This is a genomic window from Afipia sp. Root123D2 (assembly GCF_001425835.1).
GTDB lineage: Bacteria > Pseudomonadota > Alphaproteobacteria > Rhizobiales > Xanthobacteraceae > Afipia.
Genome location: NZ_LMDP01000001.1, coordinates 1 through 57,671, shown reverse-complemented (window position 1 = coordinate 57,671; position 57,671 = coordinate 1). Strand labels below are relative to the sequence as shown.

Genomic DNA, 57,671 nt, shown 5'->3' with positions numbered 1-57,671 from the left:
ACATGTGAGACATGAATCCGGCAGCCTATTGAAGCCGCCGTTTTCGCATCGTCCCTCATAAGTCTGGTTGCAAACACGCCGCCCGCCCCTGCATGATCGCGCCTGAACGACGCGGGGATCAAGATCATGGCGACGACATCCGGCACGGAGAGCGGCGGCGGCGCTGGGGCGCGAACTGATAGCGCCGTATTTTCTCCGGTGCCGCACACCGAGCGCGTTGCCGTGCTGAGCGAACTTCACGCCCGCCCGTTCGAGGCCGTGACCTCGCCGTGCCGCGCCATCCGCTTCGCTTTCCTCACTGACGCCGCGCAGATGAGCGCCAACGCCGAGGCGTTGACCCGGTTCTGCGCCAGCCATCAACTCACCGGCCTGTCAGCCACGGCGAAGCATCGTCGCATTGCCTTTCCCGACGCTATCCTGCGCTGGGAGCAGCACAGCGAATTCACCACCTACACCTGGCTGCTGGAAAACGGCGCTGCCGGCAACGGCACCGCCCTGCCCACCATTGTCGCCTCGACCATGACCGAGATCGGCCAGCCCGGCGCACATCTGGTGTCGATCGATCTGCAGGTCAGCAGCGGCAGCGCGCCCGATCTGGCGCAATTGTTCGACCCGTCATCGCTTGCGGCATCGGAGGTGCTCGACGGCCACGCTACCGTCGCCACTGACTTTCAGGTCAATGCCGGCGGCTTCGTCCGGTTCCTGGTGCACAATCACGGGCTGACGCCGGTCGAGACCGGCGGCCTCGTGCTGCGGATTCTGGAAATCGAAACCTATCGCTGTTTCGCGTTGCTCGGTCTGCCGCAGGCGCATCGCATCACGCCGGTGATCCGCAATGCGGAAGATCGCCTCACCCACATCATGACCGTGATGACGAACGGCGGCAGCGGGCTGGAAACCAATCGCGAACTGCTCGACGAAATCACTTCGCTCGCCGCGCGGATCGAGGCGGACGCTGCGATCGCCGGCTATCGTTTCGCCGCCAGCGCCGCCTATGATGACATCGTGCGCCAGCGGCTCGAGGTGATCGGCGAGAAGGCGTTCGGCGGCTGGCCGACACTGGCCGAATTTCTCGGGCGGCGGCTGAACCCGGCGATGCGCACCTGCCAGACGCTCAACACGCGCATGCACGATCTCAACAAGAAGCTGACCCGCGCCGCCAACCTGCTGCGCACCCGCATCGACGTCGAGATCGAACAGCAGAATCGCGACCTGCTCTCGGCGATGAGCGAACGGGCGCGGATGCAGCTACGCCTGCAGCAGACGGTCGAAGGCCTGTCGGTTGCGGCGATCAGCTACTACGTCGCGAGCCTGCTGCACTATGTGTTCGAGTCGATGGCGCATTACTGGCCGATCGACGCCACGGTCGCCACCGGTGTCAGCATTCCGTTCGTGGTGATCGCGCTGGCGATCCTGCTCTGGCGCGTCAAGCGCAGCCACGGTCACGCCTGACGTCGCCGTATCGCTCTGCTAGCCGGTCTTGCCGAATGCCTTGCGCAATTCGCCCTTGGCTGCTTCCAGTTTTTTCTTGCGTGTCGCCGGTAAATTCTTGCCGGCCCGGTTGATGTAGAACACCAGCATCGACATCGCCGAACGATACGGATCGCTCTTGCGGCGGTCGCTATGCTCCGCCGAACGCTTCAATGAGCGCGCGATCGCCTTCGGGCTGTCGAGCTTGAACACGTTATGCCTGAGATCGAGCGCATCGCTTTCCCGGGTAACCCGGGCTGACCACTTTCGCGCCGCGCCGCGTTTTGTTACGCGCGCTTTCCGGGATGCTGTCTTGCGGCGTGCGTGCTTGTGAGTTCCGTGGGTTTTGGGCATGGTGCGGCTTCCCGCCATTGTTATGCGCCCGCGCCGTGCGGGCGACCTCCATCAGGACAACGTCATGAGTGTGGAATCGGTTCGCGCCTTCTTCGCGGAAAAAGCACCGGACGTCGAAGTCCTCGAATCCGACCAGAGTTCCGCCACGGTCACGCTCGCCGCGGAGGCTTTCGGCGTCACGCCAGCCGAGATCGCCAAGACGCTGTCGCTGCGCGTCGCAGATCGTGTCCTGCTGGTGGTGACCTGCGGCACCGCACGGCTCGACAATAAGAAGGCCCGCGCCGTGTTCGGCGGCAAGCCGCGCATGCTCAATGCCGAGGAAGCGCTTGAGGCCACCGGCCATCCGGTCGGCGGCATTTGCCCGTTCGGCCTGAAGGACCCTCTGCCGGTCTACTGCGACGTATCGATGAAGCAGTTCACCGAGGTGGTCCCCGCCGCCGGCTCGATCAACAGCGCGGTGCGGATTTCGCCGCAACGCATGGCCGACCTGACCAACGCCGAATGGGTCGATGTCTGCGAACCGCCGCGCGAGAGCAGGACATCCATCACTGAACCGCTGAACGCCAACTAATCGGGAGAATCAAGATGGCTTACAAAGCCGCCGTGTTCGACGCCTATGGCACGCTCTACGATACTCAATCCGTCGCCGCGATCACCGAGGAAACCTATCCCGGATACGGTGACATCGTCACCCAAATCTGGCGGCTGAAGCAGCTTGAATACAGCTGGCTGCGTACGCTGATGGACCGCTACGAGGATTTCTCGGTCGTCACCCGTGACTCGCTGATCTACACGCTGAACCTGCTCGGGTTGAAGCATGACGATGCCGCGTTCGCACGGATCATGGACAAATATGTCCATCTCGATCTCTATCCCGATGCGAAAGACACGCTGGGCAGGATGAAAGGGATCAAGCTCGCCATCCTGTCCAATGGCAGCAGCGGCATGCTCAACGATCTGGTGCGCAACACGGGGCTCGACAAAATTCTCGACGCCACCATCAGCATCGACTCCCAGCGTGCGTTCAAGCCGCACCCGAGGGCCTACACCCTGATCGAAGCGAAACTCGGGGTGAAGCCGAGTGACGTGCTGTTCGTATCGTCAAATCCGTTCGACGTCAGCGGCGCGAAATCCTTCGGCCTCAACGTGGCGTGGATCGAGCGCGTCACACCGCAGGCGATGGCGGCGGAGTTCAAGGACAGCCGGCTAATCCAGCCGGTGTCGATGTTCAAGGCGATCCGGATGCAGATGGATCAACTCGGCTTTGCGCCGGACCACCGCATCGCGTCGTTGTCGGACCTGCCGAAGCTGATCGGGGCGTAGCTCTCACCTCCGATTTCGCCGGAGGATGCGATCCTTTCCCCTCTTCCCTTGTGGGAGAGGAAAAGGAGGGCGTCACATCGTGCCGCGATTTACGCCTGATCCTTGAAATACGGCTCGACCGGGCCGGAGAATTTCATCGTCACCGGATTGCCGTAGCGGTCGCGCGCCGAGCCGACCGCCATGCGGACCCAGCCCTCGCTGACACAGTATTCCTCGATATTGGTCTTCTCGACGCCCTTGAAGCGGATGCCGACATCGCGTTGCAGAACCTCGGCGTTATAGTACGGGCTGCGCGGATCGGTGGAGAGGCGGTCTGGCAGTTCGTCGCTCATCGGATTCTCTCTTGTCATCACGTGGTTGTGCAGCGTTTACCGTTGTTGGCACGGGAGTTCAACACGCAGCAGATTGCCGAAAGCGACCGCTGACTACGTCAGTTCCGTGAACAGCCCGGCCATCAATCGCCCGCGTTCGGCAAGGCTGTCGACGAAAATGTGCTCGTTCAGCGTATGCAGCGCGGCGCCGCGCACGCCCAGTCCATCGAGCGAGGCCAGATCCATCGGGCCGGTGAAATTGGCGTCCGATCCGCCGCCGACGCTGGAATGGGGCAGACCGAGACCGAGCGTGCCGGCGATCCGCTTCGCGGTCTCGTAAAGCGCCATGGTCTTGGCGTTCGGCTCCCACACCGGGCGCGTCACGCCGCGCTTGACGATGAAACGGCCATTCTCGTCGTCGCCCTTGGTCAGCGCGAGCATTTTCGCCACGCCCTGATCGAGGTCGGATTGTTTCTTGGCCATCGACAGCGCCTGCCCAGTGCAGGAGCTTGCAACGCAGTTCACCCACTGGCCGCCATGAATGACGCCGACGCTGAATGTGCAATCCGGTGTCGTCATTGAATCGATCACCGGGATCATGTCGGCCATGATGCGGATCGCGGAACGCCCGTCGGCGAGCAGCGCCCCGGCGTGGCTCGGCCGGCCGATCGCTTCGAGATCGAATCGCGCGATGGCATAGCGCCCCGTCACCACGCCACCGTCGTTGCGCGACGGCTCCGGCACCAGAATGTATTTGTGCCTGACCGCCTCAGCCTCGATCATCTCGCGGGTCGAGGCGCTGCCGATTTCCTCGTCGCTGGTGAACAGGAACGTCACCGGCAGCGGTGTCTCGATATTCGCCTTCTGCAACTGCCGCAGGGCTTCGAGCGCTGCGAAGTTGCCGCCCTTCATGTCCATGATGCCGGGACCATAGCATTTATCGCCGTTGCGCCGCCACGGCAGCGCCTTCAGTGTCCCGACCGGATGCACGGTGTCGAGATGGCCCATCACCAGAATGCCCGGTGCTTTCACCGTGTGCGGAAAGCTGGCGCGGATGCAGTCGCCGAATCCCATGCGGCCGGGAATACGCTCGATCGACGCACCGCTGGCGGCGAGATCGCGCGCCGCGAGGTCCATCATCCGGCCGACCGCTTGCGCATCATAGGTCGGGCTCTCGCATTCGACCCAAGGCTTGAGGCCCGCCAGCATCGCATCGGTGTCAAACGGCAACTGCATCAGGTCGATCATGAGGCCTCCCGGGCTTTTGTTGTTCGGCTTATTGTCGGGCGCCCGCTCAGTATCCCAGCGCGACGCCGTCCTTGCGGTGATCGGTTGCACCGAGCAGCGCCCCGCGTTCGTGGTCGATCCAGATCGCCTGACAGCCGCCGAGCGGCATGTCCGGCCAGCGTACGTCATGGCCGCGCGCAGCGAGTTCGTCGCCGACGCTTTTCGGCAAGGTCGATTCCAGCGAGAGAACGCCGTCGAACGCAAAGGAGCGCGGCGCTTCGGACGCGGACTGAATGTCCATGCCGAGATCGAAAATGTTGGAGAGAAAATTGGCATGGCCGGTGGACTGATAATGTCCGCCCATCACGCCGAACGGCATCACGCTGCGTTCTCCCTTCATCAACATGCCGGGAATGATGGTGTGCATCGGCCGCTTGTTCGGCGCCAGTGCGTTCGGATGTTGGGCGTCGAGCCGGAAGCCCCAGCCGCGATTTTGCAGCAGCACGCCGGATTTCGGCGCGTAGATGCCGCTGCCGAACGGATTGAACAGTGAATTGATGAACGATACCGCATTGAGATCGCGATCCACCACCGTCACATACACCGTGTCGGTGTGTTCGATGTCGTCCCAGTCCACCGGCGCCGAGGCCTTCTTCATATCGATCTTGCTGCGGATCGCATTGATCGTGGCGTCGGACGTGAAATGCGCGACATTGATTTTAACGTGCGCCGGATCGGCGAAGAACGCATCGCGGGTGCGATAGGCTGCCTTGGTCGCTTCCGCCAGCAAATGAATACGATCGACCTGGGACAGCGCCTTGATGTCGTAGCCTGCTAGCGTGCGCAGGATCATCAGCGCCGCCAGCCCCTGCCCGTTCGGCGGACATTCGTAGACGTCGTGTCCGCCATAGGATGTCGAGATGGGCGTCACGTCTTCCGAGGTGTGCGCGGCAAAGTCCGACACGCTGTGCGAGCCGCCGAGCTTCTGCAGTTCGCTCGCCATCTCTTCGGCAATCTCGCCTTCGTAGAACGCCTTGCGGCCGTCGCGCGCGATCTTCCGCAGCGTTTTCGCCAGCGCCGGCTGATCACGCCGGTCGCCAATTCCGGGGGCGACTCCACCGGGAAGAAACTGCGCCTTCGCCGCGGCATTGCTTTCCAGCCGCGCGCGGAATTTGCTCCAGTCGAGCGCGACACGCGGAGTGATGCGAAAGCCGTTTTCGGCGGCGTCGATAGCAGGCTTGAAAATCTGTTCCAGCGACATGCTGCCGTGCGTGGCATTGAGCCGGCACCATGCATCGATCGCGCCGGGGATCGTCACTGCGTCGGTCGAGTTGGGTGCGATCTCCTTCGTGCCGCTGGCGAGAACCTTCGCGAGATCGGTGTTGGCGGGCGTGCGGCCCGAGCCGTTCAGGGCCACCGGCTTGCCCGCCTTCGGCGAAACAATCACGAAACAGTCACCGCCGATGCCGGTCATCTGCGGCTCGACGACGCCTTGCAGTGCAACAGCAGCAATCGCGGCATCCATGGCATTGCCGCCGGCTTTCAGAATCTCGATCGCGGCCAGCGTCGCCTGCGGATGAGACGTTGCGGCCATGCCGCGTTCGCCGACGGCGATGGATCGGGATGGAGCGATGAAATTGCGCATAAGAGAGAGCCTTCCGAAATGAACGCGCGGCACACTAGGACATGATCGCGCAAAGTGGAAACCGGTTTTCTGAATGGATCATGCGCGCAAAACCGATAGCGGCCACGCGCCGTTAGCGCGCCTTGTACGCAGCGGGCTGCGACAAACGCTTCACCAGGAAATCCGCCAGCAACTCGACACGCGCCGGACGAGGGCCGCCCGGCGGGGTAATGAAATGCGCCGCGCTTTGCGGCAGATCCCACCCCGACAAAATCTCTTCGATCTTGCCCTGCCGCAGTGCGTCGCCGATGATGAAATCCGGCAGGCAGGCGATGCCGAGGCCCGCGAGCAGCGCCGGCACCAGCGCCTCGCCGTTGTTGACGCCGAGTTGCCCGGACGGCCGCACGCTCGCCTCTTCACCATTCTTGCCGGTGTAGTGCCACACGCCCGGCGTGGTGGAGTAGGTGTAACCGAGGCACTTGTGCTGGGCGAGATGCATCGGATGCGTCGGGCGGCCGTGTTTTTTGAGGTATGCCGGAGCCGCCACCGTGCGAAGCTCCACGCCGCACAGGCGGCGCGCCACCAGCGACGAATCCGGCAGCCGCGCGATGCGCACGCCGGCGTCGAAGCCCTCGCCGATCAGATCGACCATCGCATCGCTGAGATGAAGGTCCAGCGATACCTCTGGATACATCGCGAGAAATTCCGGCAGCAGCGGCGCGATCACGCGAATACCAAACGTCATCGGAATCGACAGCCGCACCAGCCCGCGCGGCGCCACCGATTGGGCCAGCGCCTCGTTTTCGGCGGCTTCGCCATCCGCCAGCAACCGCGTCGCGCGTTCGGCCAACGTCCGTCCGGCGTCGGTCAACGCCAGTCTGCGTGACGTACGGTTGAACAGCCGTGTCCCGACCCGCTCCTCGAGGCGGCTGACCGCCTTCGACACGGTGGCTTTCGACAGCGCCAGTTCGGTCGCAGCGCCCACGAATGAGCGCATTTCCACGACTTTCGCGAAAATCGCCAGACCTTCGAAGTCAGGGAGTTTTGCCATCAGATTTGGAAACAATGAGTTTCGATAGTTTCTATTTATACGCTAATCGACCAGCGATAGATAGGGGTCATCGAATTCAAACCCACAGGGAATTCCCATGACCCAGACACTCAAAGGCAAGGTTGCTCTCGTCACCGGCGGTTCGCGCGGCATCGGCGCGGCGTCCGCCCGGGCGCTCGCCGATGAGGGCGCCGACGTCGCGATCAGCTATGTCGCCTCCCCCGACAAGGCCGAGGCGCTGGTGCGCGACCTGCGCGGCAAGGGCGTTCAGGCGCAGGCGTTCAAGGCTGATCAGGCAGACCCGGCGGCAGTCGATCAACTCGTCAAGGACGTCGCGAAGCATTTCGGGCACCTCGACATCCTGGTCAACAATGCCGGCGTCGCGATTACCGGTGCGGTCGACGACCCCAACAGCGACATCGCCGCTTTCGACCGGCAATACGCGATCAACGTCGGTGGCGTGATCGCCGCGATCCGTTCCGCCTCGAAGCTGATGGGCGACGGCGGCCGCATTGTCACCATTGGTTCGGACATCGCGACTCGCGCCTCCTTCCCCGGCATGGCCGATTACGCCGCCACCAAGGCCGCGATCGTCGGCTACACCAAGGGCGCTGCGCGCGACCTCGGCCCGCGCGGCATCACCGTCAACGTGCTGCAGCCCGGATCGATCGACACCGACATGAACCCGAAAGACGGACCGGGCGCGGAAGCGCAGCGTTCGCTGCATGCGCTGCAGCGTTACGGCAAACCGGAAGAGATCGCCGCCGGCGTCGTGTTCCTCGCCAGCCCCGGCGCCTCGTTCGTCACCGGCACCGTCCTCAATGTCGATGGCGGCTTCGGCGCCTGAACCTCGCACACCCATCCACGAAGCGTCCGGCGCAAACGAGCGCCCGACGCACTTCGCTCTCTTTCGCTGGAAAGGATTTTGATCATGATCGACCTTCGCCCTTTCAACAAGCTCGGCAGCGCCGACCACGGCTGGCTGAAAGCCAGGCATCATTTCTCGTTCGGCAGCCACTACGATCCGGACAACATGGGCCATGGCGCGTTGCGCGTCTGGAACGATGACGAGATCGCACCCAACACCGGTTTTCCGGCACACCCGCACGCCAACATGGAGATCATCACTTATGTTCGCGAAGGCGCGATCACCCATCAGGATTCGCTCGGCAACAAGGGCCGCACCGAAGCCGGCGACGTGCAGGTGATGAGCGCGGGCTCCGGCATCCGTCACGCCGAATACAATCTGGAGCCGGTGAAAACGACCCTGTTCCAGATCTGGATCGAGCCGACGCAGGACGGCGGACAGCCGACCTGGGGCGCGAAGCCGTTCCCGAAGGCCGACCGCACCGGCAAGCTGGTGACGCTCGCCAGCGGCTTCGCTGAGGATGCCGATGCATTGCCGATCCGCGCCGACGCGCGGGTGCTCGCGACCACGCTGAAGGCGGGAGAAAGCGCCGCCTATGAATTCGATGGCAACCGCAAGGGCTATCTCGTGCCCGCAGTGGGCGCAGTTGACATCAACGGCATCCGCGTCAATGCCCGCGACGGCGCCGCAATTGCCAACGAAAGCCGCGTCACCATCACGGCGCTGGAAGACTCCGAACTGGTGCTGGTCGACGCGGCGTAAGCCTCACGCCCCAAATCGTCATGCCCGCGCTGGTTCCGGCCATGACACATCGAATTCCTATCCGCTTTCTCATTCCCACCCACAAATGGAGACCATCAATGGCCAAGGTTCTTGTTCTTTACTATTCCGCCTACGGACACATCGAAGCGATGGCGAACGCCGTCGCCGAGGGCGCGCGCGAAGCCGGCGCCACCGTCGACATCAAGCGCGTACCGGAACTGGTGCCTGCCGAAGTCGCCAAGGCCGCGCATTACAAGGTCGATCAAGCCGCGCCGGTTGCAAAGATCGAGGATCTTGCAAATTACGATGCGATCGTCGTCGGCACTGGCACGCGCTTCGGCCGCATGTCTTCGCAAATGGCGAACTTCCTCGATCAGGCCGGCGGCCTGTGGGCCAAGGGCGCGCTGCACGGCAAGGTCGGCGGCGCGTTCTCGTCGAGCGCCACCCAGCATGGCGGGCAGGAAACCACGCTGTTCTCCATCATCACCAACCTGCTGCATTTCGGCATGGTGATCGTCGGCCTCAATTACGGTTTCGCTGGACAGATGGGAGTCAAGGAAGTGACCGGCGGCGCACCTTACGGCGCGACCACGATCACTGACGGCGACGGCAGCCGCCTGCCGAGCGCCAACGAACTCGCCGGCGCGCGCTATCAGGGCAAGACCATCGCGGAAACCGCGAAGAAGTTGCACGGCTAAGCTGCACGACTAACGTGGCTAAAAAGAAGAGTGCGCGGGCTTCACCCCGCGCACTCTCTATTGTTTCCATTATCAGTGTGTGGGTTCAAGAATCACGACCTCACCCGTGGGCTCGGGATCGTGGGGCGTCAGACTGGTCCGGTCGTCACTGCTCCAATGGGCCAGGTTCACAACCGCGCCTTTTGCGCCCGTGCCCTCGTCCGACTCCACAACGCTGAGACCACTGCCGTTGAGGAAGAACGTGTGATCCCCAAACAAATTGTTCAGCTGGGGAACGGCTGGATGATTATCAGGAATGGCCTGCGCTTCGAATTGAGTGAGAGCCTGCTTCACCTGGGCTGAGTTAAGTTTCATGCCTCATTCCTTTCGATGGATATTTTCGATGGTTGCCTTTGCACCGTTCGCATGATCGATCGCGACAGTGCGCCACGCGGGAACCTCCCACCTGAAGTGGTCGAGCGTCATCGGTCATCCCACACAGGTCACCTAGACTCTCTTTGTGCGGGTTCAAGGCGATGACGACAATTCCGCGCACGCAGCGCGCTATCGTGCCGGTTTGGAGTCGACTTCAAGACCGAACCATGGCGCAATCTCGAGTGTAATCACGATATGAACGCGATGACAAATGCAACGCAGTCGCCGAAACGTTCGCGCGGAGATCATCGAAATCCGCTAAGCTTCATATGCCGGATTTAGTTTTGTGGAAAAACAGGAGTAACGGCAATGCCCACCATCACGGTCAAGGACGGCACCGAGATTTATTACAAGGATTGGGGAACCGGACAGCCGATCGTGTTCAGCCACGGCTGGCCGCTGTCGGCGGACGACTGGGACACCCAGATGCTTTTCTTTCTCGGCAAGGGCTTTCGCGTCATCGCCCATGACCGACGCGGCCATGGCCGCTCGAGCCAGACCGGCGACGGTCACGATATGGATCACTATGCGGACGATCTCGCGGCGCTCACCGCGCATCTCGATCTGAAAAGCGCGATCCATGTCGGCCACTCGACCGGCGGCGGCGAAGTCGCGCACTACATCGGACGCCACGGCGAGAGCCGGGTCGCCAAGGCGGTGCTGATCAGCGCGGTGCCACCGATCATGGTGAAGACCGCGAACAATCCCGGCGGCCTGCCGAAAGAGGTATTCGACGGGTTGCAGGCCCAGCTTGCCGCCAGCCGCTCACAATTCTATCGCGATCTTCCGGCGGGGCCGTTCTACGGCTTCAACCGGCCCGACGCGAAACCCTCGGAAGCGATCATCCAGAACTGGTGGCGGCAGGGCATGATGGGCGGCGCCAAGGCGCACTACGACGGCATCGTCGCGTTCTCGCAAACCGATTTCACCGAGGATCTGAAATCGATCACGGTGCCGGTGCTGGTGATGCACGGCGACGACGACCAGATCGTGCCCTATGCCGATTCAGCACCACTGTCCGCCAAGCTGGTGAAGAACGGCACCTTGAAAACCTACAAGGGATTTCCCCACGGCATGCCGACAACGCATGCCGACACGATCAACGCTGACCTGCTTGCCTTCATCAAGAGCTGAGAACGGCAACGATAAAGCCGGCGGGTTCCTGCAACTCGCCGGTCCCTTCAGAACGGCAGATGACCGCTTTTGAAATAATACATCGCGACAAAGCCGACCACGACCCCGATCACCACGCCAAGCGCTACTTTCATCGATCGTCTCCCACCCGATGGCTCCCGGCATGGTAGCCGGGCCCGAGGAATTGTCCTCGGCGTTGTCGCGCTGGTAACCCTGTTCCAGACGATTTTCTCGAATGTGACCCCCTATTTGGTAATTTTCTCTGTCTTTATTGTCGCTGCACAAGCACTGAGCATCCGGACAGATGGCGACACGGGCGTACAAATCGACTGCCGGCTTGGGGGCAAAACCACCGTCACAGACCGACGAAACCATCGGATTCCTGTCACGGCTGGCAGACGAGGCCGACCTGTGCCTTGTGATGCTGGATGAGCGCGACCGCGTCATCTACAGCAATGCCGGTTTCACCAAGATGCTCGGTTACGAACACGCGGACGCGCGCGGCAAGAACCTCAGACGACTGCTGACCGGCGCCGATCTGCAGCCGGGTCAGCGTCTGGGCGCCGACGTTCCTCACCAGGTCACCTTCCGGGAAAAATTCTTTACCCGGACACCGGATGGCAACCAGATCTGGATCGCTGCTGCCTTCCGCCGCGTGTTCAACGCCGATGGTACGGTCCGCTGCACCGCCGGGATGCTCCGCGACGTCACGGACAGCGGAATCCATGCGATGCAGCGCGTCGTTCTGGAGAAGATGATCTCCGGCAGCTCGCTCGAGACGTTGACCGAGTTCATCTGCCAGCGTGCCGAGGCGCTTGCGCCCGACACCGTCGCGACCATCCTGCGGGTCGACGAACAGGGCCTGCTCCATCCGCTCGCCGCGCCCAGCCTGCCGGCCGTTTACGCCAACTCCATCGACGGCCTCGCGATCGGCCCCTGCGTCGGCTCATGCGGCACTGCAGCCTTCCGGGGCGAACCGGTGTTCGTCGCCGACATCGCCACCGATCCGCTGTGGGCGCCCTACCGTGGCGTCCCGCTGCCGCCCAGCCTGCGTGCCTGCTGGTCGAGCCCGTTCAAGCTGAACAACGGCCGTGTCGCCGGAACGTTCGCCTTCTACTTCAGGGACGGCCGCGGACCGAGCGAGTTGCACCGGAAGATCGTCGATGCCTGCGTCAATCTTTGCGCGCTGGCGATCGAACGGCAGGAAGCCGAACTGCATATCCATCGGCTCGCTTACTTCGACGACGTGACCGGCTTGCCGAACCGCACGCGGCTGTTCGAGGAGATCGACCGCTGTCTCGCCCGGCCGGATGCATCATCCGGCAGCATTGCGCTGCTTTGCATCAACGTCGATCACTTCAAATACGTCAACGATACGCTTGGCCATCCGACTGGCGACCAGTTGCTTAGCGAGATCGCAAAACGGCTGTCGCACCACGCCGGCCCGGAAGATATTCTCGGCCGCATCGGCGGCGATGAATTCGTGATGGTGTTGCCGGGCCGCGACGTCGACGGCGCGGTGGACATGGCCGAGCGCATCCTTCATTCGCTGGTCCAGCCCATCACCATTTCCGGCACGACGCTGCCGGCATCCGCGAGCGTCGGCATCAGCATCCATCCCTGGCATGGCGCGGACACCAATGAGCTTTTGAAGAACGCGGACGTAGCGCTCTCCGAAGCCAAACATGCGGGCCGCGGCATCTACAAGGTGTTCATGCCCGAAATGAACAAGCGCGGCGAGGAGCGCGTGGTGCTCGGCGCCGCGCTGCAGGACTCGCTGGCGCAGGGCGGCCTGCATCTGCATTACCAGCCACAAGTCCGGATCGAGGACGGCCAGATTCTTGGCGTCGAGGCACTGGCGCGATGGAATCATCCATTGCTCGGCAACGTTCCGCCGGATCGCTTTATCCCGATCGCCGAGGAATGCGGACTGATCGAGACCCTCGGCGCATGGGCGCTCGATGAAGCGTGCCGGCAGATGGCGGAATGGCGCGCTCAGGGCATCATCATTCCGGCGGTGTCGGTCAATCTCTCGCCGCTGCATTTTCGTAACGAGGGCCTCGCCGACACGATTGCCGAGGTGCTGCGCAAGCACCACCTCGCGCCCCACATGCTGACCCTGGAGATCACCGAAGGCGTCATGATGGATGACGGTCCGACGGCAACGAACATGCTGAAGGCGATCCACGCACTCGGCGTCGGACTGTCGATGGACGATTTCGGCACCGGCTATTCGAGCCTGAGCGGCCTTGCGACGATGCCGTTCTCCGAATTGAAGATCGACCGCGCCTTCATCAACCGGATCGAGACCGACGCCGGGACGCTTGCGATCGTCACCGCGGTTATCCGCATTGGGCAAAGCCTCGGCATGATCGTGGTCGCTGAAGGCGTCGAGACTGCGGCCCAGCACGCGATCCTGAAGAAGCTCGGGTGCCACGTGGCGCAGGGCTATTTCCCCGGCCGGCCGATGGACGTCGAGGCACTCAGTGAATGGCTGCGCAACCGCACGCCTTCACCCGATACGCCGGCTGCGGCCTGACGCCAGTCATCCCTGATTAAAAAAGCCGTGCCATGGGCGGGCCCGTGGCACGGCTTGTTCTTTTCAATCCGGCGCAACGCGCGCCGGACAGTCCGATCAGAAGTTACGCTGAGCGCGGAAGTTGACGCTCACCGTGCCCTGATCGCCGTACGAATAGACGGCGGCTGGCTTCGCCAGCGATGCGCCGAAGCCGGCATAGGCTGCCGAACCTTCGAAGCTCTGGTCGAGGTGGGCGTAGAGCACTTCAGCCGACAGCGCGAGGTTCTTGACCGGGGTCCACGTCGTACGGGTGCCGACCTGATAGACCTTGAAGTCCGGATCGCACTTGTAGGCGCCCGGCACCGTCACCTTGTACTGAGCGCAATACAGTCCGGTCGCCTGGCCGTTGTAGTCGACCGACGAGTAGCTGCCGAACAGCGTGGTCTGCCAGTTGGGATTCCAGTTGTGAGCGAAAGCACCGCGGATACCCCAGGCCGTCGTCAGCTCGATCTGGCTGCCGGTGCCGTAGACGCCGTCCGAGCTGTAGCCGAAGCCGACGCTGCGATACGCACCGCCGAGGCCGTCGCCGAACATCAGGAAGTTCGGCGTCACGCCGCTGGTGGCGATCACGTAGCGCGTCGCACCGTTGGCGTAGGTGGCATCGATCTTCAGATCGTCGCCGGGGCCGGTCGGCAGGTTTTTGAGCTGGAGCGCGCCCTGAACGGCGAAGCCCCACTTGTCGTCCGGATGGCCGGACGCTTCGGTGGCGCCGTAGTAGGTCGAGTTGACGTTATGCGCGGCAGCGGAAATCTGCATCAGGCCCCAGACCTGATCCAGCCGAAGGCGGCCGACGAAGTCCGGCGTATCCTGTCCGCCATAAGCGTTCGGCGGAATGCCGGTTGCAGCGATCGCTGAACCGCCGAGTGCCGTATTGAGGTTGCCAAGCGCCGTGCGGTCGTAAGCGATCGCCTCATCGACGCCGAAGCTCGCCGTCAGGCCGTTGCCGAACTGCCATGTGTACTGGATGTTGTTGACGCCGGTCGAGGTATCGTTACCGCCGATCAGCGAGGTCGAGTTGTTGCCCGGCGTGCCGTTCCACGGCGTCGAATAGGCCGATGCCGATTTACCGAAGGTGAAGCCGGCGAACTGCACGAAAGCATTCTCGAGTGCGAAGGTGCCGCCGCCGACGACGTCGGTCCCGCCGGTCCACTGCCAGTCACCCTGGCCGAAGGTGCGGACCACGCCGTATTCGGTCGCGGTGCGGGTATCGATCGTCACAGCCATACGCGAACGTGCCACGAAGCCGTTGGCGGTGCGCTCTCCGGCGCCACCGACGCCGTTCCAGAACGGGCCGTTCTGATTGTTGCCGTGGATCGTCAAGTCAGCGCGCAGGTAGCCGCCGAGCTTGATGCAGGTGTCGGTGCCGGGCACGTAGAAGAAGCCCGCGCCGTAAAGCGAACATACCTTGACGTATTCGACGGCCTTGGCCTTGAGCGGCAGGTCAGCGGCATGGCCTGCTGAAATGGCGAAAAGTCCAGCCACTGTGCCGAACAAAATGCTTCTCGCGCGAATCATAGTTGAATCTCCAATTCTTCTTGCCCGCATGGGTATCGCCTTTGATATGACTGCCGCAATTCAAAAGAAGCCTGCGGTTCAATTGTTTCTGAAACTGTTGCCGCGCTGCACCTCTGCCTTTTGGCCAGGCTCGCCGTGCATCCCTGCCATGAACAACCATGACGCGGCCGGTATCCACCCTCGGATTCGAAATCGTCCCCTGAACCCACGCTATGTGAAATTATATTCCTAATTCGGCGGGTTTTCCGGGGCGATTTCTCCCGGCTACCGTCTCGCCAAAGGTGTGATATCATTCTTTAGTCTAACCCAGTGAGGAGGCATTTTTCTCGGCGACGATCACAAGCAACAACAACAGCAGCCGCCAGACCGGCTGCATCAGGGAGTGACGCGATGAAATCGGCTTTCAATCGATCTATTCTTGCGCTCGCAGCCATCGTTATTATCGCCAGCGCCAGCCAGGCCAGCGCACAGCAGAAGCTCAAGAGCTACGATTCCGGCAACAAGCAATTCTGGACACATCCGCCGGATGACTGGTTCCTCGGCGACGAGACCGAGGCACAGAAGGGCCTCGCCCCGCCCGCGGGCCCGCCGACCGGCGCTTCCGACGCCGAACTCGCCGACTTGATAAAGAAGATCAAGTTACCGCCCGGCTTCAAGATCGACGTCTATGCCAGCGGCGTGCTGGCCGCGCGGCAGATGGCGTGGGGCGACAAGGGCACATTGTTCGTCGGCTCGTTCGGTCTCGGGAACGTCTATGCGATCACCGACGATAACGGGAAGAAAACCGTCAAGACCATCCTCAAGGGCTTGAAGATGCCGACCGGCGTCGCGTTCCGCGACGGTGCGCTCTACGTCATCGATATCGACAAGCTGATGAAGTACGAGAACGCCGAAGCCAACCTCGACAAGATGCCCGAGCCGAAGATCGTCTATGACGACATGCCGTCCTACGCGGCGCATGGCTGGAAATATCTCGTCGCCGACAAGGACGGCTGGTTCTACGTCCCCTTCGGACCTCCGTTCAACATCGGCATTCCGCCGACCAGCCTGTCGCAAATTCGCCGTGTCGATCCGAAGACCGGGAACGCGGAAATCGTCGCGCTCGGCGTGCGTAACAGTGTCGGCGGCGACATTGATCCGCGCTCGGGCAAATACTGGTTCACCGAAAACGCGCGTGACTGGCTCGGCGACAACAGCCCGAGCGACAAGCTCAACATGATCTCGCGTCTCGGCGAACACTTCGGCTATCCGCACTGTCATCAGGGCGACATTCCCGATCCGAAATTCGCCATGGGCCACAAGTGTTCGGAGTTCACGCCGCCGGTGGTGAAGCTGGGCGACCACGTCGCGCCGCTCGGCATGAAGTTCTATACCGGCAATCAATTTCCCGCCGAGTACAAGAACAACATCCTGATCGCCGAACACGGCTCGTGGAATCGGCACAAGTATCAGGGCGGCCGGATCACACGCGTGATCGTCGGTCCCGACGGCAAGAACGCAAAGAAAGAAGTGTTCGCGTCCGGCTGGATCAACGGCGACCAGAGTTACCTCGGCCGTCCTGACGACATCATCATGGCCAAGGACGGATCGATCCTCGTCGCCGACGACTGGGCCGGCGCGATCTATCGCATCAGCTACGACAAGGCCAACGCCAGCGCCAAGAACAAGAAGAAGTAGCAAGGCTTGAGGCCGCCGCCGTCTGATCTTGCGATCAGACGGCGCGGTGTCTCGCGCCGATAAACGGGAAAGCTGACGATGCCGAAACGCAACTTGTTGTCCGGCGCGTTGATCGCCGGGATTGCCGCCGTTTCACTCTCGATTGCCGCACATGCCGCCGACACGGCCGCACTGAAGGAAAAGCTCAAGGACAAGCTCCAGCTTTGCGCCGGCTGTCACGGCGAGAACGGCCTGTCCGAGATGGCGAACACGCCGTCGCTGGCGGGGCAACCCGACCTGTTCCTTCAATGGCAGTTGGTGTTCTTCCGCAGCGGCGCGCGCAAGAACGAGATCATGGGGCCGATCGCCGAAACGCTCACCAACGAAGACGTCCGCAATCTGGGCGCCTATTACGCCTCGCTGCCGCCGCCCCCGGCCAAGGCGGGCGACAACGGCGATCTCGCCGCCAAGGGCAAACAAGCCGCCGCCGGACGGCGTTGCGCCTCCTGTCACACCGACAACTACGCCGGCACCAAGGCGACCGCGCGGATCGCCGGACAACGCGAAGACTATCTGCTCAAGGCGCTGCACGATTATAAATCCGGCGCACGTTCCGGCGGCGGCATGGCGGCAATGGCCGATGTCGCCTACCCACTCAGCGAGGAAGAGATCACCGCGCTGGCGCACTATCTCGCGGGGCTCTAGTCAGGCGGCCGTCGACATCGACAACCGGCTTACGGGCGATAGTCAGCGACCGATGATGGGCCATATCCGGATGGCGGCCTACAATCCGCGACTCGATATATGTTGTCAGCGGTCCTGATGAACGAGGTGTTGGAACGGTGCTGCCTGGAATACTCATTGCTCGACGCGCGATCCAGGTCTGGCGGCAGATGCCGGCCGCGACCGGCGATAGCGACAACGCCGGGTCGCCATCTTGATCTCCCGCAAGACCGTTCTCTGCCTCGGGCTGTCGCAACTGATTTCGTGGGGCACCTCCTACTATTTGATCGGCGGCTTCGGCGGGATGATCGAAGCAGATCTCCGCTGGAGCAGCGACATCGTTTATGGCGGCTTCTCAATAGCGCTGCTCGTGATGGGTCTGATCTCGCCGCTGGCGGGGCGCATGATCGACCGGTATGGCGGCCGGCGCGTCATGGTGACCGGGTCGCTGCTCAACGCTGCCGGCTGCACCGGCATCGCACTCGCCCACAGCATTCCGGTCTATTATGCCGCATGGGTCTGTCTTGGCGTCGCAATGCGGCTAACGCTTTACGATGCCGCGTTTGCAGCGCTCGCGCGCATCGGCGGACCAGCCGCACGCCGGCCGATCGCGCAAATCACGCTGCTCGGCGGGTTGGCGTCGACCACTTTCTGGCCGCTCGGCCATCTGTTCGCGACCTATCTCGGCTGGCGCGGCGCGCTGTTCGTCTATGCCGGCTTCGCGCTGCTGACCGTGCCGTTGCATCTGGCAATTCCCAACGACCGCCATGACGACGTTATCCCGACCGAGGCGGCAGCCGCCGTCCATCCGCCGCTCGCCGTGAACCAACGGGAGGTCGTCTTCGCCGGCAGTCTCTATGCGATGATCGCGACGCTCGCCAATTTCCTGAATGCCGGCATGTCATCACACATGATCGGAATCCTGACCGGCCTGGGGCTCGTGGCATCGGTCGCGGTGTGGATCGCCACGCTGCGGGGGATCGGCCAATCCTCGGCGCGGCTGGCGGAAGTGCTGTTCGGCCGGCGGATCGATCCGCTGACGCTGAATCTTGTTGCGACCTCGCTGTTGCCGCTTTGCTTCATCGCCGGCCTGTTCAGCGGCCAGGCGGCGATTGCCGCGGTCGCATTCGCGTTCGTTTACGGTGCGGGAAACGGCATCGTGACCATCACGCGCGGAACATTGCCGCTCGTCCTGTTCGACCATCGCACCTATGGGACATTTGTCGGCCGCCTGATCGCGCCGAGTTTCATCCTCTCCGCCGCGGCTCCATTGATTTATGCATTCGTGATCGGACGCTTCGGAGAAATCGGCGCGTTGGTCATGTCGATCGGCGTCGCTTTCCTGACATTTGCAGCCGCTTTACTCTTGAAACTCAGGTTCAGGTGAGCGCAAAAGCGCCGCGTATATAAAACCAACAAGGAGACTCACATGGCCAAGGTCGCAATCGTCGGATGCGGAGCGATGGGTTCGGTTTACGCCGCGCTGATGGTGGATGCCGGCCATGAGGTTCATGCGGTGACGCTGTGGCCGGACCACGCGGCGGCGATGGACAAGAACGGTTTGCGCTGCGAAGGCAAGAGCGGCGACCGCACCGTGCCGATCCACGGCACCACCACGACCGACGGCATCGGCATCTGCGATCTTGTCATCGTCGCCACGAAAGCATTCGACGTCGAAGCCGCCGCAAAATCCTGCGCGCTGCTGATCGGCCAACACACCGTGGTGCAGACAATCCAGAACGGTCTCGGTTCGCCGGAAATCGCCGCCACCGTCATCGATCCCGACCGCATCGCGATCGGCGTGGTCGGCGGCTTCGGCGCGTCGATGCGCGGCCCCGGCCACGTCCATCACAACGGCATGGAGATGATCCGTTTCGGCGCCTTCGCCGGATTGCCGACGCAGGCGCTTCAGGCCTCGGCGAAGATCTGGGAGTCGGCCGGCTTCAAGGTCGCGCTGTTCACCGACGTCAAGCAGATGGTGTGGGAAAAGCTGATCATGAACGTGACGTTCTCGGGCTCGTGCTGCACCACCGGCCTGACCATCGGCGAAGTGATGGCGGACCCGGATGCGTGGCGCGTCGCCAGAGGCTGTGCCGAGGAAGCGATCGCGGTGGCGATGGCCAGCGGCATCACGCTCGATGTCGGCGATCCCATCGAACACATCCGCAAGCTCGGCGGCAAGATTCCGGACGCCCGGCCATCGATGCTGCTCGACTGGAACGCGAAGCGCCGCTGCGAAATCGACGCCATCAACGGTTCGATCCCGCGCCTCGGCAAGCCACTCGGGGTGCCGACGCCGGTCAACGACACCGTGGTCGGCATCGTCAAGGCGCGAGAGCGGGCGATGCTGTTGCAAGGCTGAGCAAGGGGCGATCAGCCTGCGCGATCGAGAGAGTTCGCCGGTCAGATAACTCGCGTTCCAGCGATGCGGCCTTAGACGCTGCTCTGGGCCACCATCGCCAGCGCTCGAACACCTGCTCGCACGGTCGGATAGACAGGAATGTCCGCGCCCTCGACCTCTTCCGTCCAGCGCGCCGCCGCGCTTCCATAAGGCACCAATGCAAACGGCTTATTGTATTGACGCCGGAGCGTTCTGAGCAAATCCCCCATTTCGGGGAAATCGGCATTCGGAGGAGCCAGCAAGGTGCAAAGGACGAGATCCACGTTGGGATCGGCGAACACCGCGCGAAGGCCTGTGTGGTGAGCCTCCTTCGATCCTTTCACATCGATGCCGATCCAGAAGTCGAACGGGTTGGACGGAGCCAGCCATTCGGGATAGATGGTCGCCATCCGGCCAATCGTCAGCTCGTCATAGGTCGCCAGTTCGAGATTGTGGTCTGCGATCAGATCGGCCGCGATCACCCCCAAAGCGCCGCTCGTCGTCGCAACCCCGACCCGTTTTCCCTTGGCTTTCGGAAGCATGGCGAGAGCACGCAGCGTGTTTACGAAATCATCCTCGTCTTCCGTTCGCAGGATTCCGCATTCCGGAATCTGATCGTCGATCGGCGAATTATCCGACGGAAGCGACCCGGTGTGGCAGGCCGATGCTTTTCGCCCTTCCGCCGTTCTTCCGGGCTTCAGGAGTACGATCGGCTTGATTCCGCGAAGCGCTCTCGCCTTCTCCAGGAAGGCGTCGGGATTTCTGATGCTCTCGATATAGAGCCCAATCACCTTGGTGCCTGCGTCACCTGCGGCGAAATCAAGAAAGTCGACCTCATCCACGTCAATCTTGTTGCCGACATCGATGCTCTTTGAAATCGGCGGCCGTTGAACATTCGAATCCATGATTTGACGCATCACCGCGCCGGTGAAAATTCCCGTCTGGGTAAAAAGAGAAATGCCGCCTTTTTCCCATCGGGGAAAATTCACGAAACTGCCCATCATGCCGCAATCGGTATTGATCATCCCGATCGTGTTGGGGCCCGCCAGCAATATACCGGCCTGGCGCGCGGTCTCCCGCAGCTTGTCCTGTGCGATCCGTCCGGCCGGCCCCGCTTCGGAAAATCCCGCGGTAATGATGCAGGCCGCACGCGCCTTTGCATCGACGCACTGTTGAATGGCGGCCTCCATGTGCTGACTCGGCAGCACGATGTAAACCAGATCGACGGCTTCCGGGACCTCCGAAAGATTGGCATATGCCTTCTTGCCCATGACTTCCGGAGCGCCGGGATTGATCGGATACAGCGCGCCCTGGAAGTTGCCTCCCAGCAAGTTACTGAACAACACGCCACCGGACTTATTGGGATTGGTCGAAGCGCCGATGACGGCAATGGAGCGCGGCGCCACGAGCGGCTGAATGTCTCGCATGGATTTTCTCCGGGGTTCGTTCTGCAACAGATAGCTGTCGTCGGTAGGTCAATGGCGCGCATTCACGCCCTCCCGGCGGCGGAACACATCATGCGCCGCCGCCGTCCAGTCATGTCTCGCCGGGAAGATGGTCAGTGCTCCACGCGTAACAATATCTTCCCAAACTGCTTTGCAGATTCGAGATAGGTGTGAGCTTCGGCGGCTTGTTCGAGAGGAAAGACCTTGTCGATTATCGTCTTGAGCTTTCCTGCGCCAAGCATCGGCATCATCGCCTCAAGGTCGAGCTTGGTTGCGCTGTTCGAGCCGATGATCTGAAGCTCCTTGTGGAAGATATAATGCACCTCGATATCGCACTGGTAGGACTTGGTGCCGCCGACCGTCACAACACGGCCTCCTCGTGTCAGACACCGAACCGATTTTCCCAGAAAATCTCCGCCGACATGTTCGATGACGACATCGACACCGCGCTTTTTCGTGCGCTTCATGATTTCTTCGACAAAGTCCGTCTCGTTGTAATTGATGACTTCGTCCGCACCCAGTTCCTTCGCCTTCTCCAGCTTCCAGTCGGCGCTTGACGACGCGTAAACATATGCGCCGAGATTCTTGCAGATCTGGATCGCCGCCATGCTGACGCCGGAGCTCGCTGAATTTACCAGCACGGTTTCGCCAGGCCGCACATTTCCGCGCGTCACGATCATGTGCCAGGCCGTCCCGAAGGCGTTCGGAAAGGCCGCCGCCTGCTCATAAGTGACAGTATCAGGCAGCGGAATCAGGTGATGAGCCGGCAGCTTGATGTACTGAGCATAAGCGCCCGGCAGATGCGCGCCGAGATAGCGATAATTTCGCGAGCACCGGTTTGGGAAACCGCCCATGCATTGCTCGCATTTGCCGCAGGGGACGACCCACCAGCTCGTAACGCGGGTTCCCAACGGAATGTCGGATGACGTCTCCGGTCCCAAAGCCACGAGTTCGCCGCCGAAATCGCCACCCAGAATGTGGGGAAACTTTCCCTTGTTCGGCTTGTAGCGACCGGACCGCGCCATCAGGTCGTAGCCATTGAGGCCAACCGCATGGACCCGGACAAGCGCCTCTTCCCGCTCAAGCTGGGGTGTAGGCACCTCAGTGTATTTGAGCACTTCCGGCCCGCCGTATTGATCGTAAACCGCCGCCTTCATCATCTTGGGGATCATCCGCCCGCTCCTCTCTCGGTTCCGCTTCCGTTGCTCAAAAGGGCGAGTTGCGCGCCCTCGTAAATTTTGTATACTAATTTATACCAAAGTAAATACCAGCCACGCCGGCAATTTCAAACGGACAAATCCGGTCAACAGTGCTGCAATGGAAAAAACCTGGAGCCGCAATATGCATCTGGACAAAGCACGATCGTATTCGGACCTGCGACAAAGCCTGTCCCGACGAGATCGCAGCCTGCGCGAAAAGGTGATGTCGCTCGAGGATGCAGCGGACCTGATCACAGATGGCCAGTCCGTCGGCATTGGCGGAAGCATGATGTCGCGCACGCCGATGGCGATGATCTGGCAACTGATCAGAAGCGGACGCAGCGATCTTGTCTGCTCACGCTCCATCACCACCAGCGAGGGTGACCTGCTGCTCGGCTCCGGATTGAGCAACCACATCATCACCAGCTGGTTCAGCCAGGGAATCATGTGGGGCATCTCGAAGGTCATGAGAGAACACATCGAGAGCGGCCGAGCCCGTTACGATGAATGGAGTCATCTGGCCATCGGAATGCGCTTCCGTGCCGGCGCGATGGGTGTGCCCTTCATGCCCATGCGGCCGATGCTGGGATCCGATGTTCTTGGTTCGCGGCCTGAGGCGCAGGTGATCGACTGCCCCTTCACGGGAGAAAAGATACTTCTCGTCCCCGCGCTCAATCCCGATGTCGCGATTATTCATGTCCACAGCTGCGATGCTTACGGAAATGCCCGCATCGAAGGTTTGCAGTTCATGGACATCGATCTTGCGATGGCTGCCGACAAGGTCATTCTGACCACCGAGCGCATCATATCCAACGATCAGATCCGGCGTGCGCCCGACCAGACCAAAATTCCGTTTTTTTGCGTGGATGCAGTCGTCGAGGTTCCGTTCGGGGCGGCACCGCATGAATGCTACGGCGTCTACGAGCCCATGATGAATCATCTGGACGCTTACGCGCGGAAAGTGAATTCTGATCCGATAAGCGGAATGAAAAGCTACCTCGACGAATACATCCACGCTCCCCGCTCCTGGAATGATTATCTGAACCTGATCGGCCTCGAAGAGGTTCTGAGCGCTGCGCAACGCGGGAGAAGCCTTCACAATGACTAAGCTCGCCGAATTCACCATCAATGAGCACCTCGCGATCTTGAGCGCACGCGAGCTCAAGAACGGCCAGGTTGTTTTTGCCGGTATCGGAATTCCTCTTCTGGCTGCAGCGCTCGCCCAGCGCGCGCACTGCCCGAATCTTACCATTCTCTTTGAGGGCGGAACGATTGGCGCTCTGGTTGAGCCAGGAAAGCTTCCGCCATCGACAAATGATCAGCGCGGAGCGAAACGCTCGAACATGGTCCTCGGCAGCTCGGAAGTTCTGCTGTTGCTGCAGCGCGGATATGTCGATGTCGGCTTTATGGGCGGCGCACAGATCGACAAATACGGAAATTTGAACAGCTCGGTGATACACGCAACGGACAGCAAGCCAGCGATCCGTTTGCCGGGAAGCGGCGGCGGCAACGATATTGCCAGCCTCACGAACCTCATTGTCGCAATGAAGCATGAGAAACGTCGCTTCGTTGAACGCGTCGACTTTGTCACGAGTCCCGGCTGGCTTCGTGGACAGTCCACCCGCGAGGAAAGTGGACTGCAGAGCGGCGGGGCTTTCCGGGTCGTGACCGAGCTTGCGATCTTCGGCTTTGACGAGCGTTCCCGGGAAATGAAAGTGATCGCCCTGAACCCGGGGATTTCGGCGTCTCAGGTTCAGGATAATACCGGCTTCGATCTCTTGTTCGATCAAGATCTGCCGGTCTCAGAGTTACCGACGCCGGCCGAGCTTCGTATTCTCCGGGAACTCGATCCCGATGGCGTGCTGACATCCTGACGCCTCGGGAAGCGGACCGGTCCTGAAGAGCTATTTTTTCTTTTCCTGAAGGAGCTGCAAACGCAATTCGAGCGCGTTGTTAATATGGGCGGAGGCCAGCTCTTCGGCTTTTTTCGAGTCGCCGTCCCGGATCGCGCGCAGAATTCCCAGATGTTCCTTATGCGCCAGTTCGATGCTGCCCGGCAGGACGAATGTGGAGTGACGCAGAAGGCCCAAGGTATCGACAATGGTGTTCAGGGATTGAAGCAGATAGCGATTATGCGCAGCGCTATAAATCGCCTGATGCAGTTCCGCATTGATGATGACAAGAGCTGCCGGATCGTTCCTGGCTGCCTTCTCCTTGTCGGCAATCGCGAACAGATTCTTGATCTCGACCCGCGACGCATGTTCTGCGGCGAGACTCGCCGCAGCGCCTTCTAGCAAGGCTCGGACTGCGTAAAGATCCACAAGCTGCTGGGCATCCAGTTGCGCGACCATCGCACCATTCCAGGAGCCGATGACCAGCAGACCCTCGGAGACAATCCGGTGAAATGCCTCCCGCACAGGCGTCCTGCTGATTTCCAGCCAGCTCGCAACGTCAGCCTCACGGAGATGATCTCCGGACTCGAACACCCCTGCCCGAATAGCTTCACGGAGAACCCGATAAGCGTAGTCTCCCAGCACTTCTCCGGGTTTTCTGTCCGGCGCGGCCAGCTCGAAGATCGAATGCCGGACCGGGCCGGAGTTGGCCTTGCGCTTTTTTCCGGCTGGACGTTTAGTCACCGCTGTTGGGCTCAATTGAATACCGGTTCTGGCAGAGCTGATGCTACACCAGAACCGATTGTAAATGGATTCCGCCGGAAACACCAATTGCTCCGCAATTGACGGTAGCGTCTTCGTCTAGTTTTGCATGAGGCGGACGGCGGTGCGTGCATAAACCCGTGCGCAATCGAGAACATCCTGCTCGCCGGCGAAGTCATCGACGCCGGCAGATAAAGTCGGTTGCGGACCGTAGCAGGCGGCCGGAACGCCGAGGTCTCGCCATCGCCGGGCATCGCTGCCAGGCAGACGGACAACAAGCTGCGGCGCTTCACCGCGAACCGTCGCAGCGGCCGCCGAGAGTTCTGCGACAACCGGGTTGGCAAGTGCCGTCCAGTTCGCATCCCATGCCTTGACCGCTTTGATTTCAATATCGGGGTTATTCTCGGCGGCGAGCCGAACCTTTTGCTCGATCTCCGCTCCGGTGATCCCGGGCGGCAGGCGAATATCGATCTGGGCGCGCGCCTTCGTCGGAATGAGACTACGCACACCACCAGCCTCCACCGTCCCCGCATTGAGGGAAACACGCAGGCCCAGATTTCCGTCTCCTCCCGAGATGCCGGCAATCTCCTGCGGGAGATCGGCATACAAGTCATTGATTCCATCGATACGCGTCAGAAGGCCGGCGAGCTTGGCCGCTGCTGTTTTCCCGCGAAGCGCGCCGGAGGAATGCCCCCCGTCGCCTGTCGTCTCGATGTCGAGCCACAGCAAGCCTTTTTCGGCGGGAGCAAGATGCATGAATCCCGGACCCTCGCCACTGATCAGGTAATCGCCGTGAACATCCGGGCGCGCTTTCAGAAGATGGACGGCTCCTCTCTCGCCGAACATCACCTCATCGCAGACAGCCGTCATGCTGAGGCTGCCCGGAAGGGATTTTCTGTGACGCGCCAAAACCACCGAAGCAACGCACATCGCCGCGAGCGCGCCCTTCATGTTGCCCATGCCGAGACCGTAAAGACGGCCGTCTTTCCTCGTCAGCTTGAGAACCGGCACCGACCATTTGCTTTCGTCGCCCGGCTGCATGGTGTCCATATGCGCGTTGAACACGACGTGACGGCCCTGCCCTTTGCAAACATGCCCGACGACGTTAGGTGCCTCCGGATCCCCAGCCACGATCTCGGTTTCGATCGCGCCGGCATTGAGAAATTTTTCCACGATCTGAGCCACCTCGACCGTGCGGCCGGGGGGACTGGCACTTGGTGCTTCGACGAATTGGCGGCAGAGATCGATCAGAGTCTCGTGTTCGGCCTGAACCTCAGCATCGATCGCCTGAAGGAACTGATCCAGATTCGACATTGATCGACCTCGTTTACGCAGCCGCAGCTTTGACGACATCCGCGGAGCGTCCGACGATCCGTTGATAGACTTCGGGATCGGTTGCGCCTTCGGTGCCGAACAACAGCACGACGCTGTCCGGGCCGAGGGCAAGACTGGCCCGGCTAGTGGCATCGCTTGCTGCAAGCACCAATCCCGCAAGACCTGCGACCGCCGATTCGCCGGCCACCACCGGTTCATCGCCGAACCTGGCATCAGCCAGAATCCGCATTGCCTCTGCCGCAGCTTCGTCCGTGATCGTCATGAACGCATCTGTGCCCGGCTCCAGGATTTTCCACGCAAGCAGGGAAACCTCGCCACAAGCAAGTCCGGCCATGATCGTATCAAGAGCGCCGTGGACAACCGTCGGCTTGCCTGCCACTGCACTGCGATAGAGGCAATCCGCCTTGTCGGGCTCGACAACGATGTACTTCGGACGCTCCGCGCCATAGCGCTGCCAAAGGTGCGAGCAGACCGCCGCGGCCAAACCTCCCACGCCACCCTGAACGAATACGTGAGTCGGCTTTGCTGGCGACTGGCCCAGCGCCTCCTCGACCATGACGCTGTAGCCCTGCATCACATCGCGAGGAACACTGACGTACCCTTCGTACGACGTATCCGAGACCACGTGCCACCCGTGTTTGGCAGCGTCGCTCGCGGCCTGCCTTACGGCATCGTCATAGTTCCCCGCAACGCGCCTGACTTCCGCGCCATAATTCGCGATCGCAAGGCACCGCGCTTCACTGACGCCAGCGTGGACGTAGATGACACAGCGGCAACCGAATTTCTGCGCACCCCACGCGACCGACTTGCCGTGATTTCCATCCGTGGCGCACGTCACGGTGATTTCCGACGTCAAGTCCGAGAACGATCTTGAGACGAAATCCTTGCTGCCGGCCTCGACGCCTTTCCGTTCCTTGACTGCCTGTTGCAGAAGACGAAGGACCGCATAAGCTCCTCCGAGTGCCTTGAAGCTGCCGAGCCCGAACCTTTCGCCTTCATCCTTATAGATGATCTGCTTCACACCGATGGCATGAGCGAGTTTGGGCAGGATTCTGATCGGCGTCTCGCTGTAGCCGGGCCAGGACATGATCTCCCGCCGCGCAACCTGAAAAGCGCTGTCGCTCAGAATGTCTGCTCGTCCGCCGGCGTCATACGCAACGGAACGATCGCTTCGCGGGTTGTTCAGCAACTGAACCGTATTAGACTTGATGACGCTCATATCGTCCGCCATTTCCTTCATTGGTGATGATGTTGATGCCCGATCAATAACCGAGGGCGATTCCGTCACGGCGACCGTCGGCTCCGCCGCGCAGTACGCCAAGCTCACGATCGATCCAGATGGCTTGCGCCGTGCCTAATGGGTTTTCCGGCCGTGTGACCCGATGACCGAGTTTCGTCAGCCCGACGGCGATTTCTTCCGGCACACTGCGCTCGATCTCCAGAGTGTCGCCGCGCGCGAACATGCGCGGGTGGTCGATCGCTGCCTGCACCGACATCCCATAGTCGACGACGTTCGTCAGAATCTGGACCTGTCCGAACGGCTGAAAGTGCGCACCCGTCACGCCAAACGGCATAACCGCCTGGCCATCCTTCGCCAGCATCGCGGGGATGATCGTATGCATCGGCCGCTTTCGGCCGGCGATGCAGTTGGGATGTCCATCCTCCAGCACGAATGACGACGCGCGATTGTGAAACAGGACGCCCGTTTTCTCGCAGGCGATTCCCGAGCCGAAATCCTCAAAAACAGAATTGATCAGCGAGACGGCCATACGGTCGCGATCGACAACCGAGATGAAAACAGTATCGCGATGCGGACGTTGAAGAACCGTTTCGATGTTCGCGATACGGCCGGTCAACGATATGTTCTGCCGCAGGCCTCGGATGTGCTCATCCGATAGCAGCCAATCGACAGGGATTTTTCCGGTCCGGGGATCCGCAACGAAAAGATCACGCTCGGCATAAGCCTGTCGGGCAACTTCCGCCTGAACGTGAAACCGCTCCACGCTCACGGAACGCCAGCTCGACAGGTCGAACCCCTCCAGCGCTTTCGCCATGAGCATGGGGACAATCCCTTGCCCATTCGGCGGGCATTCCCACAAGTCAAAGCCGCGATAATTCGTTGAAATGGCTGTCACGTATTCGGGTGAGAACTCCGCGAAATCTTCAGGACGATGCAGGCCGCCGTGACCGCGCAGGGTCTTCACCAGCTTGTCGGCGATGTCCCCGGTGTAAAATGCCCTGGCTCCGCCCTTCGCGATCGCACGAAGAGTTTTGGCCAGAGCGGGCTGCCGATGGATCACGCCGGCACGCGGGCCGTCACCATCGAACAGGAACAGCCGTGCCGCCTCTGGATTTCGTGTCAGCTTGCCGACCTGCTTGCCCCAATCGCGCGCAAGCCGTTCCGGCACGCAGCTTCCGTCCTCAGCCGCTTCAATGGCAGGCGCGAGAACGCGATCCCACGGCAAACGGCCGTGATCGAGGACGAGCTTCTCCCATGCTGCGATGGCGCCGGGCACGGTTACGGAATGCGGGGTTTCAACCTCGATCTCGCTGATTCCATTGTTGCGATACCAATGGAGGCCGGCCGCCTCGGGCGTCCAGCCCGAGCCGTTCAGCGCTGTCGGCGCCGTATCGCCTTCACGCATCAACAAGGCAAAACAATCTCCGCCGATGCCGGTCTGCGTCGGCTCGACCACCGCCTGAACCGCGGCGGCACAGACGGCTGCGTCGATGGCGTTCCCGCCAGCCCGCAAAGCGTCAAGCGCGGCAAGCGTCGCCCTCGGATGAGAGGTTGCGACCATTCCGTTTGCACCAACGGCCTCTGATCTCCCCGGCTGCTCGAAATCGCGATAAACGGTCATCGTACTACGTCCATATCCCGGCAGTGGATTTCAGAGCACGGCGAGACTTGCGTTTCGCAAGTCCGTTACCAGCATCGAGGATGGCGCATGCGTGATGCACAGCGATGGTTTTGCGCTCATCACGGCGAACTGCGGAGTCAAACCGCAAGCCCAGAACAGCGGAATTTCACCATCGGCAACCGTGCCGTCGCCCACGTTCTGATACCGGTTATCAAGATCGACGCCGATCATGGCAGGGTCGCCGATATGAACGGGCGCGCCGTGAACATTCGGAAATCGCGAGGTGATCTGAATCGCACGAATGGCATCGGCGGGACGAAACGCCCGCATGGTGACGACCAGCGGCGCCTCGAACGGCCCTGCAGACTCGGTTGGCATATTCGAGACGTAGACACCTGCGACGTTATTATTGGACAGGAAACGCAACGGAATTCCGGCTTCCTGAAGCGCCTCCTCAAAGGAAAACGAACAGCCCAGAGCGAAGGTGACAAGATCGTCCTGCCAATACGCCGAGATGTCGGTGACCTCCTCGACGAACTTGCCATCCCTGAAAATGTGATAGCGGGGAACGTCGGTGCGGATGTCGAGATCGTCGGCAAGCATCGGCAAATGCGGATTGCCGACATCGGACCTGCTCAGCAACGGGCAGGGCTTCGGGTTACGCTGGCAGAACAGCAGGAAGTCTTCCGCCCACGCCTTGGGAAGAATGCAGATGTTCGCCTGCACATGGCCCGGCGCCAGCCCGGCCGTATAGCCGGTGTAACCCATGCTGCGGGACGCATGCCGAACCTCGCGCGGATTGTTGCGATCCCAACCGGCGTTGCCGGCCTGAAGTTGCTGCTTCATGTCACTACTCCTTCACGACCACTCGCACGACCGTTTCCGGTCAATGATGCCGGGGCTCGCCGCCACAGTGCTTTCATTTATGACTGCGAATTGAAACCTGTCGGCCTCAGTTCGGTAGGAAAGTCTCCGCTTGCACCCGTCGTTCGTTATTCATTCACAGCCCACGGAACAGCGAGCTTCTCGATGAACTCCATCGCGTAATAAAGAACGATGCTCATGATTGTCAGTACGACGAGCGCGGCAAAGGCGACTGGCGTGCGCGCCTGTGACGACGATGCAAGGATGAGATATCCCAAGCCCGATTCCGCGCCGACAAATTCGCCGATCACCGCGCCGATCACGGCAAAGGTGATTGCGATCTTCAGGCCGACGAAAATATGAGGCATCGCCGTGGGAAAGCGAATCTTCACGAACGTCTGAAACTGATTGGCCGACAACGAACGGATCAGATCCATCACGGACGGCTGCACCGATGTCAGGCCGGTAGCGGTCGCAACGACGATCGGAAAGAAGCAGACCAGAAACACGACCAGAATCTTCGGCAAGACACCGAACCCGATCCACAACGCCAGCAAGGGCGCGATCGCGACCTTGGGAACGGATTGCAATCCAAGAAGGAGCGGATAGATGCTCTTGCGAAGGAACGGCGAGTAAACCACCAGGACCGCGAGCGGAATCGCCAGCACGATCGACAGCGCGAATCCGACAAGGGTTTCATAGAGCGTGACAAGCGTATGCTGCCACAACTCACCACGCCACTCGACAAAGGCCTTGGCAATCTCCGACGGAGCCGGAAGAAGCCAGGTGGGGACCTTGAAGTAAATGGCGCACCCTTCCCAGATCAGGACGAGCACGGCAAATGTTGCCAGCGGCGCAATGCTGTCCTTGATCGACCAGCGACCTTCGTTGATGACTTCGTCTTCAATGTCGTCGGCATCGGATTGCGTGATTGCATGTTCAGTCATCGTCTCACTCCCTAGCCGTGACCAATGACCGCGCGAATGCGATCCGAGTAGGATTTGAATTCCGGTAAGAATTCCATGTCGAGCGTTCGCGGACGCGGCAGCTCCACCGAAATAATTTCCGAGATCCGTCCGGGACGGGGCGACATGGCGACCACCCTGTCGGCCAGCAAAATCGCCTCCGATATATTGTGGGTCACGAAAACGATCGTTTTCTTTTCGACGTCCCAGATCCGCAGCAGTTCGAGTCCAAGCTCTTCACGCGTCAAGGCGTCCAGCGCCGCGAACGGCTCGTCCATCAGCAACATCGATGGATTATGGATAAGCGCGCGGCAGATCGCAGCGCGTTGCTGCATACCCCCCGACAACTCGCCGGGATATCTCGCCTCGAAACCCGATAATCCCACCATATTCAGAAGTTCGCGCGCACGTACCCGCGCCTTGGTGAGATCGAGACGGAGCACTTCGGCCGGCAGAAGCACGTTGTCCAGCACCGTTCGCCAGGGCAGCAAGACCGCCTGCTGAAACACGATACCGACCTGATTGCTCGGGCTCGTCAGCGGCGTGCCGTCAATCAGAATCCGCCCCTTCGACGGTTTGATGAGAGCACTGATCGCGCGCAGCAGCGTCGATTTTCCGCAACCCGATGGACCGACGAGAGCGATGAACTCGTCTTTCCCGATCGTCAGATTGACGTCCTGAAGGGCGACCGTTCTGCCGCTTGAAGTCAAATACGTCTTGTGCAGTTTCTCTATCACGACCTTGTCAGCAGGCCGATCCGACGACCTTGCGACCTGAATGCGCATGTCGGACACTTCCATGGACGATTTCCGGGAAAAAAGAGAGATAGTCTGGCTCTTACCCATCTGCCGGCAGCCTTTTAATTATCTCGTTGAGTTCAACCCCGGCTCTGATGCGTCGCCGCATCAGAGCTTCAAGGATCAGACGAGTCTACGCGGTCGGATTACTTGGCGACGAAGCCGTCCGCGAACACGTCGTCAATCGACACAGGCTTTTTCAGATCGAACGAGCCCGCGACGAGATCGATGGTTCGCTGCATCCGAGCCTTGTCCACGGCGCCCAATGGCTCCGGCGGCGTCTGCACCAGAGTCGAGATGACTTTCATTTCCGCGGTACCGATCTCGACATCGATCTGACGCTGATACTTGTTCAGGATCTTGGCTGCGGCTTCGGGATCGGCAATCGCGTCCTTCAAGCCGTGCAGTGTCGCCTGCACGAACCGCCGGACCATCTCCGGCTTGGACTTGATGACCTCGTCGCTTGCGATGATGCCGTTGCTGTAGAAATCCATTCCGACATCGGAGAACTTCATGATGACGAGCTTTTTCGGCGCGACCGCCTTCTGCATCAGGGCTTCGCTGATGGTATAATACGTCACCGCGTCGGCGCGCCCGAGGGCCAGAGTGGCCGCGATTGCATCACTCGTGACGAAAACCCACTTCACCTTCTTCTCGTCGATGCCGGCAGCCTTGGCATAGGCGGGAAACATCTTGGGAAGCGAACTCGATGCGGAGTCGGCAATGCTCTTGCCCTCCAGATCCTTTGGCTTGGTAATCCCGGAGCCTTCGAGGGTGAAAACCGCGTGCGGCGGCTTGGCGTAAACCTCGGCCACGATCTTCACGGGAACGCCGTCATTCGCGCGCCCGAGAATCACCGAAGCGGCATCGGCAAAGCCGATTTGCGCCGTGCCGGCGGCGACTTGTTTCACCGCATCCGCCGAGCCCTGTCCGCGGACGATGTCGACGTCCAGACCGGCTTTCTTGTAGTAGCCCTTCTCGAGCGCAACAAAGTAATAGGCGTGGCGGCCTAAATATCCGAAGTCCGTTACGAATGTCAGCTTGTCGGCTGCGTGCGCGCCCTGCACGGTCAGCAACGAGGAGAACAGCAGGGCCGACAGGCATCCCAAAAATGATCGAAAACAAGTCATTGGTTTCCTCCGTATCGCGGGATCTGATTCTGATGTCTTGGTGTCGATGAGCGGCGATTGCCGCACACATTCACCCTGCTGACCGGTCCTGTTTATGACTTCGATCAGCGAGAAAGCATCCTTGCGTGGTTTGGGATACTGGATCCAAGATTTTTCATTTGCAAGCGGTATTCGCCGCGATCGACGACTAAAATCGAGAAACGCAATAAAACCAATACTCATTTGTGCTCTTCCTTTTCGCTCTTGATCGAGTCAGACGCCACACCGGGCGGCAATTCTGGATCCAAGATGAAAAGCAATTTCCGGACCACTCTCGCCGAAACGAGCCGAGGTGTAGAGAAAACCCCGCTCACAGAACACAAATCGAGGGAAAGACCGGCTTTTCTCCACCAATCTGTGATAACGTCGTGAAATCAAATGCAGCGCCTGGAGATTCGATTTCTGTTTCGGCTTCAACCGAATCTGTCGCCCAGAGAGCGGCAATTGCTTGCAAATTGACCACAAACGGATCCAGTATCCACGTATGACCGACACAATCAACGTACAGCGACCGGTTTCGACCGCCGCCTGGCTTCTGGAAAGCCTTCGCAACTCGATCCTGGACGGCACTCGGCCGGCGCACAGCCTTATCCGGCAGGAAGAGCTTGCGGCGGTTTACGGTGTCAGCAGGATGCCGGTGCGCGAAGCGTTACGCTCGCTCGAAGCGGAAGGTCTCGTCATCAATCGTCCCAACAGGGGGGTCGTGGTCGCCCCGCTGGATCCGGACGACGCGCTGGAGATTTTCGATATTCGCGCGGCGCTGGAATCCCTGGCACTGCGCCGCTCTGTCCCTCGTATGGACGAGCGGCAGAAAGCGGATGCCACCGCCGCCCTGCAAGCCCTCGAGCAGGCCGCACCCGAGCAGGCGTCAAGCGCGCATCGTGCGTTCCATCTCTCGTTGTCGGCTGCGGCCGGCGACCGGCTGCAAAAGCTGATCGGTCAATACATCGATGCGGCGGCAAGATACCTCCGCGTCGAAGCTACACTTGTCGGAACCGTGGACGAGGACCGCTACGAGCATCGCGCTCTGCTCGAAGCGACGCTGTTAGGTGACGTCAGAGGGGCAACGCGACTGATCGAACGTCATGTCGCTGGAACGGGCTCTGAAATTGCGGAATTCCTGCGCGACCGGGATCGAGTGAGACGGGCAAGCCAGAATAAATGAATTCGCTGCGCTTCATTGGCGGACGTAACCTGGATCTCGATTTCAGCGAGCTCTCGTATTCGCAGAAACCCGGCGGACCAAAATAGCCACGACGCCTCGCCCCAACTGCCGATACCAGAAAAATCGCGCAGAGACGGCCTTGCTTATATCGATTTCAATATTGGCGATCGGGGGAAGAAGGGGTGGTGGCGGAGGCAGTCGAATGCGAACCGGTCTCCAGTGCAAATTCCCTGCTATCAGGGAAAATAACAGGGAATTCTTCAAAATCGTGGCTCGAGCGGCCAGTTGGACGGGTTATTCCCCCTAGAAGTCAGGGAGATACAGTCGAATTCCCTGCTTTGCCGAACAGGGAATTCTTCGGACCCTAACAGGGAATATTTTCTGCCGAACAGGGAAATTATTTGCAGCGTAGTAACCGTCCATTTCTCACACACTTTGTGTAACCCGTAAACACGATCTGTTCTCGCTCTCGATTTGCAAATGAGGAGAGTGAGATGGCGAATGAGAACGGAGCGTGGACGCGTCGGGATGAGGCATTCTGGCGGGCACATCACGAGGCGTGGAAGCGCAGCGATTTGAATCAGCGTCAATATTGCGAAGCAGAAGACATCCCGCTGAAGGCTTTCGGCAACTGGCGGGCGAAGTTCAAAGCCGAGCCGCAGCTGCCGAACGCAAATTGCTCTACCGGCGCCGTGGCCTAAGTCACACCCTAAGTCACAGTCTTAGTCACCCCCTTAGTCACAACCTAAGTCATGTGATTTATCCCTCCTCGCGGCCGGAAGGTCCCATTGTTCCTCGGCCGCGTGAGGGGCATCGGTGGCGGTTCGGTGAAGCCGACAAACGCCGCATTCTAGATGAGGCAGCGCAACCCGACGCCAGCGTCTCAGAGGTGGCGCGCCGCTATGGCATCGATCGCCGGATTCTGTGTCGATGGAAGCAGGAGCTGAGTCCGCCGCCATTTGTCGCCGTCGAGATCAGTGATGTGGCCCTGAGCGTCGAGAGGCCAGCGTCATGACGACCCTGCTCCCTCCGAACGTCAAGGTGCATCTGGCCCTGGGCTACATCGACATGCGCAAAGGTATCGATGGCCTCGCGATGCTGGTGCAAGGCGTCCTGCATCAGGATCCGTTCACCGGCCACCTGTTCGTATTCCGGGGCCGCACCAGGACCAACCTGATCAAGCTCATATTTTGGGATGGCAGTGGATTCTGCCTGTTCACCAAACGGCTCGAACACGGCGTCTTCTTATGGCCGCCGAGCGTCAAACCGGAGGAGACGCTGTCTCTGACCTCGGCACAACTGTCGCTACTGATCGAAGGCGTGGACTGGCGCGCGCCGGAACAGCGGTGGCGTCCGACAATCGCGGGCTGACGCTGCGACCAATTGACTCGATCATACAAGCAAAGCGGCGAGAGCGACGCGAGTCAGTTACTCTCCCCTGTCATGGACATCGATCTCGCCGCACTACCGGACGATGTGGAGACGCTGCAGCAGCTGGTACGCTCGCTCGCAACCGAGCGTACCAGTTTGCGCGAGGCGAATGCCGAGATCGAACGACTTAACCTCATCATCAAGAAGCTGCAGCGCAGCCAGTTCGGCCGGCGGGCAGAACAGCTCGATAGCGACCAGCTGCAGCTCGGCCTCGAAGATCTCAACACCGATCTAGCGCGCGTCGAAGCCAGGCTTCCGATTTCGCCCACCAAGGCCGAGACGCCGAAGACTCAAGGCCAGCGGCCAAGCTTGCCGGCGCACCTGCCGCGCGAAGAGATGCGGCTCGATGTCGAGCACGAGGCCTGCCCCTGCTGCGGCGGCGCGCTGCACCTGATCGGCGAGACGACAAGCGAGATCCTCGACCATGTCCCGGCACGGCTTCGGGTCATCCGCATCTGTCGACCGCGCTATGACTGTCGGGCTTGCGGGACGATTCATCAGGCGCCCGCGCCGGAACGGCCGATCGCCAAGGGCCTTGCCACTCCAGCCCTCCTCGCCCACGTCCTTGTTTCCAAGTATTGCGATCACCTGCCGCTTTATCGGCAAAGTCAAATCTTCAGCCGGCACGGCGTCGAGCTGGACCGTTCAACCTTGGCGAACTGGGTCGGTGGTGCCTGCTGGTGGCTGGAGCCTCTTCAAGCCAAGCTCGCCGAGCGCGTCTTCGCTTCCGGGAAACTATTTGCTGACGACACTCCGATCCCGGTGCTCGATCCCGGCCGCGGCCGCACCAAGACCGGTCGACTGTGGGTGTACGCCCGCGACGACCGGCCCTGGAATGGGCCCGATCCGCCCGCCGCGGTCTATCTTTACAGCCCTGATCGCAAAGCCGAGCGCCCCGCTTCTCACCTGGCCAGGTTCAGCGGCACCGTGCAAGTCGACGGGTATCCCGGCTTCGACCGGCTCAGCGACGGCGGCAGAATCCAGCTTGCAGGCTGTTGGGCGCACGCCAGACGCAAGTTCTATCAGGTGCAGCAGGCCACCGGCTCGCCTGTCGCGGCAGAAGCGCTGCGGCGCATCGCCGAGTTCTACGCGATCGAAACCGCCATCCGCGGCCATGCCGCCGACGCGAGGCAGCGCGTGCGCCAATTCAGATCGTTGCCTCTGGTCACGGCGATGAAGGCTTGGCTTGAGATGCAGTTCGCTCAAATCCCGCCCCGCGGCGCCTCGCCGACGCTATCCGCTACACCTTAAGCCGCTGGGACGTCCTCTGCTGCTTCCTCGATGATGGCCGCATCGAACTTAATAATAACACCGTCGAGCGAGCAATCCGTCACGTCACGCTCGGCCGCAAGAACCACCTGTTCGCCGGATCCGACGGCGGCGGCGAACGCTGGGCCGACCGTTTGCTCGCTCATCACCACCGCCAAGCTCAACAATGTCGAGCCCTTCGCCTATCTCAAGGACGTCCTCGAGCGCATGTCCGCCGGGCATCCGATGAGCCGACTCGATGAGCTTCTGCCCTGGAACTGGCGCCCGCCCACCGCTCTCAACTGACACCACGTGTCAGGATTGGACGCTTACGGATTTCCGAGAAGGACGGCGATGCCAATGTTCGCGTGAACCGTTCGAAGGTCTCATCGAAACCGGGCCATCGCTGTCGTCGGCTCCCTGGCACGCAATAGCGTGATCGACTAGCCATTAGCCTGCCACAAGGTCTTTGCCTGCAGTTCACAGGAGCGCAGGGGAAATCGCAACCAATCGTCTGTGGTCACATCATCAAAATCCGAGATCGCTCCCTGAACGGGTTTTCTAATATCACACAGCTCACCTTTGCGAAGAGCGAGACGCGGGAACTCCCTTCCACAGTCCGCATACAAAAAGTTGGCTGTCCTTGCAGAAGACGACGGCGAGGTTTTCCGAATGCAGCTGGACGAAGAGCCGAGCGGCAGCCAGTTTCGCGGCAGATATCGAGGTCGTCTGCCATTAACACAATCCATTCCAATCGGGGGTAACCCGCACAATGTCTTCACGCGGCGTTGCCGCGCCAGGAGCTCGATGGCGAAACAGCTAGCCTCACTGGTTCAAGATGCGCCACGAACCGCATGTCCGGCTTATCGATCCCCATGGCGAACGTCACGGTCGCAGCAAACAATCCTGATTGCGGGCACGCAAATGTGCAGCCACGCCGCGTGATAGGGAAGCAAAGCAATGCCAGCCTTTGCGCGGGGCAGCAGCTGCGTCGACTGAGTCCGTCGACCCGCTCGATGGTGACGCCGCCCGGGCGGGTGTCAGCGGGTCGATGCACTCCCGCCGACTTCTATTTCGGCAGGGCTGAGATGATCCTCGCAGAACGTCAGATGCATTAAGCGCGCCACCACCGCAAACCGTCGCTTGCAGCATCGACTGCAGGCCGCTTAAACTCTATCCCTGATGAGCCAGAGCGTCGCTTCTCGAAATGCCTGATCAGTCTCAAACTATCTGACGACGGACAGTGCTATTTAAGCGTCGCAATATATGCCGCGATATCCGAGGTTTCATCTCGACTTAGTCGCATGTCCGGCATTTTCGGATGTGGATAGAGCAAGAAAAACGCGAGCTTCGCGGCGTTAAAGTCGGGCTTCTTTGCAATGGTTGCAAACGGCGGCGCGTCAGTCGTTGCCTGTTTTTGGTCGGTTCCCACAAGATGGCAGCTAATGCACCAACGTTTGACTAGCGTCCGGCCATGATCGGCATCCCGGGTCGGACCCTGGTCTGGAATGGCGAAGCATGCGGTTGCCAAGAGTGAGCTCACTAAAGTGCAGTAACCGATCCAGAGCAACTGTCGCGGCATCGACGTTCCTTTTATTCACCAAACCAGCCGACACCATAGGCACGCCTCAATGCAAAAGCGACCGCGCGTTAACGATGGGCCAAAAAATAGCGGTGGGTCGATTGCTCGTTGCGGTCACAAAGTATTTCTTCTGTCAAAGTCGGTCGGAATGTGTTGCGGCACGGGGTTTGGACGCCGATCGGCGCCGAGGTCAATGTTGCCGCACCAACAGAATCAAGACTTTAGAATTGCGCGTGGGACGATTGAGGGGTCAAAATTCGACCAGCATTCACAAAATATGGTTCGATTGAACGTAACATGATAATTATCATGTCGCGAACGTCTATCATGTGTGGCAAGAGCTAATCGGATCGCTGGTGAAGGCTTTCAGTGGCAACGGGCTGACCAAAACCTAAAGACGGCACGGGAATCCGAAGGCAAATAATCCAGCGCGATGCGCCGTACCGAATCCGGTGCGCGCGAAATCAGCTGAATCTAGGCGGCAACATTCAGCTGCTTCTCAAATTGTTCGTAGGCGGATATCGCATCGGCGGCATACATCAACGATGGACCTCCGCCCATGTAGACGGCCATGCCTAGCATCTCCTCCACTTCCTGACGCGTGGCGCCGAGCTTGACTAGCGCCTCGGTATGGAAGCCGATACATCCATCGCAACGCGTGGCGATGCCGATCGCCAGCGCAATCAGTTCCTTGGTCTTCTTGTCAAGCGCGCCTTCGCGGGTCGCCGCCTGCGCCAAGGCGGAGAAGGCTTTCATGGTGTCGGGAATGTCCTGGCGCAATTTCCGCAGATCGCCAGAAATGCGCTTGGTGATGTCGGAATAGTTCTTTTCCATGACAGGGCTCCTTACTTGGTGGGTGATTTCTGCGGCGGGGGCTGGCGTAGCGCAATATAAATTGCGGGGATGACGAGGACCGTAAGCAGCGTTGAGGACGCGAGGCCGAACAGCAGCGAAATCGCCAGACCCTGGAAAATCGGATCGAGCAGGATAGTGGCGGCACCGATCATGGCGGCCAGCGCGGTAAGCAGGATCGGCTTGAAGCGCACGGCGCCGGCTTCCAGCACCACATCGCGCAGGGTCTTGCCCTGTCCGCCGCTGTGCCGGATGAAGTCAACCAGCAAGATCGAATTGCGGACGATGATGCCCGCCAGCGCAATGAACCCGATCATCGACGTCGCGGTGAATGGTGCGCCCAACAGCCAATGGCCAATCAGGATTCCGATCAGCGTCAGCGGTATCGGCGTGAGAATGACCAACGGAAGTTTGAAGCTGCGGAACTGGGCCACCACCAACACGTAGATGCCGAGGATAGCGGCGGCGAACGCCGCGCCCATGTCACGGAACGTCACATAGGTGATTTCCCATTCGCCGTCCCACAACAGCGTGGGGTGCGATTCGTCGGTTGGCTGCCCATGCATGCTGATAACGGGCTTGGGTAGCGCGCCCCAGTCGTGGGCATCGACGCGCTTGGCGACCTCCAGCGTGCCATAGAGCGGTGCCTCGAAGCGGCCCGCGAGCTCGGCCATCACCATGTCGGCAAACCTTCCGTCACGCCGAAATATCGCCGGCGAGCCCTGCTCGACGGTCGCCTTGACGACCTGTCCGAGTTCGACAACTGTCTTGCTGCCCGGCAGCGTATTGGCCGGCACTGGTGTCGAAGCCAGCGCCTCCGTCCAGGCGAGATCGCGCTTCGGCAGCCTGACCGCGATTTCGATCGGATTGCGGTCTTCGCCACGGTGCGAATAGCCGATCGGCACGCCACGGAACAGCGTCTGAATGGTGTCGTAGACGTCGCGCTGTTCAACGCCGAAGAACTCGAGCCGATCCTGATCGATCGACAGGCGCAATCGCGGCCGCTTCTCGCCGATCGAATCGTCGATGTCGACGATGAACGGCACTTCCGAGAAGATTTTCTTCAACTCACCGGTGACCGCCCTGCGGGTCGCCGCATCGGGTCCATAGATTTCAGCCAGCAATGTCGCCAGCACCGGCGGACCAGGCGGCACCTCGACAACCTTGATGCTGGTGCCGGCGGGGATGCGGACCGCCTTGAGACGCTGCCGCAGGTCGAGTGCGATATCGTGGCTGGCCCGCTTGCGCTCCCCGCGCGCGACGAGGTTGACCTGCAGTTCACCCAGTTCAGGCCGTTCGCGCAGGTAATAGTGACGCACGAGACCGTTGAAATTGAACGGCGCCGGCGTGCCGGCATAGGACTGCACCGACATGATCTCAGGCAATCCGCGCGCGATATCGGCAGCCTGAAACAGCACCCGTTCGGTGTCCTCAAGGCTTGCGCCTTCGGACGCATCGACCATGACGGCGATTTCGGACTTATTGTCGAACGGCAGAAGTTTGACCGTCACTGACTTGGTCACAAACAGCATCATCGACAACAGCGTTGCGACGCCGACGGCAATCAGGAACACCCAGGATGAGCGCTTGCTGCGCACGATCGGAGTGGCGAAGCGCCGGTAGATGCGCCCGAGTGGGCCTTCTTGGTGAGCGGCATGATCCGAACCGGCGGCGCCTTCGCGAGGCGCCAGCCGCAACATCAGCCAAGGTGCCACCACCATGGCAACGACGAACGAAAACAGCATGGCCGCTGAGGCATTGGCCGGGATCGGCGCCATGTAGGGGCCCATCAAGCCGGATACAAACAGCATCGGCAACAGCGCCGCAACCACCGTCAACGTCGCAACGACGGTCGGATTTCCGACCTCGGCGACGGCCTCGATCGTAGCCTGCAGGCGCGGCCTGCCGTCTTTCATCCCCCAGTGGCGGGCAATGTTCTCGACCACGACGATCGCGTCGTCGACAAGGATGCCGATCGAGAAGATCAGTGCGAACAGGCTGACACGATTGATCGTGTAGCCCATCAGATTGGCTGCGAACAGCGTCAGCAAGATCGTGGTGGGGATGACGACCAGCGTCACCAGTGCCTCACGCCAGCCGATCGCAATGGCGATCAGCGCCACGATCGAAATCGTCGCGAGACCAAGGTGAAACAGCAGTTCGTTGGCCTTTTCGTTGGCAGTCTCGCCATAGTCGCGGGTGACCGTGACCTGAACATCGTCGGGAATCAGTCGCTGTTTCAGCCCATCGAGCCGATGCGAAATGTCCTCTGCGACGAGCACTGCGTTGGCGCCCGCGCGCTTGGCCAGGGCAAGGCTGACCGCAGGCACGCGCTCCCAGTTGCCCTTGCCGTCGCGCGCGTCGTTCCAGACGCGGTGCTCAGCCGCGCTCGGCCCGATGACGACCGACGCGACATCCTTCACGTAAACGGGCCGCCCGTCCCGCGTCGTAATCAGGAGCAGCCCGACATCGGGAATTCCCGACAGGGTCTGTCCAGCCGCGACGTTGCGAACGATGCCGCCGTCGCGAACGTCGCCCGCCAGGAATGAACGATTGGCATCCTTGACCTTGGCGACCAGCTGTTGAAGCGTAACGCCGAACAGCGACAGCTTCTCCGGATCGGGCTCGACGCGGATCTGGGGGGCGGCGCCTCCGGAAATATAGCTCAATCCGACATTATCGACCTTGGTCAGTTCGGTCCGCAGCTTGTCAGCCAGTTCATACAGGCTCGTGTCGGTCCAGCGCCCCGCCGCTTCCGGCTTCGGAGACAAAGTGAGGACGGTCACCGCCACGTCGTTGATCCCGCGTCCGATAACCAGCGGCTCTGGAATGCCGATTGGAATTCTATCGAGATTGGCGCGAAGTTTTTCATGGACGCGCAGGATCGCTTCGTCGGATCTGGTTCCGACCAGGAAGCGCGCTGTCACCATCACCCGATCGTCTTCAGTCTGGCTGTAGACGTGCTCCACGCCGTCGATGCCTTTGACAATGGCTTCGAGCGGCTTGGTGACGAGTTCGACCGCATCCGGCCCACGCAGGCCGTCGGCATTGACGCGGATGTCGACCATGGGAACACTGATCTGCGGTTCTTCCTCGCGCGGAATGACCATGACGGCGATCAGTCCAAGCATCAGCGATGCCAGCAGGAACAGCGGCGTCAGCGGCGATCTGATGGTCGCCTGCGTCAATCGTCCGGAGAGGCCGAGATTCACGGGTGCACCAGCTTGTCGCCAACACGAATGCCGGACAGTATTTCGAGGCCCTTGGGAAACTCGACACTGGGCAGGTTACGCCCACGTTGCACCGGTACGTCGAGAGTCCGGCCCCCCTGAGTCAGGTGGACGTAATCAACGCCAAAACGAGTCGTCACATAGTCTGACGGGATCACGAACGCCGTTCGCGTGCCACCCGGGATCCAGACTCGGAGCCGGTCGCCGACAAAATATTCGCCGAGGTTCTCCACCGTGGCATCGGCGATGACGCGGCCATCTTCGATCTGCGGATAGACCAAGTCGATCACGCCGGTCTTTGAGATCTGCTCGCCGAACTCGGCACCATCGACGCGAACCTTGTCGCCGGCTTTGAGAAAACGGGCATGGCGCTCCGGCACCCGCAGCCGGAGTTTGAAATTCTGCTGCGCGATCATCGCAACCGGATCGCCGGGCAGCACGACTGAACCGACTGCTACCAACTTTTTCAGGACGCGCCCGCCGGCCGGGGCAAGCACCTGTCCCTCATTGAGTTGCTGCTGGATGACGGCACGCTCGGCGGTCCGCGCCCGTAGACCGTTTTCGGCAACGTTGAGTGCGGTCCTGGCCTCGTCGAGCTTGACGCGGGGCAGCGTGCCACGCTCCACCAAACCCTCGATGCGGCTAAAATCGACTTGCGCCTGGTTCGATTGCGCCTGCAACGCGTCGATCTGCGCGTCGAGCGCTTTCATCTGCAATGCGAGCTTTTCGTCTCCAATCGCCGCGATGGCCTGGCCGCTCGTGACAGAATCGCCTTCACGTACATTGAGCTGAATGACGACGCCACCAATGCGTCCACGCGCCGGCACAACGCTGATGCTCTCAACGGTGGCGAACACCGCCTTTTCGTCGGACACCGCGCGTGACGTAACCGTGAGAGTTTCGGCCACGGCTACAGGCGCGGCGAACGCGCTCGCGGCAAGCATCCCGAGCATCACCAATCTAAACATTTTCCATCCACCTGACGGTACGCGCTGCATAGCTGCACTGAGCGCAGCGACTTCTCGCTGACATTGTCGCAGCCACATTGACCTGCCTCAAGTTGCCGGCACGTCGGCACTATAATTTTCGCTTGGATTTTCCCGGCTTCGCGGGCACACAATAGACTTGATAGAGCGTCTTCAAGACTTCGCGCGCGGGATCGCTGGCGATTGAGTAGTAGATCGTCTGGGCGTCACGACGCGCAGATACGAGTCCGTCTTTGCGAAGGAGCGCCAGATGCTGGGACACAGTCGAGTCACGAAGGTCCAGGAACTGGGCGAGATCGCCAACCGAGCGCTCGCCATCGATCAACTGGCAAATGATCAACAGGCGATGCCTGTTGGAAAGTGCCTTCAAGAGATCGCTGGCCTGATCGGCTGCCGCTTCCATTATCTTGCTATCAATTTTCATACTTGCGTATATACGTAATATTGAATATACAGTCAAGATAGGTACTCGCAGTAGGCACAAATGAGTTGGTGCAACTGCACCGGTAAACGCAGCGGTGACGAACATGGCGGAAGTCGCGAAAATCAAGGAGGCCAAGACAGGCACATGAACGATGGTCGGCGGGTCGTCTGCGCAAATTGTGGAAAGACCAACCGGTTGCCCCCCGAACGGGCACCCGCGGAGCGGAGAACTTGTTGGAACACCTACCGCGATTGTGCCAGGGCAGCTATGGCTGATTAAGATTCCTTGCCACCTAAAGCTCTTAGGGCATTCACGATCACAGCAACGTCGATCGCTTCCTGTATCAGGGCTCCCTGCACCGGCGTCAGGTAGCCGAACGCTGCGGCCACCATTCCAATCAGCGACAGCCCCATTCCGGCAAAGACACCTTCCAGCGCAATGAAACGGGAACGTCGCGCGATCTCCATGGCGGGCACGATGCGATCCAGGTGATCGACCAGAATGACAACGTCGGCGGCCTCGGCAGATGCCGCCGCGCCCCTTGCGCCCATGGCGACGCCGACATCGGCTGCGGCCAGCGCCGGCGCATCGTTGATGCCGTCACCCACCATCATGACCGATCCATTTTTCCGCTCGGAGAGCACAAGCAGAACTTTTTGATCCGGCGTCAGTTCTGAGCGGACCGCGTCGATCCCCAAGCCTGCCGCAATGGCTTCCGCGACCTCGCTGCGGTCCCCCGTTGCGAGAACGATCCGTTGCACGCCCAGCGCTCGCAAGCGCTGAAGCAGCGACTGCGTTCCCACACGCAGTTCGTCAGCCAGCCTGATCTCGCCCGCCATGTGGCCGTCGATGGCGATGGCGACGATGACTGCGCCAGCTACTCTGACCGATTGGAAGGGATTTTTTGTCTCTCGCGGCAAGCTGGACATCACGAACTGGATGCCGCCGACCGCGACGGATCGTCCTTCAACAATGCCCCGGACGCCTTCGCCGGGCGTTTCGACGACGTCCGACGGTATCGTCAGCTTAAGCTGGCGGTTCTGTGCTTCGGCAACAATGGTCTGGGCGATGATGTGCTTGGACGCCTGATCGAGCGAAGCGGCCAGGCGGAACACATCGGCAGGATCGGCGTCGGCCGCGACGTTGACGGCGACGACCTTCGCCCTGCCATCGGTGAGCGTGCCGGTCTTGTCGAGGATCAGTGAATTAATGTGCGCGAGCGCTTCGATGGCCTTGCCACCCTTGATGAGAATGCCATGTCGCGCCGCCCGGGAAAGGCCGGAAACGATGGCGACCGGCACCGCAAGAATAAGCGGGCACGGCGTAGCGATGACGAGAACGGCGACCGCGCGTACTGGATCGCCGGTGAAGAACCACGCGACAGCGGCGATCAGCACCGTGATGATGAGAAAGACGATCGCGAAGCGATCGGCCAGTCGCGACATCGGCGCCTTGGAGCGCTGCGCTCCGTCGACCAGACGCACGATGCCGGCATAAGTGCTTTCGGCGGCGCGGTGCGACACGTTGAGATCAAACGCTTCGCCGACGTTGGTGGCTCCGCTCATGACGTCATCGCCGACGGGCTGCTGAACCGGAATGGATTCTCCCGTGAGCGCAGATTGATCAAGCACCGCCAGCCCGCTTGCCACCTTGCCGTCGGCCGGGACCACATCGCCCTGCCGGATCAGTAAGCGGTCGCCCGGCATGATGAGGTCCAGCTCGACTTCTTCCAGGCCACCCGTGCGATGTCGGATGGCGGTTCGAGGGACCCGCGCCAACAGCGCCGTCATCTCCCGGCGAGCGTGGCGTTCGGCAAATGCTTCGAGGAATTGGCCGCCGGCGTACATCAGTGCGACGACGACTGCGGCCAGTTCTTCCCCGACGATGAGTGCGGCCGCCATCGAAAGCACCGCAACGATATCGAGGCCGACTTCGCCGCGTCGCAGGCTTGCAACAATGTCGTAGACAAGGACGGCCAGAACCGGAATCGTGAATGCCGCCCAGACACAATCCTGCCACGCTGGCTGCCCAAGCAGCGGCATGACAAGACCAAGGCCGAGGCCGAAGGCCGGCAGCAGCACCAACACAGTTCGCACCACGAAACCAGCAAGCATCTCAAACGACCTTACAAAACCGGCGGCTGCCCGACCGACGTACTACCAGATGCCCGTGCATGACCGACAGAACGGAGATCTCAGACCACCGTCCCGAACAGCTTGCCGATGCCGGCGGTGAGCGCCAAGGCAAACGCCCCCCAGAACGTCACACGGATGGTGGCACGCAGAATGTTCGCGCCGCCCGCCTTTGCCCCGACGGCCCCCAGCACTGCGAGAAAAGCCAGCGATGCCGCGGACACGATCGGCACCAGCGCATTGCCCGGCGATACGATAACCATCAGCAACGGCATGGCGGCGCCGACCGAAAACATCGCAGCCGAGGCCAACGCAGCCTGCACCGGACGCGCCGTGGTGATTTCCGAGATTCCCAGTTCGTCGCGCGCGTGCGCAGTCAACGTGTCCTTCGCCATCAGCTGCTGCGCCACCTTTCGCGCCAACGTTTGGTCGACGCCGCGCTTGATGTAGATTTCGGCAAGTTCGTCGAGTTCGAACACGGGGTTGTCGGCCAACTCCTTCCGTTCCCGCGCGAGATCAGCCTGCTCGGTGTCCGACTGCGAACTGACTGAAACATACTCGCCAGCCGCCATCGACATCGCTCCAGCAACTAACCCTGCGATGCCGGCGATCAGGACGTCATTTTGCGTCGCGGCTGCCGCCGCAACGCCGACGATCAGGCTCGCGGTCGAGATGATGCCGTCATTTGCGCCCAGAACGGCAGCTCGGAGCCATCCGATCCGATTGACGAGATGGTTCTCGGGGTGCGTCCGAAGGCGACTCATATGCCCCCGCAGCCTTGGCGTTGGGATACTTTTGCTCGCTTGGTGCGTTTGTTGGCGACCGGAACGGCAACTGATCGTTCGGATGACCTTGATTGTTTAATCATTGCGGTCACGCCACCAAAAATTAAGGTGCAAGCTTTGCACGCTCCGGTTTCATTCCAATCAGCTTATGTGGTTTTGCAGCATTGAGATTTGCGGCATCCAAAATGGGTACATTGGCTTTCACGGTGACAACTTTGCGGGTCAGACCAACTTTTTCAAGCCAAATGCTATTCAAGATGGACACCTCCACAATTGATGTAGGTCAACCAGGCTCGGTAGGAGGATCGGGACCCTCCCGGATTGACTTGCCTCAAATAGCCAAAGCAAACTGATCGGGTCATGAAACGGTAGCTAAGACTGATAGCGGAAAGCGAACCCGCGTTGGTGGAGGACCTGATTGGACGCCGATCGGCACCGGGGTCACTGTTGTCAAACCAATGAAATCAAGACATTAGATTCGTGCGCGCGACGAGCAAGGGGTCAAAATTCGATCAGTATTCACACTCGATTCCGGACCTCGGGTGAAAACTTGTTCGTCGTCTTGCTTGTCATGGCTCCATCCTCTCAGGAGTTGGAGCCTCCGATCAACCCGGAGCGGTTCAAACGGTCTCAAGACAGAGTCTGAAGTTCGCCAATACCTATCGGAGGCTTGTTTCGCCAGCCGATTATGAACGCCCGTTTGGCCAGCCCGTTCTGAACGCGAGCTATCTGCGCCAGCTCTCTAGCGAGCCGCAATCGCAGCAAGGGGTCGTGAGTCCCCGAGGCGGCAAGACATTTGTTGATGACCCAGCCGAACGGCTCGATGCCAGCGCGCCGCAAGCCCTCCTGAAGGGCAGCGGCCTCTGAAACCGGAGTTGTCTCCGGCAGGGTCACCAGGATCACCTTTGTGTGGGTGGGATCCTGTAGCCGCATCAGCGGGGTAACGATACGCCCCGCTCCGCTCGGTTCGAGTTGGCTGGTCATCTGCCGATGATAGGCGCCGGTCGCATCCAGCAGGAGCAGCGTGTGGCCGGTTGGAGCCGTATCGAGCACCACGAAGGCGCTCCGCGCTTCCGCGACAACATGCGAGAAGGCATGGAACACGGCAACTTCCTCGGTGCATGGCGAAGCAAGATCTTCGAGCAGCAACGCCCTGCCCTGCGCGTCGAGGTCACGGCCACGACTCGCCATGATCTTTGCGACATACCGCTTTGTCTCAATCCGGGGGTCGATCCGGTCGACCGTCAGGCCCGGCATTGCACCATCAACGACGAAAGCGACGTGAGCCGCCGGATCGGTCGTGCTGAGGTGGACGGCATGACCCCGCTTGGCCAGTCCTACGGCAATGGCGGCGGCAATTGTCGTCTTTCCGACGCCGCCCTTGCCCATGACCATGATGAGGCCGCGGGTGCCCTGCGCGATGTCGTCGACCAGCCGGTCGAGGCCCGGCAGGTCCACCGGCTCGGCATCCTGATCGCCGGTTGCAAACGGCGGCGGCGGCGGATTGGAGGACGACAACAATGCCCTGAGCGCCGCAAGGCCGACCATGTCGAAACCAAGCAGCGGGATTTCGTCCCGCGGCAGTTTCGTCAGCAACGCCGGCATCGCGGCCAAAGCCTCGTCCTGATCCCGCTGAAGTGCAACTGCAACGATATCGGTCGGGTCCGTGGCGTGGAAGCGTCCGTTCACGACGAGTATCTGGTTCGAGAGATTGAGCGCGTCAAGTTCGCCCGATGTTCTGGCCGCCTCGCGGATCGCGCCCCGGTCGGCGCGGGTGACCAGGATGATGGTGGTCCGCCTGGAATCGCCCAGCGCCTGAAGCGCCTGGCGGAAGCGGTCCTCCTGCATCTTCAAACCTGAATGCGGCCCGAGGCAGGACGCGCCCCGATCATTGCCCGCCAGAAAGCCGGTCCATGCTTTTGGTAGGCTAAGCAGTCGCAGCGTGTGGCCCGTCGGGGCGGTATCGAAAATGATGTGGTTGAACCCCGCTTCATCGCCGTCGAGAAGCCCCACGAACTCGTCGAAGGCGGCAATTTCGGTGGTGCAAGCGCCGGAGAGTTGCTCGCGTACGGTCGATCGCTCGCCAGCGGTGGTCCCGGGACCAAGTTGTTCGAGCACGCGAGTTCGATAACTCTCGGCAGCCGCCTCCGGATCAATGTTCATTGCCGAAAGTCCGGCGACCTTCGGAACCGAGGTCGGGCTATCAGTCAGGGCAATCCCGAGCATCTCGTCGAGGTTCGACGCGGGATCAGTGCTGACGAGCAGGACACGCAATCCGCGGTCAGCCAGGCCGATGGCTGTGGCACATGCCAGAGAGGTTTTACCAACACCGCCCTTGCCGGTGAAGAACAGAAAAGGTGTCGGAGCGTTCAGCGGCCGAAAGCGACGCATCTATATCATCTCAACGCCGATGCGGAGACCACGCGCCATGGCTCACCTCCTCATTTCTACTGTGAATTGAGCCGACCAAGCTTCCGCGCGGCACGTGAGCGCTTTCGCCGGCATTTCCGCAACCTGAAGCGCTTTGCGCAGTCTGTACTGAATAGCAACGCCATGGGCACGCGTTGTTGCGATGGATCAATAAATGGCAGATGTCAGGCTCCGCCACGTGAAATCTTTTGAACGACGGCCTTTGGCGACGGCCGCTCTGCCGCCAAAAGCGGCCGTTCCCAGTGAGCCGACAGTTGAGCCGGAACGGACCTGTGTCTGCAGAAGCGCGAAGCGTCGCGCTTGACCGGCGGACAAAGGGACGCAAGGAAGTTCTGGGGGAGCGCGTGATTGCGGCTTGGTATGCTACCCTGCAGATAGAGGTCAATCGCGATAGTCCCGCTATCTACGATTGATCTATGGTCTGGACCAGAGGTGAGGTCGCAAGAGTGGTCTATTTCGTCGTCAAATGCCTCTTATCCGGCCTGATCATTGCCATTGTCTCCGAAGTTGCACGCCGCAGCCCGAGCTTTGGCGCCCTGATCGTTTCGTTGCCCTTGGTGTCACTCCTCGGCATTCTCTGGCTCTGGCGTGACACCGGCGACATCGGACGAATTGCAGATCACGCGCAGTCGACGTTCTGGTACGTACTGCCGTCTCTGCCAATGTTCCTGATTCTTCCGGCCATGCTTCGTGCTGGCGTCGGTTTTTGGAGCAGCCTAGGCGCTAACTGTTTGCTCACGATGCTTCTGTATTTCGCCATGGCATGGGGTTTGGCGAAGTTCGGCGTCAGTCTATAACGGATCGAATTATACGACGTTGTCCGGGCCAGCGCGCAATCATTGCCGACACTTATCTCAACCTCAAGCGTCGCGTGCCCGATAGAATATTTTCTGCCGAGCAACCGAGTGTCCGTCGTCAGGTAATTTGAGACTGATCAGGCGTTTCGAGAAGAGAGGCTCTGGCTCATCAGGGGTTAGAGTTTAAGCTGCCTGCAGCCGATGCTGCAAGCGACGGGTTGCGATGGTAGCAAGCTTGATGCGTCTGCGTTCTGCAAGGATGGTCTCCGCTCGGCCGAAGTAGACGTCGGCTGGTGTGACGTTGTCGATGCTCTCATGATAGCGAACTTGATTGTAGTGCTCGACGAAGGCGCCGATCTGTCCTTCGAGATCGCCTGGTAGATAATAGTTTTCGAGCAGAATGCGGTTCTTCAGGGTCTGGTGCCAGCGCTCGATCTTGCCCTGGGTTTGCGGATGATACGGTGCGCCCCGCACGTGCTGCATGCCGTTGTCTTTGAGCCAGTCGGCCAGATCGCCTGCAACATAAGACGCGCCATTGTCGCTGAGCAGCCTCGGCCGGTGCGCAACGGTGATGTGAACAAGGCCCGATGCCGCCAGCGCCTGATCGAGCGTGGCGGTGACATCGGAAGCGCACATCGTAGGACCGAGCCTCCAGGCCACGATGTAGCGCGAGAAGTCGTCCAGCACCGTCGACAGGTAGTACCAGCCCCAGCCAGTGATCTTGAGGTAGGTGAAGTCCGTCTGCCAGAGCTGGTTGATGGCGGTGGTCTTGTCCTTGAACTCGTTCGCAGCCTTGATCACCACGTAGGCCGGGCTGGTGATGAGGTCATGCGCCTTCAGTAGCCGATAGACCGAAGCCTCGGAGACAAAGTACTTTTTCGCGTCGGTGAGCCGTACGGCCAACTCTCGCGGCGACAGTTCGGGAAGCTCCAGCGCCAGGTCGATGATCTGGCCGCGGACGTCGTCCGGGATGCGATTTTAGACGCGGCCCGGTCGAGAGCGATGATCGGCCAGCGCTTCAGGCCCGCCCTCACGATAACGATCGTACCAGCGATAGAATGTGGCTCGCGGGATGCCGAGTTTGTCCAGCGTGCGCTTGGCCGGCAGGTGTGACTGCTCGACCCAGCTCGATGATCTCGGCCTTCTCGGATGCGGGATATCTCATGCCTGGTCTTCCCCATCTGGAATCGCTCGGGTGCCAACGAATAGCTTTCGCTACCGCGAGCTTCGCTACACGAACCTGAAGATGTTCAATTTCGCACAGACGGCCATCACTATCGCACAGTACAATTCTGCGTCGAAAGATCGAAGATGGAACGTTTTCCGTTCATGCTTTTTTTTAAGCAGACGGTTCTCCAGGGTGAGATCGGCAACGACCTCTTTCAAAGCGGTGGCCTCACGGCGAAGATCCTTCACCTCGCCAGGCGTTGCGGCTCGCGCAGTGTCGCCCGCCAGCCGGCGTTTGCCGGCCTCCAGGACGCCGGGAAGGCATCGCCGCCTCGATGTATTATGGCTGGTCCAAGGAGTTGATTTCTCCATTTGCTGCCGCGCTTCTGCGCTAAGCCGCGGCAGTTGCTCGGGCTGTTCGTCGGGTCGAACTGCCACCACAGCATAGGAACCCTGCGGTCAACAGCAGTGGTCAATTCTATACAGACTCCGGACGGCCCAAGCGCCATGCTCTCATTGTCTGGCATCAGATCTAATTGATCTGGGTCAAGACGGCGTCGCTACATTCTTGCAATGCTAACTTTGTCATATTCGCACTGCGGATAACCAGACAGCCGGGAGGGGCTGGCCATGCAGCATGTTTTTCACAGCGCAGACATGGCTCTGGCTGCTCCAGATAGATGCTCTGAGCACCGCAGGGCAGCAAGCTATGAACGCGAATTGGAAAGATATCGGCGCGCTGAACTCCAGCTCCGAGAGATCATCGCTGCTGATGAGAGCCTGCTTCGCCAAAAGGATCAGACGATCCAAAATCAAGCGCTCTTGAGCAGCGAATCCGATCATAGACTCTTGAACGATCAGCAAATGATCGTAAGCCTACTATCGTTGCAAAGCCGGGCGACGGCGAACGTGGAGGCGGCCTCGCAATTGGCTGCCGCAGCCGATCGCATCGCCATGATCGGACGCATCCACCGGCGGCTTCATTCTTTCGATGGCGCAAGGACTGTCGCGTTCAAGAAATTCCTTCAGGACCTTTGCAGTAATTTCTCCTCCCTGATGTCATCCGGACAGCGCGATGAGCGGGACATCGCCGTTGAGGGTATGGAGATCGATCTGCCGACTGCGGCCTGCCGTCCGCTCGGCTTCATCGCCAGTGAACTGATCACGAATGCAGCCAAGTATGGCAAAGGACGGACTACGGTTCGTTTAGAAAAGAATCTTGAAAAAGGTTACGCTCTGTCGGTTTCCAACGATGGAGCGGCTTTACCGGAAGGATTTGATCCAACTGCCAGCAAGAGATTGGGGATGAAGATTGTTCGCTCCTTTGTCGAGCGCATCGGCGGAGAATTGCGGATTGGCCGAAGCGATAACAACAAAGGTGCACGATTTACGGTGTTGTTCTCCTGATTGCTACAAACCCTGGAGGTTTATCATGTCGTTGAAGCATAACTCCGCATCGCGGTTGTTCGCAGTATGCGCACTCGCAACGTTGAGTCTCACAGCCGTTGCCCAGGCACAGCCGACCGATCGGGGTCGCGGCGGCCGTGACGGCGGCGGCTACATGATGGGCCCGGGCATGATGGACCGCCAGCAGCTCGGGCGCATGTGCGGCCCGCGCGCAGCCGGATTCACTGAATGGCGGCTCGATCGACTAGAACGAACAGTTAAACTAACTGAGGTGCAACGCGCCAAGTTCGATGAATTCAGGGCGGCCTCCAACAAGGCCGCCGAAACAGTACGCGCGGCCTGTCCTACTGACGTTCCCGCGACAATCGTGGACCGGATGGAAACGATGGAAAAACGGCTCGACGCCACGTCGCAGGCGATCAAGACGGTGCGGCCGGCGCTCGAAGCGTTCTACGCCACGCTCAGCGACGAGCAGAAAGCTCAGCTCAATTCTGACCGGGGGCGGCACGGCCGATTCTGGCGGTGGCGTGATCGCTGGTAGTCGTCAATGATCACAGCGAACTGCAATTGGGACGAGATGACGAAGACATGAATCGCAATGTGCTCTATCTCGTTATCGGCGCGCTCGTCGTCGCTGCCGGGGTCTTTGGTTACATGCTCTATCAGGAACGTCAGAAGACCACTGGCGTCGAGATCAATGTCGGCAAGAGCGGAATTTCTATCGAGAAAAAGTAGCCCTGTAATTCTCGGATGGCGCCACTCGACAGCGCGTTATCTAGGAAATGTAATGTAAACGCACTTATGAGACATCCGCGCGTCGATTATAGCCGTTCGCGGAGGATCTCGTAAGGCGCTTTTCCGTTGTGCACCGTGAGGCCGGGGGAGGTTGTAGAACTGCTCCCCCTCGGACAGCCTTGCGCGGAGGTCGACATCGTCGGTGTAGGTGAGGAGCCTGATAGAACTCCTGCTCATCCGTTCGATGTGATCGTTCGACCTTGCCGTTGAGCTGAGGCGACGCGGGTTTGATATAGGCGTGGCGAATGCCCCGGTCTTCAACATGCCAGTGGAATTGGGCTTGGAACTCATTGCCGTTGTCCGTTCGCACCTCGCGGATGCGGAACGGGAATTTGTCAATGATGGTGTTGATGAAGTCGATCGCGTTCGATTGATTGTGGCGGTCGTATATTTTCAGGGCGCGAATGCGCGTGGCATCTCGATCGCGGTGTACTGGTAGCGCTTGACGGGCTTGGCGCCTTTGCCTTCGAATTTCAAGAACTTGACGTCGACCTGGATCTGATGACCCGGCACCTGCTTCTGGTATCGCTGGGTGTGGATCTTGCGAACACGCGTGCCGCCGGACAACCGGCTGAGGCCGTTGCGCCTGAGAATGCGATACACGCCGGCATCGGAGATGGTGATGGCGTGATAACGCGCCAGGTACCAAACGATGCGTACGGGCCCCAGGCGGTAGGTCGTGCGCAGGTGCAGCACTTTCTCAATGACCTCCGGAGCCGTGCGATTGGCGGGATTTTTCGGAGCTGTCTTGCGATTTTCGAGGCCGGCGAAACCGTGCTGCCGATAGGCGGTCCGCCAACGATAGAAGCTGGCCCGACCGACGCCAAAATACCGACATGCCTTGCCAACATCACCGATCTTGTCAGCGTGTTGAAGCACCCGCAGCTTGTGGTCCGCAGCTCGCCTGAATTTGTGCATCGAAATCATCCTTCCTGCCCTTGAGGCTCAGATTAAAGGATGTCTCGCAAGTCCGTACATTCCTACACGCCAACGCAGACGCCGGGCAGCTCGAAAAATGCCATTTTAAACCTTTGCATCAATGCGAAGGATGCGAAGCCGGATGGCGGTAAGCTGACCATCGAGACAGCGAACTCCCACCTCGACGAGGCCTACTCTCTTCAACACGACCTGCTCAAAGGTCAGTACATCCTCATCGCGGTTACCGATACGGGTTCAGGAATGACCGAAGAGGTCGCCAATAAGGCGTTTGATCCCTTTTTCACCACCAAAGATGTAGGCAAAGGTACCGGTCTCGGGCTGTCGCAGGTATACGGATTTATCAAACAATCCGGCGGGCATATCAAAATCTACTCAGAGCTAGGACACGGCACAACGATCAAAATGTACTTGCCGCGGCTGCTGGAAACGGGCGCCAAACCAAAGATCATCGTTGCAAACGAAACATCTTCGCGGGAGCTGCGAACCAGCAACTCCCTCCATACCATCCTTGTCGTGAAAGATGATGTGCGGGTGAACGAGATGACCGTCGCATTACTGCGAGAGTTAGGATACACGGTCGTCCACGCAGATGGTGCCAGTAGCGCTCTGAAAAAACTCGACGCACATCCTGACATCGCAATGCTGTTTACGGATATCGTCATGCCTGGCATCGGCGGTTTGCATCTGGGCGTCGAGACATTGCGGCTGCGACCGGACATCAAGATTCTGTACACAAGCGGTTTCGCGCGCGATGCAACCGTTCACAGCGGAAAGCTGGATTCTGGGCTAAATTTCATCGCGAAGCCGTTCACGCTCGCGCAAATTTCCACGAAAATGACCGAGGTGCTCGTTGAAAGCGCGGCAACCTAGAAGTTCGCCTTAGGCTACACGTTTCTCACAGACGGTCGTCATTCTAGAGGCGACTTCTCGCCTTCAAGTTGAGAGGCCTTCCGCATTGTACGGCGGTCACTTTCACTCGTATTCGGACCCATGGTCATCGGACCGGCATGCTCCGCGCGAAAGCGGGGCGCAGTTTCGCTGTGCGCAAGGTCTTTCCAACGTTCCGCTTCGCCGAGCCACTTCCAACTGTGTCGGATATCAAGTGTCGCACGTTGGCGGCACAATAGTTCCATATCACGACAGCCTATGGGATCGTTCATAGGCATGACGTGCCTCGTAAAATCTGAGGCCTTCAATCCACTGGAACGCCACCTTTTTGCGTTCGTCGTCACGGCAAATTTTTCGGTATGATTGCAAGCGTCGCATTTGAACGTACGCAGATCGAAACCTAACACCGAAGGTTTGATGTTGGTAAGCATCATCTGACTATGGCAATCCGGACAACAGGCACTGTCCGTCGTCAGATAATTTGAGACTGATCAGGTATTTCGAGAAGGGAGGCTCTGGCTCATCAGGGGTTAGAGTTTAAGCGGCCTGCAGTCGGTGCTGNCTGTCCGTCGTCAGATAATTTGAGACTGATCAGGTATTTCGAGAAGGGAGGCTCTGGCTCATCAGGGGTTAGAGTTTAAGCGGCCTGCAGTCGGTGCTGCAAGCGACGGTTAGCGATGGTGGCAAGTTTGATGCGTCTGCGTTCTGCGAGGATCGTCTCCGCTCTGCCGAAGTAAACGTCGGCAGGTGTGACGTTTTCGATACTCTCATGATAGCGAACGTGATTGTAGTGCTCGACAAAGGCTCCGATCTGTCGGTCGAGATCCCCGGGTAAATACTAGTTTTCCAGTAGAATACGATTCTTCAAGGTCTGGTGCCAGCGCTCGATCTTGCCCTGGGTTTGCGGGTGATACGGTGCTCCTCGCACATGGCGCATACCCTTATCTTCAAGCCAGCCGGCCAGGTCGCCTGCAACATACGATGCACCATTGTCGCTGAGCAGTCTCGGCCGCTGCACGGCGGTGGTGCTGTCGAGGCCCGATGCCGCCAGGGCCTGGTCCAGCGTGGCCGTGACGTCGGAAGCGCACATCGTGGGGCCGAGCCGCCAGGCCACGATGTAGCGCGACAGCCAGTGATCTTCAGGTAGGTAAAATCCGTCTGCCAGAGTTGGTTGATGGCGGTGGTCTTGTCCTTGAACTCGTTCGCTGCCTTGATCACCACATAGGCCGGGCTGGTGATCAGGTCATGCGCCTTCAGTAGCCGATAGACCGAAGCCTCCGAGACAAAGTACTTTCTCTCGTCGGTGAACCGAACGGCCAGCTCCCGTGGTGACAGCTCTGGGAGTTCCAGCGCCAGGTCGATGATCTGGCCGCGGACGTCGTCCGGGATGCGATTCCAGACGCGGTCCGGTCGGGAGCGATGGTCGGCCAGCGCTTCGGGCCCGCCCTCACGATAACGATCGTACCAGCGATAGAATGTGGCTCGCGGGATGCCGAGCTTGTCGAGCGTGCGCTTAGCCGGCAGGTGTGACTGCTCGACCAGCTCGATGATCTCGGCCTTCTCGGATGCGGGATATCTCATGCCTGGTCCTCCCCATCCCCGTTCATACTTTTTTTAAGCAGACGGTTCTCCAGGGTGAGGTCGGCAACAACCTCTTTCAAAGCAGTGGCCTCACGGCGAAGATCCTTCACCTCGCCAGGTGTTGCGGCTCGCGCAGTGTCACCGGCCAATCGGCGCTTGCCGGCCTCCAGGAACTCCTTGGACCAGCCGTAATACATCGAGGCGGCGATACCCTCTCGGCGACACAGCTCGGAGATATTCTCTTCACCGCGCAGTCCCTCCAGCACGATGCGGATCTTCTCTTCTGCCGAGTACTGCCGGCGCGTCTGACGCCGAATGTCTTTCAGCACTTGTTCTGCCGGCGCTTTATCCGGCCCAGATTTCTGTTTCATCTTCGCTCCTTGCGGCTACGATGAACCAGAAATCCTCCCTTCGTGAAGTCCCTCAATTTGTCTCAGGGGTGCTGACGGGAAACA

General features: G+C 60.3%; 51 protein-coding genes and 5 pseudogenes (1 of these 56 running past the window's edge). 25 read left to right on the top strand and 31 right to left on the bottom strand.

The genetic code is table 11. The features are described from left to right. Positions 1-8: the final stretch of an amidohydrolase family protein gene (locus tag ASC80_RS00270; protein WP_056291719.1), read on the top strand. The gene continues 862 nt to the left of window position 1, outside the view; 8 of the gene's 870 nt are visible here — the last part of the coding sequence; its start codon lies off the left edge, out of view; the stop codon is at positions 6-8. A gap of 118 nt (positions 9-126) precedes the next feature. Then, on the top strand, positions 127-1,452 hold the full coding sequence (locus ASC80_RS00265; protein WP_056291717.1) for a DUF3422 domain-containing protein: 1,326 nt from the start codon (positions 127-129) through the stop codon (positions 1,450-1,452). A gap of 18 nt (positions 1,453-1,470) precedes the next feature. On the opposite strand, the gene ASC80_RS00260 is transcribed toward ASC80_RS00265, so the two are convergent. Next, a complete protein-coding gene (locus ASC80_RS00260) occupies positions 1,471-1,824 on the bottom strand; it encodes a DUF3175 domain-containing protein (RefSeq protein WP_056291715.1) in 354 nt (117 codons plus the stop codon). A 64-nt stretch (positions 1,825-1,888) separates the two neighbouring features. Between ASC80_RS00260 and ASC80_RS00255 the strand changes: the two genes are divergently transcribed. Together ASC80_RS00255 and ASC80_RS00250 are read left to right on the top strand one after the other, a co-directional pair. After that, on the top strand, positions 1,889-2,395 hold the full coding sequence (locus ASC80_RS00255) for a YbaK/EbsC family protein (protein WP_056295360.1): 507 nt from the start codon (positions 1,889-1,891) through the stop codon (positions 2,393-2,395). Between the two features lie 14 nt (positions 2,396-2,409). Beyond that, positions 2,410-3,147 (top strand): haloacid dehalogenase type II, encoded by a 738-nt coding sequence (locus ASC80_RS00250; protein ID WP_056291710.1) that lies wholly within the window; start codon positions 2,410-2,412, stop codon positions 3,145-3,147. An 89-nt stretch (positions 3,148-3,236) separates the two neighbouring features. Here ASC80_RS00250 and ASC80_RS00245 read toward each other — a convergent pair whose 3' ends face one another. The 4 genes from ASC80_RS00245 to ASC80_RS00230 form a co-directional block, all read right to left on the bottom strand. Continuing rightward, positions 3,237-3,479 carry a DUF3297 family protein gene (locus ASC80_RS00245; protein ID WP_056291708.1) on the bottom strand — a complete coding sequence of 81 codons (243 nt, stop codon included), beginning with the start codon at positions 3,477-3,479 and terminating at the stop codon, positions 3,237-3,239. A 93-nt stretch (positions 3,480-3,572) separates the two neighbouring features. Next, a complete protein-coding gene (locus ASC80_RS00240) occupies positions 3,573-4,706 on the bottom strand; it encodes a M20/M25/M40 family metallo-hydrolase (protein WP_502690925.1) in 1,134 nt (377 codons plus the stop codon). 46 nt (positions 4,707-4,752) lie between these two features. Next, the gene (locus ASC80_RS00235; protein ID WP_056291705.1) at positions 4,753-6,330 is read right to left on the bottom strand and encodes a gamma-glutamyltransferase family protein; all 1,578 of its coding nucleotides are present in this window, start codon (positions 6,328-6,330) and stop codon (positions 4,753-4,755) included. 112 nt (positions 6,331-6,442) lie between these two features. Continuing rightward, the gene (locus ASC80_RS00230) at positions 6,443-7,360 is read right to left on the bottom strand and encodes a LysR family transcriptional regulator (RefSeq protein ID WP_056291704.1); all 918 of its coding nucleotides are present in this window, start codon (positions 7,358-7,360) and stop codon (positions 6,443-6,445) included. Positions 7,361-7,457: 97 nt separating this feature from the next. On the opposite strand from ASC80_RS00230, the gene ASC80_RS00225 reads away from it, so the two are divergent. From ASC80_RS00225 to wrbA, 3 genes are all read left to right on the top strand, one after another. Then, positions 7,458-8,207 carry an SDR family NAD(P)-dependent oxidoreductase gene (locus tag ASC80_RS00225; RefSeq protein WP_056291701.1) on the top strand — a complete coding sequence of 250 codons (750 nt, stop codon included), beginning with the start codon at positions 7,458-7,460 and terminating at the stop codon, positions 8,205-8,207. Between the two features lie 84 nt (positions 8,208-8,291). Next, positions 8,292-8,990 (top strand): pirin family protein, encoded by a 699-nt coding sequence (locus tag ASC80_RS00220; RefSeq protein ID WP_056291698.1) that lies wholly within the window; start codon positions 8,292-8,294, stop codon positions 8,988-8,990. Between the two features lie 98 nt (positions 8,991-9,088). Further along, positions 9,089-9,688: an NAD(P)H:quinone oxidoreductase gene (gene wrbA / locus ASC80_RS00215; protein WP_056291695.1), complete on the top strand. Its 600-nt coding sequence runs from the start codon at positions 9,089-9,091 to the stop codon at positions 9,686-9,688. 72 nt (positions 9,689-9,760) lie between these two features. Here wrbA and ASC80_RS00210 read toward each other — a convergent pair whose 3' ends face one another. Beyond that, a complete protein-coding gene (locus tag ASC80_RS00210) occupies positions 9,761-10,042 on the bottom strand; it encodes a hypothetical protein (RefSeq protein WP_056291692.1) in 282 nt (93 codons plus the stop codon). 369 nt (positions 10,043-10,411) lie between these two features. Between ASC80_RS00210 and ASC80_RS00205 the strand changes: the two genes are divergently transcribed. Continuing rightward, positions 10,412-11,236, top strand: a complete 825-nt coding sequence (locus ASC80_RS00205; protein ID WP_056291688.1) for an alpha/beta fold hydrolase — start codon at positions 10,412-10,414, stop codon at positions 11,234-11,236. Between the two features lie 304 nt (positions 11,237-11,540). Continuing rightward, complete coding sequence (locus ASC80_RS00200) at positions 11,541-13,775, top strand: sensor domain-containing protein (protein ID WP_056291685.1); 2,235 nt, start codon at positions 11,541-11,543, stop codon at positions 13,773-13,775. A 96-nt stretch (positions 13,776-13,871) separates the two neighbouring features. Here the strand turns inward: ASC80_RS00200 and ASC80_RS00195 are convergent, their stop codons facing one another. Continuing rightward, positions 13,872-15,329 carry a porin gene (locus ASC80_RS00195; RefSeq protein WP_056291682.1) on the bottom strand — a complete coding sequence of 486 codons (1,458 nt, stop codon included), beginning with the start codon at positions 15,327-15,329 and terminating at the stop codon, positions 13,872-13,874. Between the two features lie 390 nt (positions 15,330-15,719). On the opposite strand from ASC80_RS00195, the gene ASC80_RS00190 reads away from it, so the two are divergent. From ASC80_RS00190 to ASC80_RS00175, 4 genes are all read left to right on the top strand, one after another. Next, a complete protein-coding gene (locus ASC80_RS00190; protein ID WP_056291679.1) occupies positions 15,720-17,006 on the top strand; it encodes a PQQ-dependent sugar dehydrogenase in 1,287 nt (428 codons plus the stop codon). Positions 17,007-17,084: 78 nt separating this feature from the next. Beyond that, complete coding sequence (locus ASC80_RS00185) at positions 17,085-17,690, top strand: c-type cytochrome (protein ID WP_056291676.1); 606 nt, start codon at positions 17,085-17,087, stop codon at positions 17,688-17,690. Between the two features lie 232 nt (positions 17,691-17,922). Then, positions 17,923-19,095, top strand: coding sequence for an MFS transporter (locus tag ASC80_RS00180; protein ID WP_056291673.1), 1,173 nt, complete (start codon positions 17,923-17,925; stop codon positions 19,093-19,095). Between the two features lie 42 nt (positions 19,096-19,137). Then, complete coding sequence (locus tag ASC80_RS00175) at positions 19,138-20,070, top strand: ketopantoate reductase family protein (RefSeq protein WP_056291670.1); 933 nt, start codon at positions 19,138-19,140, stop codon at positions 20,068-20,070. Between the two features lie 71 nt (positions 20,071-20,141). Here ASC80_RS00175 and ASC80_RS00170 read toward each other — a convergent pair whose 3' ends face one another. Further along, a complete protein-coding gene (locus ASC80_RS00170; RefSeq protein ID WP_056291667.1) occupies positions 20,142-21,515 on the bottom strand; it encodes an acetate--CoA ligase family protein in 1,374 nt (457 codons plus the stop codon). Positions 21,516-21,646: 131 nt separating this feature from the next. Further along, entirely contained in the window at positions 21,647-22,705 is a 1,059-nt protein-coding gene (locus ASC80_RS00165) for a zinc-binding dehydrogenase (protein WP_244487153.1), read from the bottom strand. A 169-nt stretch (positions 22,706-22,874) separates the two neighbouring features. On the opposite strand from ASC80_RS00165, the gene ASC80_RS00160 reads away from it, so the two are divergent. Together ASC80_RS00160 and ASC80_RS00155 are read left to right on the top strand one after the other, a co-directional pair. After that, positions 22,875-23,840: a CoA transferase subunit A gene (locus ASC80_RS00160; protein ID WP_056295353.1), complete on the top strand. Its 966-nt coding sequence runs from the start codon at positions 22,875-22,877 to the stop codon at positions 23,838-23,840. Then, a complete protein-coding gene (locus tag ASC80_RS00155) occupies positions 23,833-24,606 on the top strand; it encodes a CoA-transferase subunit beta (protein WP_056291664.1) in 774 nt (257 codons plus the stop codon). Before ASC80_RS00160 ends, ASC80_RS00155 begins: the two co-directional genes overlap by 8 nt. A 30-nt stretch (positions 24,607-24,636) precedes the next feature. Here the strand turns inward: ASC80_RS00155 and ASC80_RS00150 are convergent, their stop codons facing one another. The 9 genes from ASC80_RS00150 to ASC80_RS23405 all read right to left on the bottom strand — a co-directional run bounded on the left by ASC80_RS00150 (position 24,637) and on the right by ASC80_RS23405 (position 33,840). Further along, positions 24,637-25,383 (bottom strand): GntR family transcriptional regulator, encoded by a 747-nt coding sequence (locus ASC80_RS00150; RefSeq protein WP_244487152.1) that lies wholly within the window; start codon positions 25,381-25,383, stop codon positions 24,637-24,639. Positions 25,384-25,485: 102 nt separating this feature from the next. Then, a complete protein-coding gene (locus ASC80_RS00145; RefSeq protein WP_156464196.1) occupies positions 25,486-26,700 on the bottom strand; it encodes a M20 family metallopeptidase in 1,215 nt (404 codons plus the stop codon). A gap of 13 nt (positions 26,701-26,713) precedes the next feature. Then, positions 26,714-27,961, bottom strand: coding sequence for a diaminopropionate ammonia-lyase (locus tag ASC80_RS00140; RefSeq protein WP_244487151.1), 1,248 nt, complete (start codon positions 27,959-27,961; stop codon positions 26,714-26,716). A gap of 22 nt (positions 27,962-27,983) precedes the next feature. After that, positions 27,984-29,582, bottom strand: coding sequence for a gamma-glutamyltransferase family protein (locus tag ASC80_RS00135; RefSeq protein WP_056291656.1), 1,599 nt, complete (start codon positions 29,580-29,582; stop codon positions 27,984-27,986). Positions 29,583-29,612: 30 nt separating this feature from the next. Continuing rightward, entirely contained in the window at positions 29,613-30,428 is an 816-nt protein-coding gene (locus ASC80_RS00130) for a putative hydro-lyase (RefSeq protein WP_056291652.1), read from the bottom strand. A gap of 146 nt (positions 30,429-30,574) precedes the next feature. Continuing rightward, positions 30,575-31,393, bottom strand: a complete 819-nt coding sequence (locus ASC80_RS00125) for an ABC transporter permease (protein WP_056291649.1) — start codon at positions 31,391-31,393, stop codon at positions 30,575-30,577. Between the two features lie 11 nt (positions 31,394-31,404). Continuing rightward, positions 31,405-32,211 (bottom strand): ABC transporter ATP-binding protein, encoded by an 807-nt coding sequence (locus tag ASC80_RS00120; RefSeq protein WP_244487150.1) that lies wholly within the window; start codon positions 32,209-32,211, stop codon positions 31,405-31,407. Positions 32,212-32,354: 143 nt separating this feature from the next. Continuing rightward, positions 32,355-33,338 (bottom strand): ABC transporter substrate-binding protein, encoded by a 984-nt coding sequence (locus ASC80_RS00115; RefSeq protein ID WP_056291646.1) that lies wholly within the window; start codon positions 33,336-33,338, stop codon positions 32,355-32,357. 349 nt (positions 33,339-33,687) lie between these two features. Further along, entirely contained in the window at positions 33,688-33,840 is a 153-nt protein-coding gene (locus ASC80_RS23405; RefSeq protein WP_156464195.1) for a hypothetical protein, read from the bottom strand. Between the two features lie 21 nt (positions 33,841-33,861). On the opposite strand from ASC80_RS23405, the gene ASC80_RS00110 reads away from it, so the two are divergent. The 5 genes and pseudogenes from ASC80_RS00110 (at position 33,862) to tnpC (ending at position 37,527) form a co-directional block, all read left to right on the top strand. After that, entirely contained in the window at positions 33,862-34,542 is a 681-nt protein-coding gene (locus ASC80_RS00110) for a GntR family transcriptional regulator (RefSeq protein WP_056291643.1), read from the top strand. A gap of 494 nt (positions 34,543-35,036) precedes the next feature. After that, complete coding sequence (gene tnpA, locus ASC80_RS23940) at positions 35,037-35,243, top strand: IS66 family insertion sequence element accessory protein TnpA (RefSeq protein ID WP_056291640.1); 207 nt, start codon at positions 35,037-35,039, stop codon at positions 35,241-35,243. A 53-nt stretch (positions 35,244-35,296) separates the two neighbouring features. Continuing rightward, the gene (locus ASC80_RS24685) at positions 35,297-35,557 is read left to right on the top strand and encodes a transposase (RefSeq protein ID WP_162244561.1); all 261 of its coding nucleotides are present in this window, start codon (positions 35,297-35,299) and stop codon (positions 35,555-35,557) included. Next, positions 35,554-35,913: an IS66 family insertion sequence element accessory protein TnpB gene (gene tnpB / locus ASC80_RS00100; protein ID WP_056291637.1), complete on the top strand. Its 360-nt coding sequence runs from the start codon at positions 35,554-35,556 to the stop codon at positions 35,911-35,913. The genes ASC80_RS24685 and tnpB overlap by 4 nt, the downstream gene beginning before the upstream one ends. Before the next feature lie 72 nt (positions 35,914-35,985). Beyond that, positions 35,986-37,527 (top strand): annotated as a pseudogene (gene tnpC, locus ASC80_RS00095) (IS66 family transposase). A 940-nt stretch (positions 37,528-38,467) separates the two neighbouring features. Here the strand turns inward: tnpC and ASC80_RS00090 are convergent. From ASC80_RS00090 to arsA, 9 genes are all read right to left on the bottom strand, one after another. Beyond that, positions 38,468-38,803 (bottom strand): c-type cytochrome, encoded by a 336-nt coding sequence (locus ASC80_RS00090; protein WP_056291635.1) that lies wholly within the window; start codon positions 38,801-38,803, stop codon positions 38,468-38,470. Between the two features lie 474 nt (positions 38,804-39,277). Further along, the gene (locus ASC80_RS00085; protein WP_056291632.1) at positions 39,278-39,637 is read right to left on the bottom strand and encodes a carboxymuconolactone decarboxylase family protein; all 360 of its coding nucleotides are present in this window, start codon (positions 39,635-39,637) and stop codon (positions 39,278-39,280) included. A gap of 11 nt (positions 39,638-39,648) precedes the next feature. Further along, positions 39,649-42,867, bottom strand: coding sequence for an efflux RND transporter permease subunit (locus ASC80_RS00080; RefSeq protein ID WP_056291631.1), 3,219 nt, complete (start codon positions 42,865-42,867; stop codon positions 39,649-39,651). Continuing rightward, positions 42,864-43,853, bottom strand: a complete 990-nt coding sequence (locus ASC80_RS00075; protein ID WP_056291628.1) for an efflux RND transporter periplasmic adaptor subunit — start codon at positions 43,851-43,853, stop codon at positions 42,864-42,866. The genes ASC80_RS00080 and ASC80_RS00075 overlap by 4 nt, the downstream gene beginning before the upstream one ends. A 109-nt stretch (positions 43,854-43,962) precedes the next feature. Beyond that, positions 43,963-44,274 carry an ArsR/SmtB family transcription factor gene (locus tag ASC80_RS00070; protein WP_200941161.1) on the bottom strand — a complete coding sequence of 104 codons (312 nt, stop codon included), beginning with the start codon at positions 44,272-44,274 and terminating at the stop codon, positions 43,963-43,965. A gap of 296 nt (positions 44,275-44,570) precedes the next feature. After that, positions 44,571-46,409 carry a heavy metal translocating P-type ATPase gene (locus tag ASC80_RS00065; protein WP_056291623.1) on the bottom strand — a complete coding sequence of 613 codons (1,839 nt, stop codon included), beginning with the start codon at positions 46,407-46,409 and terminating at the stop codon, positions 44,571-44,573. An 80-nt stretch (positions 46,410-46,489) separates the two neighbouring features. Further along, positions 46,490-47,191, bottom strand: coding sequence for a VIT1/CCC1 transporter family protein (locus tag ASC80_RS00060; RefSeq protein ID WP_056291619.1), 702 nt, complete (start codon positions 47,189-47,191; stop codon positions 46,490-46,492). A 124-nt stretch (positions 47,192-47,315) separates the two neighbouring features. Beyond that, positions 47,316-47,468: a hypothetical protein gene (locus ASC80_RS23400; protein WP_156464194.1), complete on the bottom strand. Its 153-nt coding sequence runs from the start codon at positions 47,466-47,468 to the stop codon at positions 47,316-47,318. 374 nt (positions 47,469-47,842) lie between these two features. Continuing rightward, on the bottom strand, positions 47,843-49,603 hold the full coding sequence (gene arsA, locus ASC80_RS00055; protein ID WP_056291616.1) for an arsenical pump-driving ATPase: 1,761 nt from the start codon (positions 49,601-49,603) through the stop codon (positions 47,843-47,845). A 485-nt stretch (positions 49,604-50,088) separates the two neighbouring features. On the opposite strand from arsA, the gene ASC80_RS00050 reads away from it, so the two are divergent. Beyond that, positions 50,089-50,439, top strand: a complete 351-nt coding sequence (locus ASC80_RS00050) for a DUF3147 family protein (RefSeq protein WP_056295345.1) — start codon at positions 50,089-50,091, stop codon at positions 50,437-50,439. Positions 50,440-50,622: 183 nt separating this feature from the next. Here the strand turns inward: ASC80_RS00050 and ASC80_RS00045 are convergent. Then, positions 50,623-51,619 (bottom strand): annotated as a pseudogene (locus ASC80_RS00045) (IS3 family transposase); the annotation flags it as partial. Positions 51,620-51,757: 138 nt separating this feature from the next. Beyond that, positions 51,758-51,915 (bottom strand): annotated as a pseudogene (locus tag ASC80_RS23395) (IS3 family transposase); the annotation flags it as partial. Positions 51,916-52,236: 321 nt separating this feature from the next. On the opposite strand from ASC80_RS23395, the gene ASC80_RS00030 reads away from it, so the two are divergent. The 3 genes from ASC80_RS00030 to ASC80_RS24055 are packed head-to-tail and all read left to right on the top strand — an operon-like array spanning position 52,237 to position 53,748. Continuing rightward, the gene (locus ASC80_RS00030) at positions 52,237-53,013 is read left to right on the top strand and encodes a sensor histidine kinase (RefSeq protein ID WP_082512353.1); all 777 of its coding nucleotides are present in this window, start codon (positions 52,237-52,239) and stop codon (positions 53,011-53,013) included. A 25-nt stretch (positions 53,014-53,038) separates the two neighbouring features. After that, positions 53,039-53,554, top strand: coding sequence for a Spy/CpxP family protein refolding chaperone (locus tag ASC80_RS00025; protein ID WP_056291608.1), 516 nt, complete (start codon positions 53,039-53,041; stop codon positions 53,552-53,554). Between the two features lie 47 nt (positions 53,555-53,601). Continuing rightward, positions 53,602-53,748, top strand: a complete 147-nt coding sequence (locus tag ASC80_RS24055) for a hypothetical protein (RefSeq protein ID WP_200941127.1) — start codon at positions 53,602-53,604, stop codon at positions 53,746-53,748. Positions 53,749-53,834: 86 nt separating this feature from the next. Here the strand turns inward: ASC80_RS24055 and ASC80_RS00020 are convergent. Beyond that, positions 53,835-54,726 (bottom strand): annotated as a pseudogene (locus ASC80_RS00020) (IS481 family transposase). A 39-nt stretch (positions 54,727-54,765) separates the two neighbouring features. On the opposite strand from ASC80_RS00020, the gene ASC80_RS00015 reads away from it, so the two are divergent. After that, positions 54,766-55,617: an ATP-binding protein gene (locus ASC80_RS00015; protein WP_056291606.1), complete on the top strand. Its 852-nt coding sequence runs from the start codon at positions 54,766-54,768 to the stop codon at positions 55,615-55,617. A 655-nt stretch (positions 55,618-56,272) separates the two neighbouring features. Here ASC80_RS00015 and ASC80_RS00010 read toward each other — a convergent pair. Continuing rightward, a pseudogene (locus tag ASC80_RS00010) lies at positions 56,273-57,587 on the bottom strand (IS3 family transposase). Positions 57,588-57,671: the final 84 nt, after the last annotated feature.

Excerpts from the sequence above, each read along its gene's own strand:
- ASC80_RS00125 (WP_056291649.1), bottom strand. The coding sequence starts at position 31,393 with ATGACTGAACATGCAATCACGCAATCCGATGCCGACGACATTGAAGAC.
- ASC80_RS00135 (WP_056291656.1), bottom strand. The coding sequence starts at position 29,582 with ATGACCGTTTATCGCGATTTCGAGCAGCCGGGGAGATCAGAGGCCGTT.
- ASC80_RS00015 (WP_056291606.1), top strand. The coding sequence starts at position 54,766 with ATGTCTCGCAAGTCCGTACATTCCTACACGCCAACGCAGACGCCGGGC.
- ASC80_RS00245 (WP_056291708.1), bottom strand. The coding sequence starts at position 3,479 with ATGAGCGACGAACTGCCAGACCGCCTCTCCACCGATCCGCGCAGCCCG.
- ASC80_RS00170 (WP_056291667.1), bottom strand. The coding sequence starts at position 21,515 with ATGCGAGACATTCAGCCGCTCGTGGCGCCGCGCTCCATTGCCGTCATC.
- ASC80_RS00120 (WP_244487150.1), bottom strand. The coding sequence starts at position 32,211 with ATGGAAGTGTCCGACATGCGCATTCAGGTCGCAAGGTCGTCGGATCGG.
- ASC80_RS00155 (WP_056291664.1), top strand. The coding sequence starts at position 23,833 with ATGACTAAGCTCGCCGAATTCACCATCAATGAGCACCTCGCGATCTTG.
- ASC80_RS00025 (WP_056291608.1), top strand. The coding sequence starts at position 53,039 with ATGTCGTTGAAGCATAACTCCGCATCGCGGTTGTTCGCAGTATGCGCA.
- ASC80_RS00165 (WP_244487153.1), bottom strand. The coding sequence starts at position 22,705 with ATGATCCCCAAGATGATGAAGGCGGCGGTTTACGATCAATACGGCGGG.
- ASC80_RS00255 (WP_056295360.1), top strand. The coding sequence starts at position 1,889 with ATGAGTGTGGAATCGGTTCGCGCCTTCTTCGCGGAAAAAGCACCGGAC.
- ASC80_RS00065 (WP_056291623.1), bottom strand. The coding sequence starts at position 46,409 with ATGCTTGCTGGTTTCGTGGTGCGAACTGTGTTGGTGCTGCTGCCGGCC.
- ASC80_RS00205 (WP_056291688.1), top strand. The coding sequence starts at position 10,412 with ATGCCCACCATCACGGTCAAGGACGGCACCGAGATTTATTACAAGGAT.
- ASC80_RS00225 (WP_056291701.1), top strand. The coding sequence starts at position 7,458 with ATGACCCAGACACTCAAAGGCAAGGTTGCTCTCGTCACCGGCGGTTCG.
- tnpB (WP_056291637.1), top strand. The coding sequence starts at position 35,554 with ATGACGACCCTGCTCCCTCCGAACGTCAAGGTGCATCTGGCCCTGGGC.
- ASC80_RS00185 (WP_056291676.1), top strand. The coding sequence starts at position 17,085 with ATGCCGAAACGCAACTTGTTGTCCGGCGCGTTGATCGCCGGGATTGCC.
- wrbA (WP_056291695.1), top strand. The coding sequence starts at position 9,089 with ATGGCCAAGGTTCTTGTTCTTTACTATTCCGCCTACGGACACATCGAA.
- ASC80_RS00175 (WP_056291670.1), top strand. The coding sequence starts at position 19,138 with ATGGCCAAGGTCGCAATCGTCGGATGCGGAGCGATGGGTTCGGTTTAC.
- ASC80_RS00130 (WP_056291652.1), bottom strand. The coding sequence starts at position 30,428 with ATGAAGCAGCAACTTCAGGCCGGCAACGCCGGTTGGGATCGCAACAAT.
- ASC80_RS00030 (WP_082512353.1), top strand. The coding sequence starts at position 52,237 with ATGCAGCATGTTTTTCACAGCGCAGACATGGCTCTGGCTGCTCCAGAT.
- ASC80_RS00210 (WP_056291692.1), bottom strand. The coding sequence starts at position 10,042 with ATGAAACTTAACTCAGCCCAGGTGAAGCAGGCTCTCACTCAATTCGAA.
- ASC80_RS00070 (WP_200941161.1), bottom strand. The coding sequence starts at position 44,274 with ATGGAAGCGGCAGCCGATCAGGCCAGCGATCTCTTGAAGGCACTTTCC.
- arsA (WP_056291616.1), bottom strand. The coding sequence starts at position 49,603 with ATGCGTCGCTTTCGGCCGCTGAACGCTCCGACACCTTTTCTGTTCTTC.
- ASC80_RS00190 (WP_056291679.1), top strand. The coding sequence starts at position 15,720 with ATGAAATCGGCTTTCAATCGATCTATTCTTGCGCTCGCAGCCATCGTT.
- ASC80_RS00260 (WP_056291715.1), bottom strand. The coding sequence starts at position 1,824 with ATGCCCAAAACCCACGGAACTCACAAGCACGCACGCCGCAAGACAGCA.
- ASC80_RS00090 (WP_056291635.1), bottom strand. The coding sequence starts at position 38,803 with ATGCCGCGACAGTTGCTCTGGATCGGTTACTGCACTTTAGTGAGCTCA.
- tnpA (WP_056291640.1), top strand. The coding sequence starts at position 35,037 with ATGGCGAATGAGAACGGAGCGTGGACGCGTCGGGATGAGGCATTCTGG.
- ASC80_RS00160 (WP_056295353.1), top strand. The coding sequence starts at position 22,875 with ATGCATCTGGACAAAGCACGATCGTATTCGGACCTGCGACAAAGCCTG.
- ASC80_RS00085 (WP_056291632.1), bottom strand. The coding sequence starts at position 39,637 with ATGGAAAAGAACTATTCCGACATCACCAAGCGCATTTCTGGCGATCTG.
- ASC80_RS00250 (WP_056291710.1), top strand. The coding sequence starts at position 2,410 with ATGGCTTACAAAGCCGCCGTGTTCGACGCCTATGGCACGCTCTACGAT.
- ASC80_RS00200 (WP_056291685.1), top strand. The coding sequence starts at position 11,541 with ATGGCGACACGGGCGTACAAATCGACTGCCGGCTTGGGGGCAAAACCA.
- ASC80_RS00060 (WP_056291619.1), bottom strand. The coding sequence starts at position 47,191 with ATGAGTCGCCTTCGGACGCACCCCGAGAACCATCTCGTCAATCGGATC.
- ASC80_RS00110 (WP_056291643.1), top strand. The coding sequence starts at position 33,862 with ATGACCGACACAATCAACGTACAGCGACCGGTTTCGACCGCCGCCTGG.
- ASC80_RS00240 (WP_502690925.1), bottom strand. The coding sequence starts at position 4,706 with ATGATCGACCTGATGCAGTTGCCGTTTGACACCGATGCGATGCTGGCG.
- ASC80_RS00235 (WP_056291705.1), bottom strand. The coding sequence starts at position 6,330 with ATGCGCAATTTCATCGCTCCATCCCGATCCATCGCCGTCGGCGAACGC.
- ASC80_RS00265 (WP_056291717.1), top strand. The coding sequence starts at position 127 with ATGGCGACGACATCCGGCACGGAGAGCGGCGGCGGCGCTGGGGCGCGA.
- ASC80_RS00220 (WP_056291698.1), top strand. The coding sequence starts at position 8,292 with ATGATCGACCTTCGCCCTTTCAACAAGCTCGGCAGCGCCGACCACGGC.
- ASC80_RS24055 (WP_200941127.1), top strand. The coding sequence starts at position 53,602 with ATGAATCGCAATGTGCTCTATCTCGTTATCGGCGCGCTCGTCGTCGCT.
- ASC80_RS00195 (WP_056291682.1), bottom strand. The coding sequence starts at position 15,329 with ATGATTCGCGCGAGAAGCATTTTGTTCGGCACAGTGGCTGGACTTTTC.
- ASC80_RS00115 (WP_056291646.1), bottom strand. The coding sequence starts at position 33,338 with ATGACTTGTTTTCGATCATTTTTGGGATGCCTGTCGGCCCTGCTGTTC.
- ASC80_RS00075 (WP_056291628.1), bottom strand. The coding sequence starts at position 43,853 with ATGTTTAGATTGGTGATGCTCGGGATGCTTGCCGCGAGCGCGTTCGCC.
- ASC80_RS00230 (WP_056291704.1), bottom strand. The coding sequence starts at position 7,360 with ATGGCAAAACTCCCTGACTTCGAAGGTCTGGCGATTTTCGCGAAAGTC.
- ASC80_RS00145 (WP_156464196.1), bottom strand. The coding sequence starts at position 26,700 with ATGTCGAATCTGGATCAGTTCCTTCAGGCGATCGATGCTGAGGTTCAG.
- ASC80_RS00140 (WP_244487151.1), bottom strand. The coding sequence starts at position 27,961 with ATGAAGGAAATGGCGGACGATATGAGCGTCATCAAGTCTAATACGGTT.